The organism is Mesorhizobium sp. LNJC391B00, assembly GCF_000502535.1.
Taxonomy (GTDB): Bacteria; Pseudomonadota; Alphaproteobacteria; order Rhizobiales; family Rhizobiaceae; genus Mesorhizobium.
The window spans coordinates 1-54,601 of the sequence record NZ_AYWI01000018.1 but is presented as its reverse complement, the minus strand read 5'-3'; the positions used below and the strand labels follow the sequence as shown (position 1 = coordinate 54,601).

The 54,601-nt window shown below is 62.1% G+C and carries 63 protein-coding genes and 1 tRNA gene (1 of these 64 cut by a window edge); 38 read left to right on the top strand and 26 right to left on the bottom strand.

What is annotated here, in order from left to right; genetic code table 11:
• The 6 genes from X750_RS136880 to aat all read left to right on the top strand — a co-directional run.
• Window positions 1-726, top strand: the 3' portion of a protein-coding gene (locus X750_RS136880) for a M48 family metalloprotease (protein ID WP_023748767.1). 687 nt of this gene lie to the left of the window's left edge; the window shows 726 of its 1,413 coding nt (coding positions 688-1,413); its start codon lies off the left edge, out of view; its stop codon occupies window positions 724-726.
• A gap of 54 nt (window positions 727-780) precedes the next feature.
• Entirely contained in the window at window positions 781-1,584 is an 804-nt protein-coding gene (locus X750_RS136885) for a DsbA family protein (RefSeq protein WP_023748766.1), read from the top strand.
• Window positions 1,585-1,734: 150 nt separating this feature from the next.
• Window positions 1,735-2,169, top strand: a complete 435-nt coding sequence (gene aroQ / locus X750_RS136890) for a type II 3-dehydroquinate dehydratase (protein ID WP_023667485.1) — start codon at window positions 1,735-1,737, stop codon at window positions 2,167-2,169.
• 26 nt (window positions 2,170-2,195) lie between these two features.
• The gene (gene accB, locus X750_RS136895; protein ID WP_023681496.1) at window positions 2,196-2,660 is read left to right on the top strand and encodes an acetyl-CoA carboxylase biotin carboxyl carrier protein; all 465 of its coding nucleotides are present in this window, start codon (window positions 2,196-2,198) and stop codon (window positions 2,658-2,660) included.
• 10 nt (window positions 2,661-2,670) lie between these two features.
• The gene (accC, locus tag X750_RS136900) at window positions 2,671-4,014 is read left to right on the top strand and encodes an acetyl-CoA carboxylase biotin carboxylase subunit (RefSeq protein ID WP_023681497.1); all 1,344 of its coding nucleotides are present in this window, start codon (window positions 2,671-2,673) and stop codon (window positions 4,012-4,014) included.
• 27 nt (window positions 4,015-4,041) lie between these two features.
• Window positions 4,042-4,659 carry a leucyl/phenylalanyl-tRNA--protein transferase gene (gene aat / locus X750_RS136905; RefSeq protein WP_023667488.1) on the top strand — a complete coding sequence of 206 codons (618 nt, stop codon included), beginning with the start codon at window positions 4,042-4,044 and terminating at the stop codon, window positions 4,657-4,659.
• A 43-nt stretch (window positions 4,660-4,702) separates the two neighbouring features.
• Here the strand turns inward: aat and X750_RS136910 are convergent, their stop codons facing one another.
• From X750_RS136910 to X750_RS136920, 3 genes are all read right to left on the bottom strand, one after another.
• Window positions 4,703-5,086 carry a hypothetical protein gene (locus tag X750_RS136910; RefSeq protein WP_023667489.1) on the bottom strand — a complete coding sequence of 128 codons (384 nt, stop codon included), beginning with the start codon at window positions 5,084-5,086 and terminating at the stop codon, window positions 4,703-4,705.
• 75 nt (window positions 5,087-5,161) lie between these two features.
• Complete coding sequence (locus X750_RS136915; protein ID WP_023667490.1) at window positions 5,162-5,713, bottom strand: DUF2155 domain-containing protein; 552 nt, start codon at window positions 5,711-5,713, stop codon at window positions 5,162-5,164.
• A gap of 115 nt (window positions 5,714-5,828) precedes the next feature.
• On the bottom strand, window positions 5,829-6,227 hold the full coding sequence (locus X750_RS136920; RefSeq protein WP_023710575.1) for an NADH:ubiquinone oxidoreductase subunit NDUFA12: 399 nt from the start codon (window positions 6,225-6,227) through the stop codon (window positions 5,829-5,831).
• A gap of 325 nt (window positions 6,228-6,552) precedes the next feature.
• Between X750_RS136920 and panB the strand changes: the two genes are divergently transcribed.
• The 4 genes from panB (at window position 6,553) to X750_RS0133845 (ending at window position 11,220) form a co-directional block, all read left to right on the top strand.
• Window positions 6,553-7,383 carry a 3-methyl-2-oxobutanoate hydroxymethyltransferase gene (gene panB / locus X750_RS136925; RefSeq protein WP_023681501.1) on the top strand — a complete coding sequence of 277 codons (831 nt, stop codon included), beginning with the start codon at window positions 6,553-6,555 and terminating at the stop codon, window positions 7,381-7,383.
• Between the two features lie 11 nt (window positions 7,384-7,394).
• On the top strand, window positions 7,395-8,252 hold the full coding sequence (gene panC, locus X750_RS136930; RefSeq protein WP_023748765.1) for a pantoate--beta-alanine ligase: 858 nt from the start codon (window positions 7,395-7,397) through the stop codon (window positions 8,250-8,252).
• 224 nt (window positions 8,253-8,476) lie between these two features.
• On the top strand, window positions 8,477-9,637 hold the full coding sequence (locus tag X750_RS136935) for a PAS domain-containing protein (protein ID WP_023748764.1): 1,161 nt from the start codon (window positions 8,477-8,479) through the stop codon (window positions 9,635-9,637).
• Window positions 9,638-9,819: 182 nt separating this feature from the next.
• Window positions 9,820-11,220, top strand: a complete 1,401-nt coding sequence (locus X750_RS0133845) for a glycosyltransferase family 39 protein (RefSeq protein WP_050485847.1) — start codon at window positions 9,820-9,822, stop codon at window positions 11,218-11,220.
• Window positions 11,221-11,236: 16 nt separating this feature from the next.
• On the opposite strand, the gene X750_RS136940 is transcribed toward X750_RS0133845, so the two are convergent.
• The 4 genes from X750_RS136940 to X750_RS136955 form a co-directional block, all read right to left on the bottom strand.
• Window positions 11,237-11,725: a GNAT family N-acetyltransferase gene (locus X750_RS136940; RefSeq protein WP_023710580.1), complete on the bottom strand. Its 489-nt coding sequence runs from the start codon at window positions 11,723-11,725 to the stop codon at window positions 11,237-11,239.
• A 4-nt stretch (window positions 11,726-11,729) separates the two neighbouring features.
• Entirely contained in the window at window positions 11,730-13,229 is a 1,500-nt protein-coding gene (gatB, locus tag X750_RS136945) for an Asp-tRNA(Asn)/Glu-tRNA(Gln) amidotransferase subunit GatB (protein ID WP_023748763.1), read from the bottom strand.
• A gap of 202 nt (window positions 13,230-13,431) precedes the next feature.
• Window positions 13,432-13,863, bottom strand: coding sequence for a CBS domain-containing protein (locus X750_RS136950; protein WP_023667498.1), 432 nt, complete (start codon window positions 13,861-13,863; stop codon window positions 13,432-13,434).
• A gap of 138 nt (window positions 13,864-14,001) precedes the next feature.
• Window positions 14,002-14,769 carry a rhomboid family intramembrane serine protease gene (locus X750_RS136955; protein ID WP_023706620.1) on the bottom strand — a complete coding sequence of 256 codons (768 nt, stop codon included), beginning with the start codon at window positions 14,767-14,769 and terminating at the stop codon, window positions 14,002-14,004.
• A 400-nt stretch (window positions 14,770-15,169) separates the two neighbouring features.
• On the opposite strand from X750_RS136955, the gene X750_RS136960 reads away from it, so the two are divergent.
• The 3 genes from X750_RS136960 to X750_RS136970 all read left to right on the top strand — a co-directional run bounded on the left by X750_RS136960 (window position 15,170) and on the right by X750_RS136970 (window position 17,443).
• A complete protein-coding gene (locus X750_RS136960; RefSeq protein WP_023706619.1) occupies window positions 15,170-15,805 on the top strand; it encodes a PAS domain-containing protein in 636 nt (211 codons plus the stop codon).
• Between the two features lie 124 nt (window positions 15,806-15,929).
• On the top strand, window positions 15,930-16,547 hold the full coding sequence (locus X750_RS136965; RefSeq protein WP_023667501.1) for a PilZ domain-containing protein: 618 nt from the start codon (window positions 15,930-15,932) through the stop codon (window positions 16,545-16,547).
• A 287-nt stretch (window positions 16,548-16,834) separates the two neighbouring features.
• Window positions 16,835-17,443, top strand: coding sequence for a transglutaminase-like cysteine peptidase (locus X750_RS136970; RefSeq protein WP_023710582.1), 609 nt, complete (start codon window positions 16,835-16,837; stop codon window positions 17,441-17,443).
• 243 nt (window positions 17,444-17,686) lie between these two features.
• Here X750_RS136970 and X750_RS136975 read toward each other — a convergent pair whose 3' ends face one another.
• Both X750_RS136975 and X750_RS136980 read right to left on the bottom strand, forming a co-directional pair.
• Complete coding sequence (locus tag X750_RS136975) at window positions 17,687-18,214, bottom strand: gamma carbonic anhydrase family protein (RefSeq protein ID WP_023710583.1); 528 nt, start codon at window positions 18,212-18,214, stop codon at window positions 17,687-17,689.
• Window positions 18,215-18,299: 85 nt separating this feature from the next.
• Entirely contained in the window at window positions 18,300-18,668 is a 369-nt protein-coding gene (locus X750_RS136980; protein WP_023748762.1) for a hypothetical protein, read from the bottom strand.
• Between the two features lie 110 nt (window positions 18,669-18,778).
• Here X750_RS136980 and X750_RS136985 point away from each other — a divergent pair, with 110 nt between their 5' ends.
• A complete protein-coding gene (locus X750_RS136985) occupies window positions 18,779-19,504 on the top strand; it encodes a hypothetical protein (protein WP_023710585.1) in 726 nt (241 codons plus the stop codon).
• Window positions 19,505-19,759: 255 nt separating this feature from the next.
• On the opposite strand, the gene X750_RS136990 is transcribed toward X750_RS136985, so the two are convergent.
• Window positions 19,760-19,963: a DUF3126 family protein gene (locus X750_RS136990; RefSeq protein WP_006200852.1), complete on the bottom strand. Its 204-nt coding sequence runs from the start codon at window positions 19,961-19,963 to the stop codon at window positions 19,760-19,762.
• A 255-nt stretch (window positions 19,964-20,218) separates the two neighbouring features.
• Window positions 20,219-21,067 carry a serine O-acetyltransferase gene (cysE, locus tag X750_RS136995; protein ID WP_023695384.1) on the bottom strand — a complete coding sequence of 283 codons (849 nt, stop codon included), beginning with the start codon at window positions 21,065-21,067 and terminating at the stop codon, window positions 20,219-20,221.
• Window positions 21,068-21,200: 133 nt separating this feature from the next.
• Here cysE and X750_RS137000 point away from each other — a divergent pair, with 133 nt between their 5' ends.
• A complete protein-coding gene (locus tag X750_RS137000; protein ID WP_023748761.1) occupies window positions 21,201-21,815 on the top strand; it encodes a hypothetical protein in 615 nt (204 codons plus the stop codon).
• Here X750_RS137000 and X750_RS137005 read toward each other — a convergent pair.
• The 5 genes from X750_RS137005 to X750_RS0133840 form a co-directional block, all read right to left on the bottom strand.
• Window positions 21,812-22,312, bottom strand: a complete 501-nt coding sequence (locus X750_RS137005) for a GNAT family N-acetyltransferase (RefSeq protein ID WP_023706616.1) — start codon at window positions 22,310-22,312, stop codon at window positions 21,812-21,814. The two genes, X750_RS137000 and X750_RS137005, sit on opposite strands and share 4 nt — an antisense overlap.
• 39 nt (window positions 22,313-22,351) lie before the next feature.
• On the bottom strand, window positions 22,352-22,693 hold the full coding sequence (locus X750_RS137010) for a hypothetical protein (RefSeq protein WP_023706615.1): 342 nt from the start codon (window positions 22,691-22,693) through the stop codon (window positions 22,352-22,354).
• Window positions 22,694-23,175: 482 nt separating this feature from the next.
• Entirely contained in the window at window positions 23,176-23,943 is a 768-nt protein-coding gene (locus X750_RS137020; protein ID WP_023706613.1) for an alpha/beta hydrolase, read from the bottom strand.
• A gap of 10 nt (window positions 23,944-23,953) precedes the next feature.
• The gene (locus tag X750_RS137025; RefSeq protein WP_023691205.1) at window positions 23,954-24,526 is read right to left on the bottom strand and encodes a DUF192 domain-containing protein; all 573 of its coding nucleotides are present in this window, start codon (window positions 24,524-24,526) and stop codon (window positions 23,954-23,956) included.
• 113 nt (window positions 24,527-24,639) lie between these two features.
• Window positions 24,640-25,236, bottom strand: coding sequence for a cold-shock protein (locus tag X750_RS0133840; protein WP_031196524.1), 597 nt, complete (start codon window positions 25,234-25,236; stop codon window positions 24,640-24,642).
• 359 nt (window positions 25,237-25,595) lie between these two features.
• On the opposite strand from X750_RS0133840, the gene X750_RS137030 reads away from it, so the two are divergent.
• Entirely contained in the window at window positions 25,596-26,036 is a 441-nt protein-coding gene (locus X750_RS137030) for a VOC family protein (RefSeq protein ID WP_023667513.1), read from the top strand.
• A 133-nt stretch (window positions 26,037-26,169) separates the two neighbouring features.
• The gene (locus X750_RS137035) at window positions 26,170-26,463 is read left to right on the top strand and encodes a DUF2218 domain-containing protein (protein ID WP_023681521.1); all 294 of its coding nucleotides are present in this window, start codon (window positions 26,170-26,172) and stop codon (window positions 26,461-26,463) included.
• 105 nt (window positions 26,464-26,568) lie between these two features.
• Here X750_RS137035 and X750_RS137040 read toward each other — a convergent pair whose 3' ends face one another.
• From X750_RS137040 to ilvA, 3 genes are all read right to left on the bottom strand, one after another.
• Window positions 26,569-27,273 carry an outer membrane protein gene (locus X750_RS137040; protein ID WP_023706612.1) on the bottom strand — a complete coding sequence of 235 codons (705 nt, stop codon included), beginning with the start codon at window positions 27,271-27,273 and terminating at the stop codon, window positions 26,569-26,571.
• 151 nt (window positions 27,274-27,424) lie between these two features.
• Complete coding sequence (locus tag X750_RS137045; protein ID WP_023748759.1) at window positions 27,425-27,970, bottom strand: DUF1697 domain-containing protein; 546 nt, start codon at window positions 27,968-27,970, stop codon at window positions 27,425-27,427.
• On the bottom strand, window positions 27,967-29,223 hold the full coding sequence (ilvA, locus tag X750_RS137050; RefSeq protein WP_023706610.1) for a threonine ammonia-lyase IlvA: 1,257 nt from the start codon (window positions 29,221-29,223) through the stop codon (window positions 27,967-27,969). The genes X750_RS137045 and ilvA overlap by 4 nt, the downstream gene beginning before the upstream one ends.
• Window positions 29,224-29,349: 126 nt before the next feature.
• On the opposite strand from ilvA, the gene X750_RS137055 reads away from it, so the two are divergent.
• From X750_RS137055 to X750_RS137065, 3 genes are all read left to right on the top strand, one after another.
• Window positions 29,350-30,753 carry a hypothetical protein gene (locus X750_RS137055; RefSeq protein WP_023738944.1) on the top strand — a complete coding sequence of 468 codons (1,404 nt, stop codon included), beginning with the start codon at window positions 29,350-29,352 and terminating at the stop codon, window positions 30,751-30,753.
• A gap of 145 nt (window positions 30,754-30,898) precedes the next feature.
• Entirely contained in the window at window positions 30,899-31,972 is a 1,074-nt protein-coding gene (locus tag X750_RS137060; protein ID WP_023706608.1) for an alpha/beta hydrolase, read from the top strand.
• A 132-nt stretch (window positions 31,973-32,104) separates the two neighbouring features.
• Entirely contained in the window at window positions 32,105-33,268 is a 1,164-nt protein-coding gene (locus X750_RS137065; RefSeq protein ID WP_023706607.1) for an alpha/beta hydrolase, read from the top strand.
• Between the two features lie 21 nt (window positions 33,269-33,289).
• Here X750_RS137065 and ade read toward each other — a convergent pair whose 3' ends face one another.
• Entirely contained in the window at window positions 33,290-35,101 is a 1,812-nt protein-coding gene (ade, locus tag X750_RS137070) for an adenine deaminase (protein WP_023738945.1), read from the bottom strand.
• Window positions 35,102-35,362: 261 nt separating this feature from the next.
• On the opposite strand from ade, the gene X750_RS137075 reads away from it, so the two are divergent.
• From X750_RS137075 to X750_RS137090, 5 genes are all read left to right on the top strand, one after another.
• Window positions 35,363-36,214 (top strand): alpha/beta hydrolase, encoded by an 852-nt coding sequence (locus tag X750_RS137075; RefSeq protein ID WP_023735346.1) that lies wholly within the window; start codon window positions 35,363-35,365, stop codon window positions 36,212-36,214.
• A 128-nt stretch (window positions 36,215-36,342) separates the two neighbouring features.
• Window positions 36,343-37,005, top strand: coding sequence for an outer membrane protein (locus tag X750_RS137080; RefSeq protein ID WP_023695400.1), 663 nt, complete (start codon window positions 36,343-36,345; stop codon window positions 37,003-37,005).
• A gap of 128 nt (window positions 37,006-37,133) precedes the next feature.
• Window positions 37,134-37,219 (top strand) — tRNA-Leu (locus tag X750_RS137085).
• Window positions 37,220-38,699: 1,480 nt separating this feature from the next.
• Window positions 38,700-38,891, top strand: a complete 192-nt coding sequence (locus X750_RS0133835; RefSeq protein ID WP_023667524.1) for a hypothetical protein — start codon at window positions 38,700-38,702, stop codon at window positions 38,889-38,891.
• Between the two features lie 944 nt (window positions 38,892-39,835).
• On the top strand, window positions 39,836-40,084 hold the full coding sequence (locus X750_RS137090; RefSeq protein WP_023695401.1) for a hypothetical protein: 249 nt from the start codon (window positions 39,836-39,838) through the stop codon (window positions 40,082-40,084).
• Here the strand turns inward: X750_RS137090 and X750_RS137095 are convergent.
• On the bottom strand, window positions 40,081-40,944 hold the full coding sequence (locus X750_RS137095) for an ATP-dependent DNA ligase (RefSeq protein ID WP_023748756.1): 864 nt from the start codon (window positions 40,942-40,944) through the stop codon (window positions 40,081-40,083). The genes X750_RS137090 and X750_RS137095 overlap by 4 nt on opposite strands.
• Before the next feature lie 86 nt (window positions 40,945-41,030).
• Here X750_RS137095 and X750_RS137100 point away from each other — a divergent pair, with 86 nt between their 5' ends.
• Together X750_RS137100 and X750_RS137105 are read left to right on the top strand one after the other, a co-directional pair.
• Window positions 41,031-41,252 (top strand): hypothetical protein, encoded by a 222-nt coding sequence (locus X750_RS137100; RefSeq protein ID WP_023681532.1) that lies wholly within the window; start codon window positions 41,031-41,033, stop codon window positions 41,250-41,252.
• A 724-nt stretch (window positions 41,253-41,976) separates the two neighbouring features.
• Entirely contained in the window at window positions 41,977-42,165 is a 189-nt protein-coding gene (locus tag X750_RS137105) for a hypothetical protein (protein ID WP_031243635.1), read from the top strand.
• Window positions 42,166-42,532: 367 nt separating this feature from the next.
• Here the strand turns inward: X750_RS137105 and X750_RS137110 are convergent, their stop codons facing one another.
• A complete protein-coding gene (locus X750_RS137110) occupies window positions 42,533-43,504 on the bottom strand; it encodes an ATP-grasp fold amidoligase family protein (RefSeq protein WP_023748753.1) in 972 nt (323 codons plus the stop codon).
• A gap of 88 nt (window positions 43,505-43,592) precedes the next feature.
• The gene (locus tag X750_RS137115; RefSeq protein ID WP_023688346.1) at window positions 43,593-44,171 is read right to left on the bottom strand and encodes an NUDIX domain-containing protein; all 579 of its coding nucleotides are present in this window, start codon (window positions 44,169-44,171) and stop codon (window positions 43,593-43,595) included.
• A 143-nt stretch (window positions 44,172-44,314) separates the two neighbouring features.
• Here X750_RS137115 and X750_RS137120 point away from each other — a divergent pair, with 143 nt between their 5' ends.
• The 4 genes from X750_RS137120 (at window position 44,315) to X750_RS137135 (ending at window position 46,513) form a co-directional block, all read left to right on the top strand.
• Entirely contained in the window at window positions 44,315-45,412 is a 1,098-nt protein-coding gene (locus X750_RS137120; RefSeq protein ID WP_023748752.1) for an NADH:flavin oxidoreductase/NADH oxidase, read from the top strand.
• A 124-nt stretch (window positions 45,413-45,536) separates the two neighbouring features.
• Window positions 45,537-45,851, top strand: a complete 315-nt coding sequence (locus tag X750_RS137125; RefSeq protein WP_023691186.1) for an SH3 domain-containing protein — start codon at window positions 45,537-45,539, stop codon at window positions 45,849-45,851.
• Window positions 45,852-45,935: 84 nt separating this feature from the next.
• A complete protein-coding gene (locus X750_RS137130) occupies window positions 45,936-46,214 on the top strand; it encodes a DUF982 domain-containing protein (protein ID WP_032891817.1) in 279 nt (92 codons plus the stop codon).
• 59 nt (window positions 46,215-46,273) lie between these two features.
• Window positions 46,274-46,513, top strand: a complete 240-nt coding sequence (locus X750_RS137135) for a DUF2188 domain-containing protein (RefSeq protein ID WP_023667535.1) — start codon at window positions 46,274-46,276, stop codon at window positions 46,511-46,513.
• Between the two features lie 117 nt (window positions 46,514-46,630).
• Here the strand turns inward: X750_RS137135 and X750_RS137140 are convergent, their stop codons facing one another.
• Together X750_RS137140 and X750_RS02880 are read right to left on the bottom strand one after the other, a co-directional pair.
• On the bottom strand, window positions 46,631-46,900 hold the full coding sequence (locus X750_RS137140; protein WP_023735341.1) for a hypothetical protein: 270 nt from the start codon (window positions 46,898-46,900) through the stop codon (window positions 46,631-46,633).
• Window positions 46,901-46,965: 65 nt separating this feature from the next.
• Entirely contained in the window at window positions 46,966-47,967 is a 1,002-nt protein-coding gene (locus tag X750_RS02880; protein ID WP_023748751.1) for an alpha/beta hydrolase, read from the bottom strand.
• A gap of 174 nt (window positions 47,968-48,141) precedes the next feature.
• Between X750_RS02880 and X750_RS137145 the strand changes: the two genes are divergently transcribed.
• From X750_RS137145 to X750_RS137175, 7 genes are all read left to right on the top strand, one after another.
• Entirely contained in the window at window positions 48,142-48,882 is a 741-nt protein-coding gene (locus X750_RS137145; protein WP_023681539.1) for a competence/damage-inducible protein A, read from the top strand.
• 98 nt (window positions 48,883-48,980) lie between these two features.
• On the top strand, window positions 48,981-49,814 hold the full coding sequence (locus tag X750_RS137150; protein ID WP_023667539.1) for a universal stress protein: 834 nt from the start codon (window positions 48,981-48,983) through the stop codon (window positions 49,812-49,814).
• Window positions 49,815-49,901: 87 nt separating this feature from the next.
• Complete coding sequence (gene gpt, locus X750_RS137155; protein WP_023667540.1) at window positions 49,902-50,402, top strand: xanthine phosphoribosyltransferase; 501 nt, start codon at window positions 49,902-49,904, stop codon at window positions 50,400-50,402.
• Between the two features lie 206 nt (window positions 50,403-50,608).
• Window positions 50,609-51,106, top strand: a complete 498-nt coding sequence (locus tag X750_RS137160; RefSeq protein ID WP_023667541.1) for an NUDIX hydrolase — start codon at window positions 50,609-50,611, stop codon at window positions 51,104-51,106.
• A 185-nt stretch (window positions 51,107-51,291) separates the two neighbouring features.
• A complete protein-coding gene (locus X750_RS137165; RefSeq protein ID WP_023681541.1) occupies window positions 51,292-51,612 on the top strand; it encodes a helix-turn-helix domain-containing protein in 321 nt (106 codons plus the stop codon).
• The gene (locus tag X750_RS137170; protein WP_023748750.1) at window positions 51,609-52,073 is read left to right on the top strand and encodes an SRPBCC family protein; all 465 of its coding nucleotides are present in this window, start codon (window positions 51,609-51,611) and stop codon (window positions 52,071-52,073) included. Before X750_RS137165 ends, X750_RS137170 begins: the two co-directional genes overlap by 4 nt.
• A 26-nt stretch (window positions 52,074-52,099) precedes the next feature.
• Complete coding sequence (locus tag X750_RS137175) at window positions 52,100-52,513, top strand: GFA family protein (protein WP_023735338.1); 414 nt, start codon at window positions 52,100-52,102, stop codon at window positions 52,511-52,513.
• Between the two features lie 43 nt (window positions 52,514-52,556).
• Here X750_RS137175 and X750_RS137180 read toward each other — a convergent pair whose 3' ends face one another.
• On the bottom strand, window positions 52,557-54,362 hold the full coding sequence (locus X750_RS137180) for an ABC transporter ATP-binding protein (RefSeq protein ID WP_023748749.1): 1,806 nt from the start codon (window positions 54,360-54,362) through the stop codon (window positions 52,557-52,559).
• Window positions 54,363-54,601 lie beyond the last annotated feature (239 nt).

The following is a 54,601-nucleotide window of genomic DNA, read 5'->3' as shown; positions in this document are numbered from 1 at the left end:
CGCATCAGCCACCCGATGCCGCAGGAGCGCATCGCCAATCTCGAAGTGCTGGTCAAGCAGAGCCCCAATGTCGACAAGGTCGATCCGCCGGCACTGCAGCAGCGGCACGACATGATGCGCATCAAGATCGCCGCCTATATGGGCGGCCAGCCCGCGGCCACGCGGCTGATCCGCAAGGCCCCGGGCAGCCTCGCCTCGCGCTATGGCGAAGCGCAGATGGCCTATCTCTACGGCAATCTGGGTGCGGCGCTGACCAAGGCCAATGCACTGATCAAGGAACAGCCGAAGAACCCCTACTTCCAGGAAATGCGCGGCGACATACTGATGAAGGCCAACAAGCCCAAGGACGCCGCGGACGCCTATGCCAAGGCGGTCAGCCTCGATCCGGTGAGGTCGGGCCTGTTGCCCGTTTCTCTCGGCCAGGCGCTGATGGCCATCGGCACGCCCGATTCGCTGAAGAAGGCGGTGGTGCAGATCAACAACGGCCTCGGGCGCGACAAGGAAAACACGGTCGGATACCGCTATCTCGCCCAGGCCTATGGCGAGCTTGGCAACATTCCGGCGGCGGAACTCGCCACCGCCGAGGGCCATTTCTATTCCGGCGATTACACGAATGCGAAAATTTTCGCCATGCGCGCGCAAAAGGACTTGAAGCGTGGCGAACCCGGCTGGATTCGGGCGCAGGACATCATAAACTACAACCCTTCAGGCAAACTCAAGAAATGAACCGGTCGCCGGCGGCGACTAGGATAGACCGGAACCGGTAAAGAGGATCAGACGATGAACAAGGCAATATTGCTCGGCACGACGGGAGTGGCGGCTGCTCTTGCCATGCTGGCTTTCGGGTTCGTCGCCGGCAGTCCGCAGGTGGCCAAGGCCGGCACGGCGCAGGCCGTGCAGACCGCCTCGGCCGACACCAAGATCGATCGCACCGAGGTCGAGGGCATTATCCGCGACTATCTCCTGAAGAACCCCGAAGTGCTGCTCGAAGTGCAGGAGGCGCTCGAGGCCAAGCAGAAGGAAGAGCAGCGCATCGCCAGCCTCGGAGTCATCGAGAAGGCCAAGTCCGAGATTTTCAACTCGACCTTCGACGGTGTCGTCGGCAACCCGAAGGGCAAGGTCACCATCGTCGAATTTTACGATTACAATTGCGGCTTCTGCAAACGCGCCATCGACGACATGCAGGCTCTGACAAAGGCCGATCCGGAGCTGCGCTTCGTGCTCAAGGAATTCCCGATCCTCGGGCCGGATTCGCAAAAGGCCAGCGTCGTCTCGATGGCTTTCCACCTGATGCATCCGGAGAAATACGGCGAGTTCCACAACGCCCTGCTCGGCGGCCAGGGCCGCGCCACCGAGGCGGCGGCCATCAAGGTTGCGCTGTCGCTAGGCGCCGATGAGGCGAAATTGCGCGAGAAGATGAAGGACCCGACCATCACCGAGGCCTTCTCCAAGACCTTCGACCTCGCCAACAAGCTGGCCATCACCGGAACGCCGTCCTATGTCGTCGGCAATGAGGTGGTGTTCGGGGCGCTCGGCCAGGAAGTGCTGGCTGAAAAGATCGAGGCGGCGAAAGCCGCGCTCTGATCTTGCACGCGAGCCTATTTCTCACGGGCACATTTCCGCCTGTTGTGGACAGTGAAAGATCGCACTTGTGCTCTTTCCGCGGGCAGCTATGCCCATTATAGAAGGCCCTGCGCGCCGGCTTGAGGCCGGCGTCGGAAAAGGTCGGCATTTTTGAAAACGATTTTCGTCCTGAACGGCCCCAACCTGAACGCGCTCGGCAAGCGCGAGCCGGGCATCTATGGCGGCAAGACGCTTGCCGCGATCGCCGACGACTGCAAGCAGGCGGGCGCCGCGCTTGGCCTCGAGATTGATTTTCGCCAGTCGAACCATGAGGGCGACCTCGTCGACTGGATCCAGGAAGCCGGCGACAAGGCAGCCGGCATCGTCATCAATCCGGGTGCCTACAGCCACACCTCGATTGCCATTCACGACGCCATCCGCGCTGTCGCGCCGCTGCCCGTCGCCGAAGTTCACCTCTCCAACATCCACGCGCGGGAACCATTCCGCCACGTCTCCATGGTCGCGCCGGTCGCTGTCGGCATGATCTGCGGGTTCGGGCCGCTTGGCTACTCGCTGGCGCTGCAGGCGCTGGCGGCACGCCTATGACCGGCCCACAAACAGAAGGCTCGAAAATGTCGATAAAGAAGACCGGTGTTGACCAGCAACTGATCCGCGATCTCGCGGGCATACTGAACGACACCAATCTCACCGAGATCGAAGTCGAGCTCGGCGACCTGAAGGTGCGCGTATCGCGCCAGGCGCCGGCCGTCCACGCCATCGCCGCACCGCAGGCCGGTTATGCTCCGGCAGCGCAGCAGCCCGCGGCGGGCGCGGCTGCCGCACCAGCAGTGGCCGATCCGTCCAAGAACGCGGTCCCCTCGCCGATGGTCGGCACCGCTTATCTCGCGCCCTCGCCCGACGCTAAGGCCTTCATCGAAGTCGGCCAGAAGGTCAAGGAAGGCCAGACGCTGCTGATCATCGAAGCGATGAAGACGATGAACCAGATCCCTTCGCCGCGCGCCGGCACGGTGACGGCGATCCTGTTCGAGGACGGCCAGCCGGTCGAGTACGGCATGCCGCTCGTCGTGATCGAGTAGAGCGGGCCGGATGTTCCAGAAGATCCTCATCGCCAACCGCGGCGAAATCGCGCTTCGGGTGCTGCGCGCCTGCAAGGAACTCGGCATCCAGACCGTGGTCGTGCATTCGACCGCCGACGCTGACGCCATGCATGTCAGGCTCGCCGACGAAAGCGTGTGCATCGGTCCGCCGCCGTCGCGCGACAGCTACCTCAACATCCACCAGATCGTCGCCGCCTGCGAGATCACCGGCGCCGACGCCGTGCACCCGGGCTACGGTTTCCTGTCGGAGAACGCCAAGTTCGCCGATATCCTCGCCGCCCACAACATCACCTTCATCGGTCCGTCGGGCGACCATATCCGCATCATGGGCGACAAGATCGAGGCCAAGCGCACGGCAAAGCGGCTCGGCATTCCGGTTGTGCCGGGCTCCGACGGCGCAGTCACCGACCAGAAGGAAGCCAGGCGCATTGCCGCCGAGATCGGCTATCCCGTGATCATCAAGGCTTCGGCAGGCGGTGGCGGGCGCGGTATGAAGGTCGCCCTTACCGAAGCCGATCTCGAGATCGCCTTGCAGACAGCCAGCACGGAGGCCGGCGCGGCCTTCGGCGACGATGCCGTCTACATCGAGAAATACTTGGAAAAGCCGCGCCACATCGAGGTCCAGGTATTCGGCGACGGCGCCGGCCGCGGCGTGCATTTCGGCGAGCGCGACTGTTCGCTGCAACGCCGCCACCAGAAAGTCTGGGAAGAGGCGCCCTCGCCGGCCCTCAACGCCGAGGAGCGCGCCCGCATCGGCAATATCTGTGCCAAGGCCATCGCCGACCTCGGCTACTCCGGCGCAGGCACCATCGAATTCCTGTACGAGAATGGCGAGTTCTACTTCATCGAGATGAACACGCGGCTGCAGGTCGAGCATCCGGTGACGGAGGCGATCACCGGCATCGATCTGGTCCACGAACAGATCCGCGTTGCCTCCGGCGGCGGGCTTTCGGTGCGCCAGGAGGACATCAAGTTCAACGGCCACGCCATAGAATGCCGCATCAATGCCGAGGACCCGCGCACCTTCACGCCTTCGCCCGGCACGATTACGCATTTCCACACGCCTGGCGGTCTCGGCATCCGCGTCGATTCCGGTGTCTATTCCGGCTACAAGATCCCGCCCTATTATGACAGCCTGATCGGCAAGCTGATCGTGCACGGCCGCAACCGCGTCGAATGCATGATGCGGCTGCGCCGGGCGCTCGACGAGTTCGTCGTCGATGGCATCAAGACGACACTGCCGCTGTTTCGCGACCTGGTCGGCAATGCCGATATCGCCAATGGCGACTACGACATCCACTGGCTGGAAAAGTATCTGGCCAAAGAGGAATAGCGCCCGAATTGCCGCTATGATGCCGCGATGACCCGCCCTTACGCTCCCGGCTATCGCATTCCGACCGACCTGTTGCTCAAGGCCTATGCCTCGGGCGTCTTCCCGATGGCCGAGAGCGCTTCCGACCCGGAAGTGTTCTGGGTGCGGCCGGAGACGCGCGGCATCATTCCGCTCGATGGCTTCCACACGCCGAAGAGCTTGAAGAAGACGATCCGCAAGCACCCGTTCGACATCCGCTTCGATTTCGATTTCGAGGCGACGATCGACGGCTGCGCCGAAAAGCGCGAGGAGCGCCGCTCGACCTGGATCAACGCGCCGATCCGCGAAGCCTATATCGAACTGCACCGTCTTGGGCACTGCCATTCGGTCGAGGCATGGCGCGAGGAACGGCTGGTCGGCGGCCTCTATGGCGTGTCGCTCGGTCGCGTGTTCTTCGGCGAAAGCATGTTCGCCCGGGAAACCGACGCGTCCAAGACCTGCCTGTATCATCTGGTCGAGCGGCTGAAGGCGCGCGGCTTTGCCCTGCTCGACACGCAATTCACCACTGAGCATCTCAAACGCTTCGGCGCGGTCGACGTGCCGCGCGTCAAATACGAGAAGATGTTGGCCGAGGCGCTGAAGGGCGAAGCCGTTTTTTATCCCTGACCGGAGACCGAGCGGCCGAGCCGGCTCGACCGGTGAAAAGGGGTCAGCCCTTCGCGGTTTCCATCGGCGTCTGCGAATGGAACATCATCTTCCAGCCGTTGACACGGTGGACATAGCCGGTGCTGACCAGCGCCGCGTAGGGCTCGCCGTTTTCCCGTGTCGCATGAGCCTCATAGGTCAGCATGATAATGTCGCTGCCGGGCTCGATGATACCCTTGAGGTCGATCTGAAGGTCGCGCCAGCGGTTGGGCTTGGTCGCGGTCTTGGCCAGATCGGCATTGTCCATTGCCTGTGCCATCTCAGGAAACGCCACCAGGCATTCTGTGTCGACATTGGCGGCGTAATAAGCTTCGTCGCCCGTCCAGAACCCCTTTTCGAGTTCGAGCAGGTCGTCTTTGCTGGCCGTGATCCGTTTGCTGTCCGACATCAGAATATCCTCCAAGCGCATAAATGCGTCATCGTCCATGGCCCAACGCATAGTTGCCACCACGGTTCCGGAGGATCAGTTGGTGTTGGTCGCGTCAGGTTCCGTGGGGTCTGGCTGTTCGGCGGCCGGAGCAGCGGCGGGCTTTGGCTTGGACGTGTCGACCTTGGGCGTCTCGGCATTGGCCGCGTCGGGCGGCGGCACATCCGACTTCTGCTTGCAGCCCTTTAGCCAGACGTCATAGACGGCGTGCTCGACGGCGTTTAGGCCGGGGCTCTCGGCGAACATCCAGCCGGTGAAGATGCGGCGGATCTTGCGGTCGAGCGTGATTTCGTCGACTTCGACGAAGGAATCGGTCTTCGGCTCTTCATTCTCCGGCCGCGAATAGCAGATGCGCGGCGTCACCTGCAAAGCGCCGAACTGCACGGTTTCGTCGATGTAGACATCGAAGGTGATGATACGGCCGGTGATCTTGTCGATGCCGGCAAATTCGGCGACCGGATTGGTGATGCGATCGGAGATTGCGGGTGCTGCCGCAGGCGCCTGCGCCGCGGCAAACGCTGTCGGGAACATGGCGATAGCGCCAATTGCCGCCAGTCCGGCCATCGATGTCAGGCTGAAAATGTTCATGCGGAGATACCGGTGGTTTGGGCCCGGGTGATTCTGTCACGCCCAAGGCTATTCGCCGTTGTCATATCAGCAAGCAGCTAAACGCCAATTGTGGCGACAAAGGACCGGCCGGCGGTCAAGAACCAGGCGTCCACGCATCGTAGTCGCCCGTCACCTGCGGACGGTGCTGATTGGTGAGCACGGAACCCTTCGGGCGATAAGCCGCCGGTGTTCCCGTGAGGTTCGGCTCATGCGCCTTTTCCCATTCGCGCGGCCGATAGTCATCGCTTGGCGGCGCCACATCGACGCGGTGATGCATCCAGCCGTGCCAGCCCGGAGGGATCGCCGACGCCTCCGAATAATTGGCGTAGATGATCCAGCGGCGGGTGCGGCCTTCCGAATCGACGCCGCCTTCGTAGTAGACATTGCCGGCCCCATCCTGGCCGACCTTGTTGCCGTGGCGCCAGGTGTGAAAACGGGTTCCCAGCGTCTGGCGGTTCCACCAGGTGAAAAACTGCAGAAGGAAAGTTTTCATTCAGATCCTCGCGGGCGCGCGGCGGTGGCTGTTCCCTGCTTATGGCGTCAGGCCTTGGCGAAGGCAAGGGTTTTGCGGCGCCTGCGGCACTGACGGCATGCCGAAACGCTCGGTCATTGGCCGATCCATTTCGCACCTGCGAACCGACGCTTGCCAAGCCGGCTGCGTCTTCCTAAAGCTCTCATCGCCCGGCGCTGCCGCATGACCCCGAAAATCGAAATCGATTTTCGGAAAGGATCATGCGCAAACCAAAGTGCTACAGCGTCCTTTGCGCGTCCACGGGACGCGCGGCGCTGTAGTCAACGCCGGCTGCGGGAGGTGAGGAATGGCCTTAGCTGTCGCCAGGATCAGTGCGGAGACAATACGCGCCCGCAAGGGCGGCGTGCCGGTCGTATGCCTTACCGCTTACACCTATCCCGTCGCCCGCCTGCTCGACGATCATGTCGACCTTCTCCTGGTCGGCGACAGCGTTGCCATGGTGCTGCATGGCCACAAGACCACGCTCGGCGCCTCGCTGGAGATGATGATCGCCCATGGCCAGGCCGTGATGCGCGGTTCGTCAAAGGCCTGCGTGGTGGTCGACATGCCGGCCGGCAGCTACGAGACTTCGGCCGCGCAAGCCCTTGCCTCGGCGCGCCGCATCTCTGAGGAAACCGGCTGCGAGGCGGTGAAGCTGGAAGGCGGCGTCGAAGTAGCCCTCCAGATCGCCGCAATCGTCACGGCCGGCATTCCAGTGATGGGCCATATCGGCTTGCAGCCGCAATCGGTGGAAAAGGACGGTGGCTACAAGATCAAGGGCCGCACGCCGGAGAATGTGGCCGCGCTCATGCGCGACGCCGACGCGGTCGCAAAGGCCGGCGCGTTTTCGCTGGTCATCGAAGGCACGGTCGAGACCGTTGCCGCCGACCTCACCCGGCACATTACCATTCCTACCATCGGCATCGGCGCCAGCCGCGATTGCGACGGCCAGATCCTGGTCATCGACGACATGGTCGGCCTGACGGTCGACCGGGTGCCGAAATTCGTCAAGGAATACGCCGATTTGCGCAGCGCTGTCGCCGATGCCGCGGCGCGTTATGCGGCGGAGGTGCGCAGCCGCACCTTCCCCGGGCCGGGCCACGTCTTTTCAGCCGCGAGCGACAAGGACAAGGCATGAACCGGCCCCCCATCCGCCAGCCGCTCGTCGTCGACACCGTGCCCGGCCTTCGCGCGCAGATCCGCGAATGGCGGCGCGAAGGCCTGAGCGTCGCCATGGTGCCGACCATGGGCGCTTTGCATGACGGCCATATCTCGCTGGTCGGGGCTGCGCTCGCAACGGCCGATCGCTGCGTCGTCTCCATCTTCGTCAACCCGGCCCAGTTCGCCCCCACTGAAGATCTCGACAAGTATCCGCGGCAGCTGGCCCGCGATCTCGACCGGCTGACCGAGGCCGGCGCACAGCTTGCCTTCACGCCTACGGTTTCCGAAATGTATCCGGCAGGCTTTGCGACGAAGATTTCGGTCGGCGGCCCGTCTTCTGGCCTGGAATCGGATTTAAGGCCGACCTTCTTCGAGGGCGTCGCCACGGTCGTGGCCAAGCTCTTTCTGCAAGCCCTGCCCGACTACGCCATCTTCGGCGAAAAAGACTACCAGCAGCTTTGCGTCGTCCGAAAGCTCTGCCGCGATCTCGACTTGCCGGTGGAAATCGTCGGCGCGCCAACCGTGCGCGATGCGCATGGCCTGGCAATGTCGTCGCGCAACGCCTATCTCGACGCCGCCGAGCTCGACGTCGCGCGACAGCTCAATGTCATCTTGCGCCAGACGGCGGCAGCGCTCGCGGCCGGTGCCGATGAAAACGGCGTGACCGGTAAAGCCACTGCCGCGCTTCTCGAGGCAGGCTTCGACAGCGTCGACTATGTCGCCGCGCGCGAGAGCCTGACGCTCACCTCGTGGCGGCGTGACGGCGATGGCCGCCTGCTTGCCGCGGCGTGGCTTGGCAGAACCAGGTTGATCGACAATGTGGAAGTTTACTCATTTATTCCCTGAAAAATTCCAATTCCGTTCACTTTGATTTGTATCGCAGAGCGGCCCGAGCGCTCTTAGACAACGGCTCATCAGGTACGTTCTGGCCAGCCCGTAAGCGCTCACGATACACCGAACGCCGCTGTGAGACGTTTCACAGACGTAACCAAGCCGGCTATGTTGTGTGCGACCCCAGGCAGAGACAGTGTGTGACCTGCCACTACGCTGCAATCCTTACGAGGCTCTACGTGTCTGTCCAGGCCAACATAGTCGGTCGCGCCCTGCCGCAGATCGTCGAGGCAATCTACGATTCGATTGTCGATGTCGGCCGTTGGCCATCGACGCTTGAATCAATCTGCAAATTGGCGCTCGGCCGGCTTGCCATGCTGGCGGTCGTCGATACGGCGAGAAACTCTGCCCGGTTTTCGACTTCCTGCGGCGATCCGGTTCTGCTTGAGCCGCTGCAGCGCGACTACGCCTGCGAGGTGCCCTTTTTCAAGGCGGTGCCGAAGATGGAAGTCGACATACCGTTGACCGTCGACAGCGTCTACGCCCTGCAAGGCCCTGACGCCCGCCAGAACTGGCTCGAAAGCCGCATCGTGCGCGAGTGGGTGGAACCCAACCGTCTCGACGATTTCTTCTGGGTAGCGCTGATGAAGCAGCCGGCGCGCACCGGCACGCTGATGGTGGTTACCGATAAGGACAGGCCTCAGATTTCAGCCAGCGATATCGACCTGATGTCCACGCTCGCCCCCCATGTCCGGCGTGCGGTGACCATCGGCGACCTGTTCGAGGCCGAGCGGCGCAAGGCCGACGTCTTTCGCTCGATCCTCGAGAGCCTCGACCATCCGGTGCTGATCGTCGCCGACGATATGCAGATCATTTTCGCCAATCCGGCAGCCGAAGCCCTGCTCACCGAAACCGCCTCAGTGTCCTCGGTGCGCGGCCAGCTGTCCTTCGCTTATGCCAACGCCAACACCGCCATCGGTCGAGCCGTCCAGCTCGGCACGCGCGACGAATTCGCGCTCGGACCGTCCGGCATCAACATTCCGCTGGTGAAGACCATGTCTCCGGCGGTGGCGCATGTCATGCCTCTGGCGCGACGCGACATTTCGGCCCGCATATCGCCGCGCGCCGCCGCGGCCATCTTCATTGCCGCCGCCGGCGCCGCCTCAGTGCCGGCGCTGGAAGCGATCGCTGCGCTGTTCGGACTGACCGCGGCGGAAAAGCGTGTCGCCGGCCATGTCGCCGCCGGGCTGACACGGCGTGAAATCGCGGCTGCCAGCGGTGTCTCGGACGGCACCGTCAAATCACAGCTGGCGACGATCTTCGACAAGACCGCCACCGGCGATCAGCGAGAGCTGGAACTCCTGATGCGCGAATTGACGCCGCCGCTGCGCTCGGCCTGAAGCCATACTCGGAGCCAATCGTCAAATTTTTCAACTATTTGCCGGTACGCAGGCGTAATCCACAATACCAAGCCGGCATCGTTGCAATTCGGCCAAAATCATGGTGCGGTTCTGCTCCGGTCCGGAGACGGTGCATCGTGCACGACCGGACGTGGAAACCATTTCCTGGGCGGTCCCCGAACTTGATACCGACACGAATTGAACGGCTGCTGCCTTACCTCTTCCTGCTGGCCCTGCTTTGCATCGCGCTCGCTTTCCGTCCGCTACTGCCGGTCGACGAGACGCGTTATCTCAGCGTCGCCTGGGAGATGTATCTCGGTGGACATGTCTTCGTACCGACGATGAACTTTGCGCCCTATCTGCAGAAGCCGCCGCTGTTGTTCTGGCTCATCGATCTCGTCTGGAACATCTTCGGTGTGAGCCGCGCGGCGGCGATGCTCGTCATCTTCGCTGCCTCGTCGCTGGTCATCTGGCTGACGACACTTCTGGCCAAAACCCTGTTTCCCGAGCGCCCGGAAATCGCCAGTCGCATCCCCTGGCTGGTGGCCGGCAGCACCGTCTTTGTCATCTATTCGACCCTGATCCTGTTCGACATGCTTTTGACGGCCTGTGTGGTCGCCGCACTGCTGGCGTTGCTGGGCTTCGCCAGGACCGGCAACCGCTGGCAGGCGGTGCTGGCGGGTCTCTTCATCGGGCTCGGCGTGCTGGCCAAAGGCCCGGTCGTGCTCATTCACATCGGCGCGCCCGTCCTGCTCTATCCCCTCTGGCGTGACCGGCGAGCCGGCCTTGCCCCTTTGCAGTTCTTTGCCGGAGCCGGCCTGGCAATTCTCGCCGCCCTTGTCCCGGTCGCTATATGGCTGGCGCCCGCGACCATCCTGACCAAGGGCAGTTTCGTCTACGATCTCGTCTGGAACCAGTCGGCAGGTCGGGTTACCGGAAGCCTGCACAATTCGCATGGCCGGCCATTTTACTTTTACCTGATGCTGTTGCCGCTCATGTTCGTGCCCTGGGCCTTTATCCCCCCGGTGTGGCGGCTGAGGCCGGTTGCCCGGATACGCAGCCTGATCGACACCAAATCCCCGGATCTGCGTGCCCTGCGCCTGCTGTCGTTCTCGTTCATTGCGGTGCTGCTGGTCTTCAGCGCCATATCCGGCAAGCAGCCGCACTATGTCGTGCCGGCACTACCGTTCGCGACCATTCTGCTGGGCTATTTCATGGCCGAGATTTCAGTCGCCAGGCTGAGGGCGACGGCCTTTGTCATGCTTGCCCTTTTCGCCATCGGCCACGCCGCCGCCTCGGCGACCGTGTTCAAACGCTACGATCTCACGCAGCTGGCGAGCTTCATCGACGAACGAAAGGACGCCGACTGGGCCGTCGCTTACGACTATCAGGGCGAGGTCGGTTTCCTTGGGCGAATAGAGAAGCCATTCGAGAACGCCGACAAGCCTGAGGAATGGCTCAAGTCTCACCCCGGCGGTTACGTCATCGAAAAGCAATCGAAAGATCCGGGCACATCCGAACAGATCGCCTTCCGGCAGCCGGTGGAACGCGGCTATCTGGTCGTGCTGAAAGGACAGCACTGAGCGTTTCGTCGGGCGCCTATCCCAGCGGTTTCTCGAAGATCAGCGCCGGCAACCCCGAACCGCCGCCGCAATCGGCGGTGCTGCCGACCGGCAAAAATCCCTTCGAACGGTAGAAGGCGATGGCCGGCACGTTGGCCTCTTCCACCTCGACGCGCAACCTGTTCGCCTCGGGAAAGCTGGCTTCGACCTCGTCCAGCAAGGCCTGGCCGATGCCTTGCCGCTGGCAGGCCGGCAGTACATAGAGCTGGTTCAGCAGCACGATCTTCGCATCCGTCGTTGCGGCGGCAAAAGCCATGCCGCCGATACGCTTGCCGTCATCGGCGACCAGGAATTCCGAGTTCGGCCTTGTCAGCCGCGCCTTGAGCGAGGCGATCGAATGCCAGTCGTCGGTAATTTCGATCACCCGCTGGGCGCCATAGATCGCGTCGTAGGTTGCGTGCCAGGTTTCGACCAGCAGCGCGCGGACAGCGGCAAGGTCACGTTCGCTGGCGGTGCGGACGAACATTGTTCTATTCGATACCGAGCTTGGCCTTGACCAGATCGTTGACCGCCTGCGGGTTGGCCTTGCCGCCGGTGGCTTTCATCACCTGGCCGACGAACCAGCCGGCCATGGTCGGCTTGGCGCGAGCCTGCTCGACCTTGTCGGGGTTGGCGGCGATCACCTCGTCGACCGCTTTCTCGATGGCGCCGGTGTCGGTGACCTGCTTCATGCCGCGGCTTTCGACCAACTGGCGCGGATCGCCGCCCTCGTTCCAGACGATCTCGAACAGATCCTTGGCGATCTTGCCGGAGATGGTGCCTTCCTTGATCAGGTCGATCACGGCACCGAGCTGCTCCGGTGTTACAGGAGCATTTTCAATGCCCTTGCCGGCCTTGTTAAGCTGGCCGAGCAGGTCATTGATGACCCAGTTGGCGGCAAGCTTGCCGTCGCGGCCCGAGGCCACCTGCTCGAAATAGTCGGCGATCGGCTTTTCCGACACCAGGATCGAGGCGTCGTATGTCGACAGGCCAAGTGAGGAGATCAGGCGCGCCTTCTTGTCGTCGGGCAGTTCCGGCAACTCCTTGGCCAGCGCGTCGACATAGGCCTGGTCGAACTCCAGCGGCAAAAGGTCGGGATCGGGGAAGTAGCGGTAGTCATGCGCCTCTTCCTTGCTGCGCATCGAGCGCGTCTCGCCTTTGACGGCGTCGAACAGCCTGGTTTCCTGGTCGATCTTGCCGCCATCCTCGAGGATGGCGATCTGGCGGCGCGCCTCGAACTCGATGGCCTGGCCGATGAAGCGGATCGAGTTGACGTTCTTGATCTCACAGCGCTTACCGAATTCGCCGCCGGGCTTGCGAACGGAGACGTTGACGTCGGCGCGCATCGAACCTTCGTCCATGTTGCCGTCGCAAGTGCCGAGATAGCGCACGATGGTGCGCAGCTTGGTGACATACGCCTTGGCCTCGTCGGCGGAGCGCATGTCGGGCTTGGAGACAATCTCCATCAGCGCCACGCCGGAGCGGTTGAGATCGACATAGGACATGGTGGGATGCTGATCGTGCATCGACTTGCCGGCGTCCTGCTCCAGGTGCAGGCGCTCGATGCCGATCTCGATATCCTCGAACTCGCCCTGCCGGTCGGGACCGACCGAAATGACGATCGTGCCTTCGCCAACGATCGGCTGCTTGAACTGCGATATCTGGTAGCCCTGCGGCAGGTCGGGATAGAAATAGTTTTTCCGGTCGAAAACCGACTTGTGGTTGATCTGCGCCTTCAATCCGAGGCCGGTGCGGATCGCCTGCTTGACGCATTCCTCATTGATGACCGGCAGCATGCCGGGCATGGCCGCGTCGACCAGGCTGACATTGGCGTTGGGCGCCGCGCCGAAAGTCGTCGACGCCCCGGAAAACAGCTTTGCTTCCGAGGTTACCTGCGCATGGACCTCGAGGCCGATGATGATCTCCCAATCGCCGGTAGCGCCGGGAATAAAACGTTTGGCATCGGGCGTGCGGGTATCGATAAGGGTCATGGTGGCCTGCGCTTTTGGCTCGCGAAAACTGCGATTTTCGCGAATTTGGGTATCGGTCTTCGCTAGTGCAAACCGCTTCGCGAGACAAGCGCCCAAAGCAGCGCAGAGCAGTGGGCTGGCCTTTTCAGCCCCTTTCGGCCGCTCGGCAACCGATAGAATGAACGCCGCCGGCCGGTATTCGGACGGCGGTTTCTTCGTCAGGTCAGGCCGTTGCGATATAGGCCCTGATTTCGTCGGCCTCGCGCTCGACATCCTCGATGCGGCGCTTGACCACGTCGCCGATCGACACGATCCCGTCGAGCAGCCCATCCTTTTCCACCGGCAGATGGCGGAAACGGCCTTTGGTCATGATCTCCATCACCTCGTTGACCGTGTGGTTCTCGTTGCAGATCTTCACTTTCGGCGTCATCGCCGAGCGTACCGTTATATCAAGTGCGGCAGCGCCTTCCCTGGCAACGACCCGCACGATGTCACGCTCGGAAAGGATGCCGACGATCTTGCGATCGCCGTTGGTGATGACCAGTGCACCGATCTTGTGGTCGGCCAGGATTCGAATGGCTTCGCTGAGCTTTACATTCGGCCCGAGCGTGAACACGTCATGGCCTTTTCTCTCGAGAATTGCCTTAACCGTCATGGCGTCCTCCTCCTCCTGCTTGGCTAGCCAGCTCCCGCCCTGACCGGCTTCACATAAGAGTGAACATCGTGCGCCGTGATCGGTTGCTTTTCAAGTGTGCCAGTGGGGTGTGCCAGTGGGGTGCGCCAATAGAGTGCGCTAGTGGGGGGTGCGCTGGTCGTCGGGGATCTCCCATTCAGGCGCCCGCCAGCGCCGGTCGAACCAGCGCAATCCGAAGAAGCCTGCGACGAGGCCGCCAATGTGCGCTTCCCAGGCGATCTGGCCGGGTTCTCCGAGCCCGAGACCGTAAAGGCCGGTGGCGAGATTGATGACCATCCAGGCGCCGAGAAAATTGACGACGCCGCGCATGCGCAAAACGACTGCGATCGGCAGCACGGGACCGGCAAAGGCCGCCCTGCCGGAGGAGCGGTCGGTACGGAACCCGAAGCGAGCCGCCGCACCCATCATGCCCGATATCGCCCCGGAAGCGCCGACCAGCGGTGCTTCGCCGTATGGATGGACCGCCCAGAACAGCACCACCGCGGCCAGCCCGGTGGCGGCGAAAAACAAGGCGAACCAGAACCAGCCGAGACGGTTGGCCAGCGGCGACCCGAAGGCGGCCAGCGCAACCATGTTGATGGCAATGTGGGCAACGCCACCATGCATGAAGGCATAGGTGAAAGGACGGGTGAAGAGGAACCAGTCGAAACCGTATTGGCCGGTGTAGAGGACCGGAATGAAGGCGCCGTCGGTGAGCAATGTTATCTGCTGCTCTTCGGTCAGCACATATTGCTGCAGCAGGAAGACGGCAACGCAGATGCCGATCACCGCCAGCACCGCCGGTGGCAGGTTGAACACCGGCTCGCGGCGCGGCGGCGGCGCCTCCGCGGTCTGTTCGGTCTCCAGGGGGCCGGCCGGTTCGCTCATATGCTCTGATCCAGGGATTTGCGTGTCGCGAGCATCTAGGCCATGCCCGGACAAATCACAAACTACGAATCACAAAGCGCGAATCACAAACCGCGAATCAAAAAGAAGCCGTCCAAGGTTTCCCTTGAACGGCTGGTCGAGCCCCCTGCTCCCCTAAAACTATTGACCGAAGTGCTGTTGGTCGTCGCGAAACGACCGCTTCTGGAGTGGTTTTGGTGTGCCATGGCAAGCCTGCGCGCGCAACGTAAACCACTTGTTAACCTTAACGCCCCCGACCCGTGAACAAGTCTTAACGACGCTGGCACGCATCCTGCTCCGGAACGCATGTAGGTCATCGGAGGGCGCCCTTTCTGTTCACCGATGGGACCATCAGACGGCAGAATGCGCGGAGTTTAATAGCATGAACCAGAACGGATCAATCGCGCTGTTCCATTATTGGAATCGCCTGCGTGGTGGACGTCCTGCCCCAAAGCGTTCGGAGATCGAACCTGCCGACATCAAGGCGCTTTTGGCCGACACCTTCATCCTGGAAAGGGATACGCGTGGCGAAGCGGTGTTCCGGCTTGCCGGCACCAGGCTTTGCGCCGGCTACGGCCGCGAGCTCAAGGGTTTTTCGTTCCCCTCGCTATGGCGTGAGAAGGACCAGCGGCTGGTGTCGCGCCTCATTCACGGGGTTTTCGAGCAGAAATCCGTGGTGCTGATCACTTATGAGGGGTTCAGCCGCAGCGGCCGTTCCAACCACTTCGAACTGCTTGCGCTGCCGCTCGATGGCGGCGTCGAGAACCCGCGCTGCCTCGGCGTCATCAGCGCCGTGGAAAAGCCGTTCTGGCTGGGCGCCGACCCGATCACCGATGCGCTGATCGATGCCATCCACGTCATCGATCCCGACAAGGACCCGATGTTCCTGAAAAACCGGCCGGAAATATCCGTTCCGTCGTTGGCTCCCGAACTCGAAGCGCCGGAGACCATCTCGGCGCTCGGTCGGTCGCGCCGTATCCGCCACCTCGTCGTGTTCGACGGCGGGCGCGAGCAATAGTCTCCAAGCCGGCGCTAATCTTAACTATCGGCGGCCCGCTTTTCCCCTTTGTTAACCTGCTTGGCTGTAGTTTTTGCCGAGATTCCACGCACGACGCGGGAATGCCAACGGGGTGTAGGCAGTCATGAGGTCAGCGGCGGTCGAATACGCACCGTCCCGCGCCGAAAGGCGTAATTTTCAGCGCGTCCGGGTCAAGATCTACGGGCGCTTCATGCTGGAGGACCGCACCGAGCACCCCTGCCAGGTCGTCGATATGTCGCCGGGCAATGTCGCGCTGCGCACCGAGCGCGTCGGCATGCCGGGCGAAAAAATCATTGCCTATATCGATCATATCGGCCGCATCGAGGGCGTGGTGACGCGCACTTCGCAGGACGGCTTTGCCATGACCGTCATTGCCTCGGATCGCAAGAAGGACAAACTGGCCGCGCAGTTGACCTGGCTCGCCAACAAGCATGAACTCGACCTGCCGGAAGACCGCCGCCACGAACGCGTGGCGCCGCGCAACCCGACAAGCGTGCTGCAGCTCACCGATGGGCGGCAGTACCAGTGCCGCATCATCGACCTGTCGCTGTCGGGCGCGGCGGTCGAGATCGACGTCAAGCCGGCGCTCGGCATCCAGGTGATGCTGGGCACCATGCGTGGCCAGGTGGTGCGTCATTTCGAGGATGGCGTCGCCATCGAATTCGCCGTCATCCAGCGCCCGGAAACGCTCGATTCCGAGTTCAACGCTCCGCGCGCCTGAACGATCGGCAACAGGCAGCAAAGACGAACCCGCCCTGCGCGGCCGGTTTTTGTTGCCGGCGTTCCGCCTGCCTCTGCAGCTTGTAGCGGCACTCGCAAATCCACGGCTCCACCCGGAATCCGCGCCTCCGACACCGCGGTTTTACGCCGAGACCCTGAACGATTTTATATTAAAATAGATCAAATTTTACGCTTATTCTATTGGGGTTTTACTCAATGTCTACTTCGGGTTTTTGCGTCAAATAAATCCAACGCTGTCATTGTCTCCTCAAACGGGGAGACTGACGAATGGCAAAGACGTGGGGCAAGCTGTTGCTCTTGGCAATGGCGATGCAGCTTCCCGCTTGGGGAACGGCGCAAGCAGCAGGACCGGCCTACATGCACACTGGCGGCCGCACGACACAGCCGGTCGGTCACTACGAATTCTGCCAGAAGCTGCCGCAGGAATGCGCTCAGCGCACGCCGAAGCAGACACCGGTCGAACTGACCCGCAAGCTGTGGGCGGCGATCGTCGACGTCAACAATTCTGTCAACACCCGGATCGTGCCGCGCACCGACATGGAAATGTGGGGCAAGGAAGAGGTCTGGTCCTATCCCGACAGCGGCTTCGGCGACTGCGAGGATTATGCGCTGGAGAAGCGCCGCGAATTGATGGCGCTTGGCGTTCCCGCCGGCAATCTCTTGATGACCGTGGCGCGCCAACAAAATGGCGACGGCCATGCGGTGCTGACCGTGCGCACCAGCCTCGGCGAGTTCATCCTCGATAATCTGGAGTCCAAGGTGCTGTCCTGGACCGACACCGACTACACCTACCTGAAGCGCCAGTCCGACCAGAATTCCGGCGTGTGGGTGACGATCAACGACGGCCGCGCCGACGCGGTCGCCAGCGTCCGCTAGGACGCCATTACAGAGGTCAAGCACATCGAATAATGCGACGTGCCTAACGAGAAAGCCCGGTCGAGTCCCCACCCTCCCCGTCCCCAACGACCGGGTTTTAAGGAGCCGGCCCCGTCCCCGGGCCGGCTCCACCATTTCAGACCATGATCCCGAACCGAAGGACCGCGTCAGCGAAAGCGAGAAACGATTTTTGCTGCGCTGACCCGCCGTTCGGGAAAGATCATCGTCAAACAGGAATAGAGTTCAGGCCTTCTTCAGCCCGGCCTTGAAGCGCTTGCCGTTGGCGACATAGTGCGCGGCCGAGGCGCGCAGCCTGGCGACCGCGGCATCGTCCAGCGTCCTGATCACCCGCGCGGGCGAGCCGACGATCAGGCAATTGTCGGGGAACTCCTTGCCTTCGGTGACCAGCGCGCCGGCGCCGACCAGGCAATTCCTGCCGATCCTGGCGCCGTTGAGCACGATGGTGCCCATGCCGATCAGGCTGTTGTCGCCGATCGTGCAGCCATGCAGCAAGGCGCGGTGGCCGATGGTGCAGCCTTGCCCTATCGTCAGCGGAAAGCCGGGATCGGTGTGCATCACCGTATGCTCCTGGACATTGCTGTCGGCACCGACGACGATCGGCTCATTGTCACCGCGGATGACTGCGCCAAACCAGAAGCCGGCATTGCGACCGACGCTGATGTCGCCGATCAAGGTCGCATCGGGCGCGATCCAGTTGCTGTCGGCATCCTCGAAACGGGGCGATTTTCCGTCGATTGCATAGGTCGGCATTTCCAGTCTCCGATTGGTCGCAGGCCGGGACAAACCCTAGAACAATCCGAGGAAAACCGCGTGCCGGTTTTCTCCCGCATTTGCCTCAAGGCAAATACCGCGCCAGCGATTCCACCAAAAGCAGAAGCGCACCAGGAGAGTTGATGCCCCAGGAGGCAATGGCGATCAGCACGATGCCCAGCACCAGCGCCCAGGCGATCACCGTGCAGCCGCAGGACATCAGCATGAGCGTGGAAATGCGGCCTTCGCGCCGCGCATCGAGCGCATCGTTGGCGAGCATGAACGGCCCGGCGCAAGCGGTCGCGGCCAGCGAGCGCAGGATGTACGCCGGCGACACATAAGGCTCGGCAAAGGCAAGCCGGCGGCCCGCCGCCAGTTCCATCACGGACCCGGTAAGCCCGCAGGCAGTGAGGCCGACTGCAGAAGCGAAGAGAACGGGCAGCAGCAGGCTCATCTTTACCTTCCGTTTACCATGAGATCGCACAGTCGCGTCCAGCGCAGCAAGAGCCGTGCCACGGCATGTGTGCCGCCCAGGGACAGACGGCGGCGACTATGGGGATTGCGATGAAGCAGGCAGCGACCGCCGAAGAGTTCAACGTCGTCGATTCCGTGCTGATGAAGCGGGTGTTCTATGCCTTTGCCGCACTGGCGCTGCTGTCGCTGGCGATCAGCCTTGGCGGAAAATGGTTCGGCCGCTCGATCGCCATGGCCGGCTACACCGACGACTCCACGGTCCACCGGGTGGTGATCGGCAACAATGTCATTGCCGTGCCGGCCAACGCCATCCGCTTCCTACAGGCGCGGCGCGACGGCATCGCTTCGCGCCTCGACCTCTATCTGCGCTATCCCCAGATGGACGGTTACAGCGAAGCCGCACGCGACGATTTCAACCACACGGGCACGGCCAAAAACATCATCTTCCTGTCGTTCGAACCGCAGATGATGTCGCGCGACATGAGCGGCCGTTTCGCGCCGATCTACAGCGCGCTCATCAGCCAGCCCGGCGCGCCCGGCCCCGGCGGCACGACGATTTACGGTTTTACGGAAAAATCAGGCTATCTCAACGAGGTGCTCGCGGTCGCCGGCCGGCCCGGCAAGGACCCGTTCGTCGCCCGCTGCCTGAGCGGACCGAGCGCCGAGGAATCGCTGGCGCCCTGCGAGCGGGACATCCAGGTCGGCGACAGCCTCAGCCTGACCTACCGCTTTCCCCGGGAGTTGCTGGGCAACTGGCCGGCGCTTGACGCCGCTATCGTTGCCGAGGCCACGCGCGTCTTAAAGACCGCACGGTAGCGGCCCTCTGCTTTTGTCATACACGGGCGCGAAGCCGCGCGGACCCGAGGATCCGTTCCATGCCCTTAAGGCAGCGAAGCGGTGCAGAATTACTGTTGGGAAGCAGCAGAGGCAGTTCTGGACCGCCACATTCCTGAGCCGAGGCCCGGAATGTATCCCAGGGTCTCAGCGACGCCGCTCTGCGGCTGCTTCTCCCCGGGATGACGATGGCGCAGCTGGCTGCCGCCAATCGCCGAAGTCCGTAGCCGTCTGGGCTCAGGCCAGATCGATGTCGAGGATCGCCATCGAGAAATTATAGTCGCCGTCGTCCTCGTCCTTGAAGACGATGCCGAGGAACTCGTCGCCGACATAGACCTCGGCCGAATCTTCCTTGCGCGGCCGCGCCTTCACCTCGAGTTTGGGATTCTGGAAGACGCGCTTGAAATAGGCGTCCAGCTTTCTGATTTCGTCCGGCTTCAAAAGTCTTCTCCGATCGTCGGGCTTGCTCGTTGGAACGCGCTTCTGGCACGTCGACAATGGCGATGTAAAGGCAAGCCGGCTGGATAGAACGCGAACCCTGGGGCCGGATGATTTCAGGTCGAATCCAAATCCGCCTCTAAATCAAGGAGGTAGAGCATGATGTCGTCCGAAAACCGCCTCACACTTTTCGGCATCATGCTTCAGAGGCAACGGCGCCGGCAACCGGACTCAGTCCGGCACGCCGGGTGTTGCAAATCAGATGTCGAAGCTGACGACCTGGTCCATCGACTGCGACGGCAAAAGCTGGTCCATCTGCCGCGAAGGCTGGTCGCAGCCGGTCTCGCCGACGACGCGGGCCGGTACGCCGGCAACCGTCTTGTTGTGCGGCACCGGCGACAGCACGACCGAGCCTGCCGCGATCTTCGAGCAATGGCCGATCTCGATATTGCCGAGAATCTTGGCGCCGGCGCCGATCAGCACGCCGTAACGGATCTTGGGGTGACGGTCGCCGCCGGCTTTGCCGGTGCCGCCCAGCGTCACGCCGTGCAGGATCGACACATCGTCCTCGATCACCGCCGTCTCGCCGACGACTAGGCCGGTGGCGTGGTCGATGAAGATGCCCTTGCCGATGCGGGCGGCCGGGTTGATGTCGGTCTGGAACACCGAGGACGAGCGGCTCTGCAGATAGAGCGCGAAATCCTTGCGGCCCTGATTCCACAGCCAATGGGCCAGCCTGTGCGTCTGGATGGCATGGAAACCCTTGAAATAGAGCACTGGCATGATGAAGCGGTCGCAGGCCGGATCGCGGTCGTAATAGGCCTGGATGTCGACACGAACGATCGACGACCATTCCTTGTCGTCGGCCAGCATCGACTTGAACGTCTGGCGGATGAGGTCGGAGCCGATGTCCTGATGCGCGAGCCGCTCGGCGAGCCGATGGATGACAGCTTCCTCCAGGCTCTCCTGGTTGAGGATGGTCGAATAGAGGAACGCCGCCAGAAGCGGGTCGCGGTTGACCGCTTCCATCGCCTCGTCGCGGACCGAACGCCAGATCGGATCGACCGGCTGCACCTTTGTGGGGCGGGAAATGCTGATGCTGTTCATCGACGTCTTGTCCTGCGTCCTGGCCGCTTGCCTATTCTCCGGCGGCACATATAAGCCAGATCATAGCACGATTGAACTCAATTTTCCTTAGTGCTCGGTGAAATGGATTTGGTTCACGGAAATTCAAGCCGCCATGGAAAACGAACCCTTGATCGACGCTCCGCTGAAACGCGCGCTTTGCCGGCTCTATCAAGCTCCGGATCGCCACTATCACAACCTCGCCCATATAGAGGCGTTGCTGGCGCTGGCGGACGAATATCGAGCATCCCTGCATGATTCCGGCGCCGTCGAAGCCGCGATCTGGTTCCATGACGCCATCTATGACAGCCGCGCCAAGGACAACGAGGCCAGGAGTGCGGCACTTGCGCAGGACAAACTTGCCACCCGCACCGATCCGGAGCGCCTCGGCCGCATAGCGGCGATGATCGTCGCCACCGCCACGCATGAGCTGCCCAGCCTTCAACCACGGGGCCTTGCCGATGAGAACGCCCTCCGCGACGCAGCGCTTTTCCTCGACATGGACCTGGCGATCCTGGGTGCGTCACCCGACGCTTTCGACGCCTACGAACAAGCGGTCCGCCGCGAATATGGCTGGGTCGAGGAGCCGATGTGGCGCGCCGGCCGCGGCGCGATTCTCAAGACTATCCTCGCGCGCCAGCATATTTTTCACTCGCAGGAATTCCGCCAGAGGTTCGAGCCCCAGGCCAGGCAAAACATGGCGCGGTCGCTCGAAACGCTCAAACCCTAATCCGGAAAGGTCTCCATGCGCTGCGCATAGGCTTTGAAACCGGCGCGCCGGTAAACCGCTTGCGCGCCAGGGTGATCGAAGGTGTCGGTGTGAAGCCAGACCCTTTGCGGCGCATGCAACCAGACGGCGCGAAGCGCCTGGTCGAGCAGGAATGGCCCAAGCCTGCGGCGGTGGAAGACGGGGATCAGCCCGAAATGAACCAGCTCGACCTCAGGCTGGCCGACGCCGTTGAATTCGCACAGACCAGCGGCCTCGCCCTCGACGCGCAGCACATGGATATGTGTCGAGGGCAGCGCCAGCAGGCGCTCGAGGTCTTCCGCCGGCATGCGCAGCCGCTGGTCCCACTGCACCGGCTCGCCGACAGCGCGGTAGAGGTCGATGTAAGCCGCGCAGTCCAGCCTTTCCAGCGCCACCGTGGTCGCTGCTGCAGGGCTGACGCGTGCAGGCGCCAAATCGCGCGGGCGCATCTCCATGTAGGTGACGAGAAGATCAACCAAAGCGGCACCGCCTCCGGCTGCAAGCCAGACGAAGATCGATCACCTGAAGGCGCCAACGGACTTGGTCGCCGCCCAAACAAAGAACAGGCCGATCACCAACGACAGCCCGTTGAGGATGATACCGACGATGCCGAGGACACGATTGTCGTTTGAACGTCCCAGTGCCATCAAGCCAAAAACCACGCCGGTGATGTGCGCCAGCGGCGCCGCAACGAGAAACACCGCCAGAAAAACCCCGCCGAGGACGTTTTGAGCGGCCAGCGACGCCTCGCCTGGCATCAACGCCAGCGTGACCACCGCCGCAAAATCCATTGCGAACGCCAGCAGGGCCAGGATCACCGCGCGTTTGCCGAAGCTGCTCCGCCCCACCACGCCGGGCATTGCTATCGTGCTTCTTCCCCATCCGGCCATTACTCGTCCCCGATCAGGTGAAAGCGCCTATCGTCGATGCCATTGCCACAAGCAGCAGGAAGNAGCAGGAAGCCAACCGCCAGGGAACCACCGTTGAGCAGGATGCCGACGACCCCGAGCACGCGGCTATCGTTCGAACGCACCAGCGCCATCAGCCCGAAAATCAATCCGGCAATATGCGCCAACGGCCCTGCCAGCAGGAAAACCGCCATGAAGAAACCCGTGGCGATGTTCTGGGCACGCTCGGATGCGTGGGTCGGCAGCGCCACCATTGTGGTCAGCGCTATCACACCGGCACCGAAGGCGAGCAGCGCCAGGATGACGGAACGCTTGCCGAACTTGCTCGTCAAGACGGCGCCCGGCAGAGCGTCGGCGCTTCTTCCCCATTGAGCCATTGTTTGCCACCCCTCGCCGGCCGCCCAATCCATATCGCCCGAAAAATCGCTTACCGGTTAAAGCGGATTTTCGGCATAAAACTCCAAAACCCGCTGCTTGAAGGTCTTGTCGCCCACAGCCAGCATATGGTCGCGGCCGTCTATGTGAAACACCTTGGCGTTCGGCATCAGCGCGGCGAGCTCGTCGGGCGAGCCGCCGATATCGTCTGTCGTCCCGACCGCAATCAGCGTCGGTTGGGCGATGCGCGTCATGTCGTGTTCGCTGAGCAGTTCGCGCGACGTGGCGATGCAGGCGGCCAGCGCGCGGCGGTCGCTGCGCGTCTGATCCGCAAAGGCGCGAAACGAGCGGCCGCGCGGATGGCTGGTGGCGGCCGGATCGTCGGCCAGCAGCGCCTCGGCGATCGGATCCCAGTCGCCGACCCCGTCGACCATGCCGATGCCGAGCCCGCCGAAGACCAGCGTCGCCACCTTGTCCGGATCCGACAGCGCCAGGAACGCCGAAATGCGCGCGCCCATCGAATAGCCCATGACATGGGCGCGCCCGATGCCGAGATGGTCGAGCAGCGCTGCCGCGTCCGAGGCCATCTTGGCCGGGGTGTAGTCGGCCTCGTCATAGCTTTTCGACGACGAGCCGTGGCCGCGATTGTCGAAGGCGATGGCGCGATAGCCGGCGTCGTTCAGCGTCTTGAACCAGCCGGGCGATACCCAGTTGACATAGTGGCTGGAGGCAAAGCCGTGGATCATCAGCACCGGATCGCCCGCCCCCGACGCCGGCTGGCGGTCGAGGAAGGCGAAGTCGAACCCGTCATGGGAGAAGAATTGCATCGGGAGCGGCTCAGCCGGCGCCGGGCGTGGGCGCGTTGCCCTTGTCCGATGGCGGCATGCCGGGGCCGGACACCGTGCCGACGGCCGGATGGCGCAGCAGATCGCCATGGTCGATGCCGTTTTTGGCGGCGGTGCCGGCCTTGAGCTCCAGCACGAAGCGCACTGGCACACCCGGCGAGATGACTGCATCGGACAATGGAGTGCCGTGCTTGACGGCCCGGACCTTGCCGTCCTGTCCAACAAAGATCAGGTCGAGCGGCATCGGCGTGTTGTGCATCCAGAAGCCGACCTGCTTCTGCATCTCGAAGACGAACAGCATGCCATGATTGTCGGCCATATCCTGGCGATACATCAGGCCGGCCTCGCGTTCCGAGTCGGTGTCGGCGACTTCGATCGAAAAGGATTTATCGCCGCCTTTCGTCGCCACGACCAAGGGTGTCGGATCGACGGGAAGGATCATCGCCTGACCGCCGGCGATCGTCTGCTGGGATGCGGTCGGCTGCCCGGAATAGAAGTAAGCGCCTGCGGCTACCGCAACGATGACGCAGAGCGCGCCCGCTGTCAGCCAGTTCCTGTACGCCATTGGAAATCCTCGACCAAAGACCATGATCCCTAAAAGTGGTCTCAGGTATTCGGATAAGATCGTGGTGAAACCAAGAAAAACGCCGTCCTGACTTCCTCAGGAAGGCTCGCGTCCTAATGCGCGACCGGCAAGGTGCCCATATCGGGGTGAATCTCGGCAGCCATGAGGCCCTTGTCACCGCGTCCGAAACGCACCAGCACGACCTGTCCGGGCCTGAGCTCGGTGATGCCATAGCGGCGCAGCGTCTCCATATGGACGAAGATATCCTCGGTGCCCTCCCCGCGCGTCAGAAAGCCGAAGCCCTTGGTGCGGTTGAACCACTTGACCAGCGCCCGCTCGAGCCCGCTTTCCGGCGTCACCGCCACATGGGTGCGCTGTTCCTGCATCTCGGCCGGATGGACCGCCGTAGTGGTGTCCATGGACAGCACCTGGAAAGCCTGCAAACCACGGTCGCCATGCTTGACAAGGCACACGACACGCGCGCCCTCCAATGCCGTCTGAAAACCGTCCTTTCGAAGGCAGGTGACATGGAGGAGGATGTCGCCCGAAGAACCGTCATCGGGAAGTATGAAACCGTAGCCCTTGGCCACGTCGAACCATTTGATGGCGCCGGCGATTTCGACAAGGTCGGCGCTATCGCCGCCACTGTCACTCTTCAGGGCGTCGTCAAGGTTCTCATCCCGCCTCGTGAAAGAGGCCTTATCCCCCATAAGAACGCCCCCTTTTTTTCAAGAAAACCGCAAGTGATTCTTGACATTAGATTAACACCGCCGCTTCCGGGGTGTGCAAGACCTGCCGTGCCTTTTTTCGCGGTTGAATACAGGAATAGCTGACTTGTTGTTTGCCGGCGTCGCTGCCGACAGCAATGACGATCCATCAAGGCGGTCAACCGGTCGGCAATTTGCAAGGGATTTCGCCGAAATCGGCAACCACTTGTGTCCGACGCTTTTGTCAGAGCAATCTGATTTTTTCCAAAACCGGTGACCACTTTTCCAGTCCGATGCTCGTTGCCCTTCGGCGGGGTGGACCTTATGTTGCCTCGCAACCCAAACATTCCCGAGGGAATCCCATGCGCTACCTCCACACAATGGTCCGTGTCGCCGACGTCGATGTCTCGCTTGATTTCTACTGCAACAAGCTCGGCCTTAAGGAAGTGCGCCGCTACGAAAACGAGCAGGGCCGCTTCACGCTGATCTTCCTCGCCGCCTCCGAGGATGTAGAAAGCGGCATCACTGAGAAGGCGCCGCTGATCGAACTGACCTACAATTGGGATCCGGAGGAGTACAAGGGCGGCCGCAATTTCGGCCATCTCGCCTATGAGGTCGACGACATCTACGCCACCTGCCAGCATCTGATGGACAATGGCGTCATCATCAACCGGCCGCCGCGCGACGGCAACATGGCCTTCGTCAAGTCGCCGGACGGCATCTCCTTCGAACTGCTGCAGAAGGGCCCGGCCAAGCCCAAGGCCGAGCCGTGGGCATCGATGCCGAACACCGGCACCTGGTAGCGATCACGCCATCTTGAGCGAGGCGGCCGCGCCGACAAGCCGGCCGCCTTTGCCATTTCGAGCAACGGCACCTATTTACCTGCCTGTCGCGCCAGCCAAACAAAGCCAGTGCCTCATCCAGGAGAATTCATTTATGCCGACCAGCCGTGCCGATGTCACCACCGCATATGCCAGCCGCTATTTGCAGCAGCTGTGCAAGCACTGGGCGCACAAATTTCCCGTCGAGTTCGATCCAAACCACGGCACCATCGATCTGTCGCTCGGCCGCACGGTTCTCGATGCCGATGCGGCAGCGCTGCATATCACGGTGTCGACGGATGAAAGCGGATCGCTGGAGCGCATGGAGAGCGTCGTTGCCGATCACATCAAGCGCTTCGCCTTCCGCGAGGAGCTGACTTTCGAGTGGAAGCAGGCTCCGGCGACCTGATCTGCTGTCAGCCGCAACGCCGAACGCCGGAAGCTGCCAGCCCCGGACAACGTTATGGCGTCATTTGGTTGCGACGCCATCTGAATTGTCGGAACGACGGATCGATCAGAACTTGTAGTTCAGGCCGATCTTGATCGTATGGGCGTCGATCTTCACCCTTGCGTCGTTGCCCTCGATATCTGTCAAACGGACCTTGCCGAAGTCGAAGTACTGGTATTCCAGCTTCGTGGTCCATTTGTCGGCGAAGGCCCATTCGACACCGCCACCGATCGTATAGCCGAAGCGGCCTCCGCTCCTCGATGCGCTGCTGTCCGGGTCGGGCACCCCGTCAAAATCGAAAGTATCGCCATAACTCAATTTGTAGTGAGTCGCCGCCGCGCCGCCCTTGGCGTAGATCAGCAGCCTGTCGGTGGCGTAGCCCAGACGTGCCGTCAGATCGCCATAGACGCCCAGTTTCGCCGATCCGAAATTGTCCGGCTCTTCGACGATAGTCCTGTCGCCGTCGAGGCCGAGATAGCCCAGATCGGCTTCGACGCCATAGACAAATGCTCCGGACTGCCAGTTGTAACCGGCCTGAACGCCGCCGAGGAAGCCGTCGGTATCGACGTCATGGGTCTGACCAAGCTCCTCATCGAAGAAGGAATCCGTCTGGTCGACCGCGTCACCGCGTCCCCAGCCATAGCCGGCGTTGATGCCGACATAGCCACCCGACCAGACAAACCCTGCCGGTACGGTCTCAATCACGTCGGCGGCGAACGTCGCGCCGCAAGCCGAAATCAGGAAAGTGGATGCGAGAAGCAGACGTTTCATGAAACTCCCCAATGCAGTCGGAAAGAGCATAGCACAGACATGCAGTATTCATTAAGCTGCCCAAGCCGGAAAATCGGAAATTGTTGCAGAAAAAACAACTGTTTAGCCGAGACTTAATTAGCATCGCAACCGCAACGCAGATCTAAGCGATTCAAAGCGAACGCGCCATCTGCAGCAGCGCCAGCACCGACCGCCAGTTGCGCGCGGTGCCTGGCACTTTCAGCACGCGCGGGATCAGCCCGGCGAACACCGATTTGCCGAGCCCGTCTGGCGCCTTGAGGTAGAGCACGTCGCCCTTAACCTCGAAGCTTTCCGGGCCGGTGCATTTTTCGGCAAGCCTGGCGATCTCGTCCGCCGTCGGCTGGCGCTCCAGCGTGTAGGCGTGAAGCTTGGTCGGATCGCCGGCGACTTCCGGATAAGGATTCTCCTTCACCAACCGTTCGAACCAGGAGAGATCGCGCACCATGATGCGCGAGTGAAAGCCCCATTTTTTCTCGAAGGCCGCCTCTATCTGTTTGGTCAGCGTGGCGGCGTCGCCCTTCTTGGTCCGGAACACGACATTGCCGCTCTGCACATAGCCGGCGACATCGGTGAAGCCGAGCGCCTCGAAAAACGCCCGCAACTCCGCCATCTTGACGATGCGGTTGCCGCCGACATTGATGCCGGAAAACAGCGCGACGAACACGGCACCGCTCATATGATGAACCCGGCCAGGGTCTCGTTGTCGGTGATGTCCTGATAGTGGACGCCCTCGGCCTCGAAATTCGCCTTCAGCAGGTCGAAATTGCGCCGGTCCCTGGTTTCGATGCCGATTAGCACAGAGCCGAAATTGCGTGCCGATTTCTTCAGATATTCGAAGCGGGCGATATCATCGTCGGGACCGAGCAGTTCGAGGAAGTCGCGCAGCGCGCCCGGCCGCTGCGGAAAGCGGATGATAAAGTATTTCTTCAGCCCCTCGAAGCGCAGCGCCCGCTCCTTCACGTCGGGCAGCCGCTCGAAGTCGAAATTGCCGCCCGACACCACCGCAACGATGGTCTTGCCGCGGATTTCCTTGCGCGAAAAATCTTTCAACGCGTCGATCGCCAAGGCGCCGGCCGGCTCCAGCACCACGCCTTCGATGTTGAGCATCTCGATCATGGTGGCGCAGAGCCGGTTCTCCGGGATCAGCCGCACCGCATCGGCGGCGAACTCCTTGAGGTGGCGCAACGGCTCGCGGCCGATCTCGGCCACCGCCGCGCCGTCGACGAAATTGTCGACATTGGCGAGCCGGACGCGCTTGCCGCTGGCGAGGCTCTGATACAGGCTCGGCGCACCGGCCGGTTCGCAAAAGACGTACCGCGCGTCACGTTGCTGATCGGCGAAATAGTGCGTCACCCCCGCGGCCAGGCCACCGCCGCCAACCGGCAGCATGATGATGTCGGGCATGCGCGCGCCCGGCATTTGGTCGGCGATCTCATAGGCGACCGTCGCCTGCCCCTCGATAATGTCCTTGTGGTCGAAAGGCGGCACCATATGCGCGCCCGAACTTTCGGTGAATTCGAAGGCGGCGCGGTAGCAATCGTCGAAGAAATCGCCGACCAGCCGGATCTCGACGAACTCGCCGCCGAACAGCCGCGTCTTGTCGATCTTCTGCTGCGGCGTCGTCACCGGCATGAAGACCACGCCCTTCTTGCCGAAATGGCGGCAGACGAAGGCAAAGCCTTGCGCATGGTTGCCGGCCGAGGCGCAGACGAACAGCTCGGCCTCGTTGCCTGCGGCCAGCGCCTTGCGGAAAAAGTTGAAGGCGCCGCGGATCTTGTAGGAGCGCACCGGCGAAAGATCCTCGCGCTTCAAGAGCACCCGAGCCCCCGTCTTCTTCGACAAATAGTCGTTTTCCTGCAGCGGCGTTTCGGGAAAGATCTCGCGGATCGCGGCTGCGGCGGTGGCGACACGGGAGGAGAAACTGTTCATGGCGCCGTCACCTCTGGATCGAATGGTTCGAAGGCGAAGCCTATTGCACAAATCGCCGTTTGCGGCCACCGATGCCCGCTGGCCGCCGCTTTGATGCGCCGGATGAAATCCACTGGAGCCATCCTCATGCCTGTTTCGGCTGTCGCCCTGAAGACCGTAGACCTTCCTGAATTCGGCGAGCCGACCGTGATGCCGCTGCTTAAGCGCCAGACCTACGAAGCGCGCATCGATGCTCTACTGGCGCATGGGGTTAAAGCCGGGCTCGATGCCTTCGCCGTCTATGGCGACCGAGAGCACGCGGCCAATGTCGCCTATCTCAGTGGCTACGACCCTCGTTTCGAGGAGACCCTGCTGGTCATCGTCCCCGGCAGCCAGCCGAAACTTCTCGTCGGGAATGAAGGCTGGGGCTATGCCGAAATCTGCGACGGACCCTATGAGCGCGTGCTCTACCAGACCTTCTCGCTACCAGCGCAGCCACGCGACCGCTCCGCTTCCCTTGCCGACACGCTTGCCGCCTGCGGCCTGAAGACCGGGCAGAAAATCGGCGCCATCGGCTGGAAGCCGTTCGGGCCCGGCGATGGCGGCTTTGGCGAGACGACGCTCGACCTGCCGTCCTTCATCGCCGATACGCTGCGCACACTGGCCGGCGACAGAGGCGCGGTGGTCAACGCCGCCAACCTGTTGATGAACCCATCCGACGGCCTACGCGCCATCAACGAGGCAGACCAATTGGCGTCCTTCGAATTCGCCGCGACCTTTTCCTCGCAGGGCCTGCGCAACGTGCTTGGGAATATTCAGCCCGGCATGAGCGAATTGCAGGCCGCGCGGCTGATGGGGATCAACGGCCTGCCCCTGTGCTGCCACCCGATGCTGTCCGCCGGCAGGCGTGCGCCCTACGGCTTGCCTAGCCCGCGCCTCGACATCATCAAGCGCGGCGATCCCGTCACCATGGCCTATGGCATCCAGGGCTCGCTCAACGCCCGCGCCGGCTTCCTGGTCGAGAGCGCGGCCGAACTGCCGCGCGAGATAAGCGACTATGTCGAACAGCTGGTAGCGCCCTATTTCGCCGCCGTCGTCGACTGGTACGAGACCATCGGCATAGGCGTTGCCGGCGGAGCGCTTTGGAAAGCCGTGCATGACCGCATAGGCGACCCGTTCTTCGGCGTCTCGCTCAATCCCGGCCATCTCGTCCATATCGACGAATGGATGCATTCGCCGGTGTTTTCCGGCTCGGACATCAAGCTGCAATCGGGCATGGCGCTGCAGGTCGACATCATTCCGGCGACCGGAACCAGCTATTTCACCACCAACATCGAAGACGGTATCGCGCTTGCCGATGAGGCGTTGCGCGAGGAGATCGCGGCCCGTTATCCCGAGGCATGGCGCCGCATCGAGGCGCGCCGCGCCTTCATGGGCGATGTGCTCGGCATCAGGCTCAAGCCCGAGGTATTGCCCTTCTCCAACATCCCTGCGTTCCTGCCGCCATTCTGGCTTTCGCGCAACAGTGCGATGGCTGTGACCCGACGCTGACCACATTTCGGCTGGACACGACTTACTTCTGCCGCACTCTCACTGTCCGGGAGGTGTCGCGGAGGGTAGACGGGCCGAGGGTAGACAGGCCTTTGGGCCTCAAAGTGAATTCTAAGTGAATTCATCTTTCGATTGGAATTTTGACGTGCGTTTGAAGACGATTTGCATTCTTGCACTTGCCCTGTTGATCGCCGGCTGCGGCGGCCGCAAAACCGAGGAACTGCTCGGCAGCGCCGTCATGTCCACGCCGGTGACCGAAATCTCGGGCAATCACTCGATCTTCATTGCCACCACACGCAAGAAATCCGACGATCCCAACAAAGTTTTCGACGGCGAACGCTCGGCGACGCTGAACTACGCCCGCGTCACCGTCACCGTTCCCGGCATCCACCAGACCGGCCAGATCGAGCGCCGCTCGCGCGGCAGGTCCAACGACCCGGCGAAGTACTTCATGGCTTCCGAGGTCGTCGGCTACGATGCGCAGCCGAAATTCTCCAGTGCGCTCAATGCCGACATCGCCGCGCGCGGCGGCCGCGTCATGGTCTTCGTGCATGGCTACAACACCGGCTTCGACGACGCGGTCTACCGCCTGACCCAGATCGTCCACGATTCCGGCTATCCCGGCACGCCGGTGCTGTTTTCCTGGGCATCGGGCGCCAGAACCACCGACTATGTCTATGACAAGGAAAGCGCCAGCGCCGCCCGCGATCAGCTGGAGGTGACATTGCGCATGCTGCAGCAGTCCGGCGCGCGGCGCATCGACATCGTCGCCCACTCGCTCGGAACCTGGGTGACCATGGAAACGCTGCGCCAGATGGCCATCACCGGCGACCGCGATCTCGGCGGCAAGCTCGGCGATGTCGTGCTGGCCTCTCCCGACATCGACGTCGACGTCTTCAAGAGCCAGATGCGCCGCTACGGCAAGCCGGACAAGCCGTTCATCCTGCTGCTCTCCGACGACGACCGTGCGCTGCGGCTCTCAGGCCTGATTGCCGGATCGCGGCCACGCGTCGGCGACTACAAGGATGCCGCCGACCTCGCCGCTTATGGCGTCACCGTGGTCGACCTCTCCAAGGTCAAGGGAGGCGACAGCTTCAACCACACCAAGTTCGCCGACAATCCCGAACTGGTGAAGATGATCGGCCAGCGGCTGCGCGAGGATGACGGCTTTGCCAGCGACCAGACGGTGACCGACCGCATCAGCGCGCTCGGACAATAAGGCTGTTGCCTTGCGGCCACCGTCGCCGCGTGAGGTCGCGAATGCCGCTCGGCCGATCACTTTCAACTGGACCGGGCCGGTCTCTGCCTCTACGACATTGAAATCGGCGCCAATGCGCCAGCGGGAGCCCGCGTGAACGAGCGTTGGAAGACTGTCCTGGTCCTTGCGTTCGCGCTCGCTGCCGCCGGCTGCGCCGGCCCGAACACCCATGACCTGTTGAACAAGACGACGGTTTCGGTGCCTGCCTCCGACATCGCGGGCACCCACGAAATCTTCGTCGCCACCACCCGCAAGCAGGCGACCAAGGACCCACGCCAGGTGTTCGATGGCGATCGCTCGCTGACCACCAGCTACGCCCGCGTCGACGTCACCGTGCCGAAGGTCCACCAGGTCGGCGCCATCGAGCGCGCCAAGGGCTCGGCCAATTCGAACCCGGCCAAGCAATTCACCGCCACGGATGTCGTCCACTATGGCGACGCCTCGCAATTCGCCAAGGCCGTCGGCGCCAACATCGCCATGAATGGCGACCGCGCGCTTGTCTTCGTCCACGGCTTCAACAACGGCTTCGACGATGGGGTCTACCGGCTGACGCAGATCGCCCACGACACCGAATATCCGGGTACGCCGATCTTGTTTTCGTGGGCTTCGAGCGGCAAGACCACGGGCTATATCTACGACAAGGACAGCGCCAACGCCGCGCGCGACGACCTCGAGGCGACGCTCAGGATGCTCGCCAAGACAAACGTCAAGAGCATCGACATCATCGCGCATTCGATGGGAACCTGGGTGACGATGGAAGCGCTGCGCCAGCTCGCCATCACCGGCGACCGCGATCTCGACGGCAAGCTCGGCCGTGTCGTCCTGGCATCGCCCGATATCGATGTCGACGTCTTCAAGAAGCAGATGATCCGCTACGGCAAGCCCGACAGGCCGTTCGTCATCCTGCTTTCCGCCGACGACCGTGCTCTGCGATTGTCCAGCCTGATATCCGGTGACAAGCCGCGCGTCGGCGACTACGGCAACGCCGCCGACATTGCCAGCTACGGCGTGGTCGTGGCCGACCTCAGCCAGATCAAGGGCGGCGACCGCCTGAACCACGCCAAATTCGCCGACAACCCGTTCCTGGTGCAATTGCTCGGCGACCGTCTGCGCGCTCCAGCCGGCCTGGCATCGGACGAACCCACGCAGGGCCAGATCGACAATCTCGGCCAAGGCATCGGCAAGGCCGTCGGCTCCGTCGCCGAGATCATCATCACCACGCCATTCAAGGTGCTGACCATCGCCACCGGCGGATGAGAGCCAAGCACCGGGCTGATCTCAGATAAAAAGATCGACCTTCTGGAACGTCGTCACGTCGATCAGGCCGACATCGGAAATCCTGAGCTCCGGAATGACGACCAGCGCCAGCAGCGAGTGCTGCATGTAGGCGTTGTTGAGCGAGCAGCCCATCTTGCGCATCGCCTCGGTCAGTTTCTCCGCCTTGGCCGCCACGATTTCCGCCCGCTCGTCCGACATCAGCCCGGCGATCGGCATTTCGACAAGCGCCAGTTCCTTGCCCTTCGAAAACAGCACCACGCCCCCGCCGACCTCGCCCAGCCGGTTGACGGCCAGCGCCATGTCTTCCTTGTTGGTGCCGACGCAGATGATGTGGTGGGCATCATGCGCGACGCTCGACGCCATGGCGCAGTCGCCCATATAGCCGAAGCCGGAGACGAAGGCATTGGTGACGCCTCCGGTGCCGCGGTGGCGCTCGACCAGCGCGATCTGGCAGATGTCGTTGCGGCGGTCCATGGCGACCAGCCCGTCCTCGACCGGCAGGTCGGCCTCCAGCGCCCGCGTCGGCGCCTGGTTTTCGATCACGCCGATGACCCGCACCCGCACCTCGTTGGCGCCCTTGGGCGCCGCAATGTCGAAGTCGCCTGGCTTCAGCTTCTTGCCGAGCTTGACGGTGTTCTTCGCCGATTTGGGGTAATCATAGGCCGGAATGTCGATCTCGAGCTTGCCGCCCTTGGCCAGCCTGATACCGCGGCCATAGACCTCGTCGATGGTCATGGCGGCAAGATCGGAGACGATCAGCAGATCGGCCAGCCGTCCCGGCGCGATCGAGCCCAGTTCGCGCTCCAGCTTGAAATGCTGGGCGGTATTCAGCGTCGCCATCTGGATCGCCGTCACCGGCTTCAATCCCTGTTGGATGGCGTGGCGCACCACCCGGTCCATATGGCCTTCATGCACCAGCGTGCCGGAATGGCTGTCGTCGGTGCACAGGATGAAGTTGCGCGGGTCGAGACCGCTCTCGGTCACCGCCTTGATCTGCGAGGCAACATCGTACCAGGCCGAGCCCAGCCGCAGCATTGCCTTCATACCCTGGCGCACACGGGCGATTGCGTCCTCGGCGCGTGTGCCTTCATGGTCGTCCTCCGGCCCGCCGGCGACATAGCCATGGAACGGCAGGCCGAGATCGCGCGACGCATAGTGGCCGCCGACCGTCTTGCCCGCTCGCACCGTGGCGGCGATCTCGCCCGACATCACCGGATCGTTGGCCACGACACCGGGAAAATTCATCACTTCGCCGAGCCCGATGATGTTTTCCCAGGTCATCGCCTCGGTGACATCGGCGACCGTCAGTTCGGCCCCGGCATGCTCCAGACCCGGCGCCGACGGCACGCAGGACGGCATCTGGACGTGCACGTTGATCGGCATGGCGACGGCCTCGTCATGCATCAGCCGCACGCCGGGCAGGCCCAGCACGTTGGCGATCTCATGCGGATCGATGAACATCGAGGTGGTGCCGTGCGGGATCACGGCGCGGCAGAACTCGGTGACGGTCACCATGCCGCTCTCGACATGCATGTGCGCGTCGCACAGGCCGGGCACGAGATAGCGGCCGCCGGCGTCGACCACCTTGGTGCCCTGGCCGATGGCATGGCTGGCATTCGGCCCGCAATAGGCGAAGCGGCCGCCGGCAACGGCGATGTCGGTGCCGGCTATGATTTCGCCGGAGTGCACGTTCACCCAGCGGCCGTTGCGAATGACGAGATCGGCAGGCTTGCGCCCCGTCGCGACGTCGACCAGATGCGTCGCCATCTCGGTCCAGGGCTTGGGTTTCGTCGCCGACGGCTGCTTGGCCATGAAAGACTCCTGTTTGCCCGACTGTGCCAAGCCGGCAACGTTTTGACCAGCGATTGCGGACGAAATCCGGTCAATGAGAACTCGCCCGGGCGGATGCGCTGCACCTGTTCACCCCGACGACAGCATCAACGGTGCAGTCATTCAGTTTGGCTTGTGCCGGCACTTATGCTACTATTCTGGCGATGGTGCTGATTTGCGCCGACGACCCGCCGCGAGGCGGGTTTTTGTTGTGATGAGCCCGAAACCTCCTGAGGTGAAGTCATGATCCGGTTCCTGAAAGCATTCGCCTTCGTCACCCTGTTCCTGATCTCGTCCGGCTTTGCATCCGCCGAGGAGCGTTGGCAGACCTTGCCGGAGCCGGCGGCGATGCCCAAACCGGATCAGAGCGGATATGCGCCGGTCAACGGCATTCAGATGTACTATGCCGTTTTCGGCGCCGGTGATCCGATTCTCCTGATTCATGGCGGCCTTGGCCATGGCGACATCTGGGCAAGCCAGGTGGCGACCATGTCCAAGACGCACAAGGTTATCATCGCCGACAGCCGCGGCCATGGCCGCTCTGCCCGCACCGAGCAGCCTTACGGCTATGACCTCATGGCGTCGGACTATCTTGCGCTGCTCGACTATCTCAAGATCGACAAGACCGCTCTTGTCGGCTGGAGCGACGGCGGCATTATCGGCATCGACATCGCGCTGCATCATCCGGAGCGGCTGACACGGCTCTTTGCGCAGGCCGCCAACGTCACCACCGATGGCGTCGATCCGGGTGTGCTGACCAACAAGACCTTTGCCGCCTATATCGACCGCTCGGGCCGCGACTACAAGAAACTGTCGAAGACTCCCGACCAGTACGATGCCTTCGTGGCGCAGATCAGCCACATGTGGGAGTCGGAGCCGGCCTGGACCAAGGAACAGCTCGGCAAGATAACCACGCCGACCGCGATCGTTGCCGGCGACCATGACGAGGCGATCAAGCGCGAACACACCGAATACATGGCCTCCGTCATTCCGGGCGCCAAGCTCATCATCCTGCCCAACGCCAGTCATTTCGCCATGCTGCAGGCGCCGGACGAATATAGTCAGGCGGCGCTGGACTTCATTGACGCCAAATAGCGCCCCCAGCTAGAGCACCCAGCGCAGCAACGGGTGCATTCCGATTGTTGAACAATGGGTTCCGTTTTGCGGCGAATAGGATTACCTTCCGACAAGGCGCCTTCTGAACCGCCTTTTCGGAGAACTCGATGCGCTGTCTGACGATTGCCAGTGCCGGATTTCTGATTGCTCTGGCCGCGCCGGCATTCGCCGCCGACCCGATGGCGGTGCCGATGACCGAACCAGGCTTCGACTGGACCGGCTACTATGCCGGCCTGCAGGCCGGCTACGGCTGGGGCCAGTCCGACATATCAGTGACGGAAGGCGCGCCGTTTTCCATCTCGCCCGACATTGACGGCGGTTTCGTCGGGGCCCATGTCGCCGGCCTGTGGCAGTTCGACCAGGCAGTGCTCGGCGCCGAGGCGGAGCTCAATTATTCCGCCGTCGACGGTACGGCCGTATCAGGCCTTGGAAGCACATTCCGCACGGACATCAAGTGGTTCGGATCTGTCGACGCCAAAGCGGGCTTCGCCATGGACCGCGTGCTGGTCTACGGCGTCGGCGGCGTCGCCTTTGCCGGCATCGAAACTTCGCAAGTCGCGGGCGCGTCGTTCGCCGGCACACGCACCAATGTCGGCTGGACCTTGGGTGCCGGCGTCGACTACGCGCTGACCGACAAATTCATCGTCGGCGCGCAATATCGCTATTACGATTTCGGCTCCGAGCACTATGACGTGGCGGAACCCTTCAACGATCGCGATCAGGATGTGAAGCTGAACGCGGTCGGTATCAATCTCAGCTACAAATTCTGAGCGTTCTCGGCGACTGAGATTTTCGCGACAACCAAGCGTTTTGAAATCACGAACCACCTTTCATGAGTTCGACACTCGGCAAAAGATGGCTTGACGGGTTTTCGCTGGCGTCTGAAAAGGGCTGGCCTGCGGACGTGGCGGAATTGGTAGACGCAAGGGACTTAAAATCCCTCGATCTCTGATCGTACGGGTTCGATTCCCGTCGTCCGCACCAATTGAAATACTTAGGATTCGTTCTGTACGAACTGACTGGCTACCATAGAAAAGGCTGACGCGGGTAGCCGTAGGGCAGCCGGGATACAAAGCCGGGAACTGCCATGCTGGATTTTCAAGACTTGGTCGCTCATTGGGAAGCTCTGCTAAATCAGCAGTTAAGGCCGAGATGCAGGAAAGCCTAAGCCTAGACTTCAAGACACCTGCGGTTGGAAAACAGGGGCCCGCTTTCACAGCTCACGAACAACCAACTAAGGATGGTCGGGCGGCGTTGGCAAAAGCACTGTCAGCCTTCCAATTCGGCCGGTGGTGTTTTGGTGTTCGGTATTGGCTGCCGTAAGAACAGTGACGGGCTGACTGCGCAACTGCGCTTGAGCCAATCCCGAACTGGAAAGTAGCCCCTTCGGTCGTAAGCTCGGCAGTTGGGGATCTACTGCAGCCGAAAAACGACGGTATCCGTGTCCGGATTTGCATCGAATGCCGACCAAAACGCCGGTTTCATAGTCATCGACGTGCCACGGTCGGAACGTCGACCACACCGCAGCGATCAAATGCTATATTAGAAGCGTGCTGGTAGCTCTTCATACGCTATGGAGCATGTCGACATCGAGGATGCCTTCCGAAGGATCTCCGTACGGGAACTTACAATGACATGAGAAATACGCGTCGTCCGGCCTTAACGGTCATTATGACATCAGGATGTGGCTGCAGAACGTCTCAAAGACCTTTGCGAGCCGCTTATCATATCGATGCCACTAGGCTTGGCTTTGATAAATCGCATTGGCAGAGAAGAGGGACAAAACTGAAGAGGTTTTAACACTCTTGCTGGAATACCTGCTGCAACACTCCTGTCGGTAGCGACCGACCGCGCGGCCAGGCCAAGGCACTCCCTTAGGAGCCGGCTGGGGCCGCAGCGGCCTCAACCCGGTGGGCATGCTCCGTCGCGATTTTAAGAAGAGTTGCAGCCGTTTCCTGTGGCGTCCAACCTTGCGCTTCTGACGCAGTCACCAAGGCTGCAAACGCGGCTTCTAGTGCGACTTCACAGTTCACCTCACGGTCTGGGCTATCCTCTGGCAATATCGGGGGTTCGACGGATTGGGACATCGTGACTTCTTTCAAAGGGGAAAAACCCGCCGCCCCAGCCTTTTGCCACTTAAAAATTTCAGCAAAGGATCATTCCAGCTATCAGCAGCGTGATTAGAACTGACAACGGAACGGCCAGAAGACCGACCAACTCAACATTTTTTGTGTTTTGTCGCTTGTCCATCTTCGTCGCCCGCATGTCGTTGGCATTGGCATCTTGCCGTCAACGTGCACCTGTTGGAACCAACTACAAGTGCCGCTGATCGGAGATTCAGTCGGTGCTGCATATTAGCAACACGTTGTGGAACGATCGGGCGGCATCAGCCAATTGCTTTTGAATGCGCTTGCACTTGCTTCGTACGATTCCGTACAGTTTCCCCCATAGGGGGAGGCGGCCGATGGACCATGACGAGGAAGGCTACAGCATTGACGCCTTCGATTTCGATGTGGTGTGCGAGACCTTCAGGAGATCCGTTCGGGAGTTGAACCTGGCTGAAGAGCATTGGGTAGACCACGCGAAGGCGCTGCTACGGGAATTCACCGACAGCGCACCTGATGACGACATGATTAGCCGGATCGTCGGGCGCTAGTGGCCTATACAGCGGTAGTTGGTTAGAATCGTACCCCGGTCCTGCCACGGAAACCTTTTCCAAGGTTTGCCGCGTCATAGAGGCATCACAGAAGCTCCTGGAACAGATTGCCCAGCGCGGAGGGCCCTATAACGAAAAAGCTCGCCACCGTGAGGCAGCGGGCAGTTTTGGGAGAAACAGAAATGGGAACAATGGACCCCCGAATTGCCAACGGGCCATCGCCAATGCCGTCAGAGAGCCCTGCCTGGACGTGTGGCGTCCTGTCCGGCCCTCGCCATTGATTTCGTCGGCAAGCTTGTCTTTGGCCTCGTGATAGGTCTTGAAGTTGGCATCGGGATGGCAATCGCCGGCTGCCAAGGAGGCCGGCCGCTGGCCGACCCATCAGTCAGGCGTCCGTAGCCAGAGCGTTATAAAGCAGCAAACACGCCAGGATAGGAACGGCGCTGCCTAGCAGCTGGTCTGCCGTGAGGCCGGAAAAATAGACAAGATGAAACGTCACCATCGCTCTACCAATCACGGTTCGGAACACTGCCGAATTAACGGTTAGCCGACGCTAATGTTCCGCTCTGGACTCACTACCGCTTTGGAAGAATCCTGCATCAGCGCCCCGCCGACCTTGATCTCAACGTCGGTGCCACAAGGCTTTCCTTCGTTCGCATGGTTCGCAGAGATTAGCACGATCGCATACTCTCATCTCATCCGGCGTCGTCTCCCTCACAAAGCAGCGCCGGTAAGGCTCGGCGACCTTCTTGTTTGTCCGTGTGCCAAAGGAGGTCGCCGGGCCTGCCGTTGCTCATCTTTGCTGGTGGTTGCTCCTGATGGCTGCGCTTGGCGCCGTCGCCCTACTGCTACCTGCGGGGTAAGGCCGGCGAGCCCTCTTGTCAGGCAGTCCGGCATGTAGGATTATAGTCCTCGTTGCGGCGACCCCTCAATGGAGAGCGCCAATGGCCAGAACCAAACCTTCGGAACAACTTTCCCGGGCTGAAATCGAGCGCTTCCTGGCGGCAGCCGAAGCGCTGCACAAGAGCATCGTCGGGCCGCTCCTGGCGTACCACGGCGAGCACTACCAAGCTCTACGTAAGGTCCATGGACCCCTGTTGAAGTCGATCGAGACCATCACCGGCCAGAGGGCGAAGTTCATCCAGTGGAACGGGACAGGACCGGCACAGCCCCGGGACAAGCCTCCGGGCTAAGTCTCCTCCCGGAAATCCAGCAGCTTGGCATGGCGAAGCTTCTCCTCGCCCTTTAGGAACCGCACGCGGCCGACTAGGCCCGGCTTTAGCCATTCGGCCTTGTCACTCTTGAGCCCTTTCGGCGCCGGCCCGCCAATCTTGCCTTGCACGCGGTCCCATAGGCGCTGGCGCTTGTCCGCCTTGAAGGTGACGAAGGCGCCGCCGGCATAGTGGCCTTTGTCGGCCATCAGCACCATGGCAGGCTTGCCGGCCTCGCGCTGCACGCCGACGATGTCCATCTCCTTTTCGGCATAGCACTTGATCTTGCGCCAGTTCGTCGTCGGACCCGACCGATACTTGCTGCCCTTCCGCTTTGAAACGATACCTTCAAGCCCAGCCTGGTCGACCAGATGAAAGACGGCGTCGCCAGTGCCCGGCATCGCTTCGCTGAACTGGATTCGGCCGCCGTCCGGGATCAACGCCCGGAGGATCTCGCGACGGTCTTCCACCGGCGTGTCCCGCAAGTCATGCCCGTTCAGATGCAAGAGGTCGAATGCTGGCAGATACAGATCGCGCGACGGCTTGCGGCTGGTCGCGGCTGATTGATGCGCATGGAAGTCGGATAGGCCAGCCTCATTGATCGTAATGGTCTCGCCGTCGATGATGAAGTCTTTCGCCTCGATCGCTTCCGCCTCACCGGCAAGTTGGATGTAGCGGCCCGTCCAATCATAACCGTTCTTGGTGATCAGCCGAATCCCGTCATCATCCTTGATGACCTGGGTGCGGTAGCCATCGAATTTGATCTCATGAATCCAATCATCGCCCATCGGCGGCGTGTCGACCAGTTCGGGTTCCATGGGCTTGATGAATTTCAGACGCATGCACTGACTCGCAGAACCACGACTTCAATTAGCTATCGCTAAATTAGTTCCGGAACATTTTAGACGAATTGGATGTTTGAAGGGCTATGAAGATCGAAGCCGACCAATGCCGGGCAGCGCTGACGCTCATCCGGCGCACAATGGAAGAGCACTGTCCTCCTGGCGTGCTGCCGAGCGAAGAGATGGTCAATGGGCTCTATGGTCCGGAACTGATCCATGAGGCGGAAGCCATTGCCGCCGGCATCGTCGCAACCATTGACCAGCTGCAATTGCCCGTGATGAAACCGCCGTCCCCTAGTATCAAATAGAGACCGACACAGGGAAGGTCGCTTGGCCGCGCGATCGTGGGCTCGCAACGACCGGCGAGGCGATGCCGGCCCCACCAAGGGTTACAGCCCCTCGACCAGCAGCGAAGGCGGCTCGCGGCAGTGCAACGCCCGAAGTGTTTCGAGACGACGATGTCCACCGAGCGTAGCCAGCGCGCGTTGTGCTGCACAAGGACCGAGGCAGCGGCACGGCCGCCCGGGCTACTCCAAAGGCGGCTCTTCGCTCTGTGGAGCCAAAACGGTGATATCCATCCTGGCGATTGTCGATGCGGCGCGCCCCTGGGCGCCAGAATCCGTGTCGCCACTTTCTGCCGCCATTGCCTTGGCGCGATGTCCTACGCTGTCTGCGCTTTTGCCTGGCGCAAATCCTTCGCCCGGTTCTGTCTTTGCGGGTTTCGGTCGAGTTTCAGCTGCCTGCCGATGTTGGTTTCCAATCGCCGAGACCATTGATACCTCCCCTTCATGAGGCCGCGACTGTACCTGTCAAGGCTGTAGCGAGGCTGATCACTTAAGTGGTCGGGTTGCGCCCGCTCGTCGTGGCCCTCCGATCACTGGGCTCTCGATGCCTTGGCGCTCGCGGACGTCTGGTCGGGTGGGAAGTTCAAACTCAGCCGCCCTTTGCGGCACCGGCTTCGCCCGACAACTAGGAACGATTTCGGCCGCCATGTGTTACGCAATCATGAATCTCGCGGATCCCGGATCAACAATGGCAACCGATCTTTTCACGATGCAACTCGCTGATGCTCAGCAGCGCATCAAACAGACCGAGTTCGCGCTGGTACTCAGCGAGAAAATGGTGGCTGAGAACCTCGCTTTATCCAGCAGGATACGATCGGCGAGGCGGCGTGTCCTGAAGGGCGGAAGGCCTCTGGCGACAGTCGACTCAACAAGCTGAAAGAGTTCTTCAAATGATCTCGACCCAGTCCGGACGTGGGAGAGCTTGCCGGTAACCTTAGCGGTAATCGGCCGAGTCGCAGCAGGAAGCGCGCCGAAAACTTGCTGGACGAAGATTGCGGCGTCGCTATGAATCCCGCCTTGTGTTGCCGAATCCGATCTGCGCAAAGGCGCATGGCCGAGACCAGGCAGCGGCTCACGAAGATTGATCCCAGCAGGACGAATTGACCGCTACGGCTCAGTTGAGACGGCACTTCGAAATCACGACTCCCTGCTGAGCTATCAGTTTCCCTCGATCTCTAATCGTATGAGTTCTGCGCACCACCCTTCGCTCTTCGAGCTTCGGGTGGCACGCCACCGAGTAGCCGTCAAACGTCGAGATAGCCGGCGGCGACGAGCATTGCCTTGTATCGTTGGGCAAATCGGCTGGGCAAACGGCTGAGGTAAGCTGACGCGCCAATATCCCAATGCGCGCCCAGTTCGCGGTCGAAGGCAGCCGGGTCGAATTGCAGCAAGCCGCTGCGTGGGTAGACCGTGAATTCTCCGAAGATCGGCTCCCCCTCCTCCTCGTAGAAATCGACACGCACCATGTCGAACTCGCTGCCGAGCGCCTCGGCTGCCTCGATCATCCGCGCCAGGCTCTTGGGAGGGGGAATTTCCAGGCTCGAGTCGATCGCGCCCTGGACGATGTTCAGCGGGCGCCAATCGCGATCCAGGTGGGCGGTATTCTTGGCCGTGGAACGGAAGGCGACGACGACGATGTAGGCGACGCGGCCAGCCAGCACACAGAATTTGTAGTCGACCGGGTCATAATCCTGGTCCTTGCCGACAAGGGCTTCGACGAAAACCCGCCGCTCTATGTGCGCATAGCTGCGCTCCAGCTTGCGGGCGCCATAGGTTTGGCCAAGGTATTCCGTCATCTCGGCAATGATCGCCTCCCGGTCGGCGTTGGCCGGATCACGAACGATGACATTCATGGCGCAACCGTGGTTGCATTTGACGGCGTAGGGGATTTTCAGGTCATCGAAAGGGATCTGGCGCGGATCGTCGCCCTGCCACAGCACCTCCGGGATGGCGAGCCCGGGAAGCCGCTCCCTGACGATTTCCTTGGACTTGAGCTTGTCGAGAAGGCCGGTAAAGCGAGGATCGTCATCGAAAATCTTGCGCCAGTGGATCTTTTCCGTGAACGTCACCGGGGCTGCAAAATTCGGCAGATGCCGCATCCGCTCAAGGAAACGCTGGGTCAACCGGCGATAGCGGACAAGCAGCGCGGCGTTCAGCAACAGGAGAGATGCCCGCGCGCTGTTTCGCTTCAGCCATGCCTTTGCGCCACGCGCCATTCCGGTGTCCTTGCAACTTGCGCAACTTCATCCGCGAAGTGGACGGCCACCCTGCCCGCAGCAGTGAGGCACGTCGAGCTTCGCCGAGCTAGCCCTTCATCGGGTACAGTTTCAAATGCTGGATCAGGATGATCGTCTTGGCGTCGATGATGCGGCCGTCTGAAATGCCGGCCAGCGCTTCATCAAGCCGCATTTCCAGAACCTCGATGTCCTCGCCCTCGTCGGCCGCGCCGCCGCCGGCCGAGATGCGGTCGGCGGGTGAATAGCGCGCCACGAAGAACCACAGCCGTTCGGTGACGCTGCCCGGGCTCATATAGGGGGAAAACAGCCGCTCGATGTTCTGTAGGCGATAGCCGAGCTCTTCCTCGGCCTCCTTGAGGATGGCGGTTTCGGGATCGTTTTTGTCGAGCAGGCCGGCGCAGGCCTCGATCAGCGGTTCGCGGTGGCCGGTGACGTAGGCGGGGTAGCGGAACTGCCGCACCAGAAGCACCGTCTGACGCTCGGGATCGAAAGGCAGGATCACCGCGCCGTCGCCACGATCGTAGGTCTGGCGAATCTGCGTCTCCCACTGCCCGTCGCGCCGACGGTAATCGAGAACAGTCTTCTTCAGGACCGCCCAGTCGTCGGACAGGACTTCCTCCGAGCGGATGCGGATACGATCTTCCATGATGAGCTCCAAGCTGTCGGCGCCATGGCGTAACCGCGAACGGTTTTGCGCGCAACCGAAACGGCGAAGCTTTCACCGCCTCATGTCTGGTGCCGGCAACTGCCATCGCCTAAATAGCTGCAGTCCCTCTCCGGAGTTTTTTGATGACCGCAGCGCTTTTCCAGCCGATCGCCCTCGATGGCCTGACCTTTCCGAATCGTATCGCGGTGGCGCCGATGTGCCAGTATTCCGCCGAAGATGGCTCGGCCAGCGACTGGCATCTCTATCACTGGATGAACCTGGCGATGTCGGGCGCCGGCATGGTCACCGTCGAGATGACCGACGTCGAACGGCGCGGCCGCATCACCCATGGCTGCCTCGGCCTCTATTCCGACGACAACGAGGCGGCCGCCCGGCGCACGCTGGATGCAGCAAGGCGCGTCGCCGCGCCGGAAACGAAATTCGGCATTCAGCTTGCCCATGCCGGCCGCAAGGCCTCCAACCGAAAGCCCTGGGAAGGCGGCGGCCCATTGCAGCCGGGCGAGGATCCATGGCAGACCGTCTCGGCCTCGGCCATCGCCTATGACACCGGCTGGAATGTGCCGCATGCGCTGGAGGAGGATGAAATCCTGCAGCTTATCGAGCGCTTCACTCAAGCCGCGAGGCGGGCCGAGCGCGCCGGCTTCGACTTCCTCGAGTTGCACGCCGCGCACGGCTATCTGATCTTCCAGTTCCTGTCGCCGCTTTCCAACCAGCGCACCGACCGCTGGGGCGGCTCGCTGGAAAACCGCATGCGCTTCCTCATCGAGATCGCCAAATCGGTGAGGAAGGCAGTTCCAAACCTGATGCTTGGCGCCCGCCTGTCGGTGAAGGACTGGGTCGATGGCGGCTTCGAGGTCGAAGAGGCGATCGAGGTGGCCAAAGCCTTGAAGGCGCTTGATGTTGCCTATATCTGCTGTTCGAGCGGCGGCAATTCGCCGTTGCAGAAGCTGCCGACCGGCGCCGGCTATCAGGTGCATCTGGCCGAAGCGGTGCGCAAGGGCGCCGGCATCCCGACACGGGCTGTCGGCCTGATCGACGATCCCGCGCAGGCAGAGGCGATCGTCGCCGACGGCCGCGCCGACATGGTCGCGCTGGCCCGCGCCTTCCTCGCCGATCCGCGCTGGGGCTGGCGCGCCGCCGCCACCTTCAGCGAGAAAATCCATCCCGCGCCACAGCTCGCCCGCTCGGTGACGACGATGCAGCATTGGACGAAGGGCTGAACAGGCAGCGCCGACGGATGCGCCAAACGCATCTGCTGGACAGATTGCCGCAGCTTCGCTTTAATCCGCCCGCTATAGTCCCTGGGGGCAGGCCGCCTTGGCGGCCGGGTTGGGAGCAAAGTCCATGGCATCAAGGGCAATCTATCCGGCGGCAGCCGCTCTGGTGGTCGCACTGTCGTTCGCCGCGTCGTCTCCGGTCGGCGCGCAATATTGCGAAGGCACGGTGCACGGCCTGTCCAGGCACTACGATCTGGATACCGGCAGCGGGTTTCTCGCCGTGCGCGCACGGCCGAACTCGTCGTCGCGCATGATCGGGCAATTGTTCAACGGCGACCACACGGAGATTTTCGACCGCCGGGGCAACTGGTACCAGGTCGAAATCGGCGGACGGACCGGCTGGGCCAACGCCCACTGGCTGCGCAACGACTGCGGTTACTGAGACCAACGATTGCGGTTGGTGAGACGTTTGGGCGCAGGCTGACGGCCACTTTTGCAACCATATTGGCTGCTTTGCGTTGCGGCCATCATGGATAACAAACCTTTTGAAACCCCGGTCGTGGTCGAACTCGGCCATGTCGGCAAATATCGCCAGATCCGCAGCACCCAGGAAGCGGCGGAGTGTCTGATGACGGTGTGGCCGCTCAATCGCGGCCCGCGCCATCGTGATGCTCTCGACACTTGCCTCAAAGTGCTGGAAGGTTATCGTTCGACGGCCGATGCACGCAGGGCCTTGATCGAAGCGGCCAAGGAATCGGAAGTGCTGGTTCCCGAAGACCGGCTGCCAGACGCCAAGTTGCATTGAAGCCCAAATTGCAATGAAAAACGGGCCGCATTGAGCGGACGGACGAACCGGAGGATTTCATGGCGAAGCTGACTTACAAGATCGTCGAGCATGACGGGGGCTGGGCCTACAAGGTCGGTTCGACATTCTCGGAGACATTCCCGACCCACCAGGATGCGCTGCGCGCCGCCGAGATCGCCTCGGCCGAACAGCAGATCGCCGGCGCCACGGACGGCATCCAGTATGAGGATGCCGAAGGCAAGTGGCACGACGAACTGGCCGACGGCCGCGACCGGCCGCAGACCGAAGTTTCCGACTGATCCTTGCCCCTCAGCTTTCGCTGCCGGCCGTGGATGCTCGCCTAAGCAATTCCCTTGGGAATTGCGTCAAAACAAACAGGCGGGACATCCTGCCGGTCAGTCGAAGCCGCGGCTTGATCACTTGCCGCAATATTGATCGTTCACGTTGGGCCTCACATTTCCGTAGGGTCCTGACGGGTCGGAGGCGCACGGCCCCGTAGCGCCATAACCTTGGCTGCCGTCGGCATTGATGCTGCCGGTGGTGCTCTGGTCGACGGTCGATGACTGCTCGTTGCCGAACGGCCACCAGCTGTGATCGTTGGAATACGTGCCGTCCGATGACTGCGCCATCGCCGGTGTGGCAAGACCGATCGTCAGCACGGATGCTGCAAAAACTTTCCTGTACATTGAATTACTCCGTATCCGCCGCCTTGGGTGCGACACGGGGTAAAACCGGATATCAGCCGAATGGTTCAGTGAAATTGTTGTGAGGCTGTGGTGAGGTCTTGGCCGGCGAATGTCCGCTCGGCAATGCGCTTGATGAAGGTGATGACGCGGTCCGGCTCGTCGAATTGCGGCATGTGGCCGAGGCCTTCGACCGTCTCGAAATCGAGCCCTTCGATCCTGTCCTTCATCGGCTCCCCATGTATGCGCATGGCGATGACGCGATCGGCTGTCCCGAAGAAAATCCCGGCCGGCATGGCGATCTCTCCATAGCGCTCTTCGATGCGGCCAAGATCCTCTTCGACCGCCACGAAATCGGTGGAGGTCGCATGGAAATGGACAGGCCTCAGCCCGAGCCATCCGCCGCCATCGATCATGTAGTCGGCGGGAACGGCCTGCGGCGAGAAGATGAACTCCAGTGTCTGCCGCGCATATCTGAGGCTTGTCGGTATCGCGACGGTGTAGGCCATGATCCAGCGCCAAAGCCGCGAACGGATATAGAGCAGGCCCGCTTTCTCGCGGACGCCGGCTTCCAGATGGGTCAGCGGCGCCAGCAAGGCGATGCCGGAAATCGCGCCGGGATGCTCCAAGGCCAGGGTCAGCGCGACGGCGCCCCCCAGCGAGTGCCCGACCACGAGCGGCCTTTCCAGCCCGAGTGTTTCGATGAAGCGCCTGATGATCTCGGCCTGTTCAGGCAGACGGCCGGTGGCTCCTCGCGCGCGAACAGAATAGCCCGATCCCGGCCGGTCGAGTGCAATGAGGCGGTAGCCAGGGCCAAAGCGCTCAAACAGCGTGTGGCGAAACTGGTGGAGCTGCGCGCCAAGTCCGTGCACGAACAGGATCGGCCGTCCCTCGCCCGTTTCGACATAATGGATGCGGCTGCCGTCGATCTCGACGAAGTTTCCGCTGGCCGGCACCAGCCTTTCGGCCTTGGCGGCAATCCAGAGCGTAGCGGCCACCAGGCAGGCCACGATGACGAGAGCCAGCACGGACAGGCCGGCGACAAGCCACAGCAGAATCGATACCAGCATGTTTCACCCGGGGAGCGGACCGGCGCGCACCATCACCCACTGACGAACGCTCGGCAAGGCAGATGGCGGCTTGTGTCGGCATTGCCGCCAGTTCGATGTCGCGCTATCTCAGGCGACCTTCTTTCTGCCTCAGGCGACCTTGTCTGCCAACGGGCCTGTTTGCCGGAGCCTTCCATGCCTGAAATCGTCACTGCCGCCATGCTTGTCATCGGCGACGAGATTCTGTCCGGCCGCACCAAGGATAAAAATATCGGCCACCTCGCCGACATCATGACGGCCATCGGCATCGACCTGAAGGAAGTGCGCATCGTTCCCGACGAGGAGGACGAGATTGTCGCTGCGGTGAATGCCGTACGCGCCCGCTACACCTATGTCTTTACCACCGGCGGCATCGGCCCGACGCATGACGACATCACCGCCGATTCCGTTTCCAAGGCTTTTGGGGTGCCGTGCGAATACGACGCCAAGGCCTATGCCATGCTGGGCGAGAGCTATGCCGCGCGCGGCATCGAATACACCGAGGCCCGCAAGCGCATGGCGCGCATGCCGCGCGGCGCCGACCATATCGACAATCCGGTCTCCGTCGCGCCCGGCTTTCGCATCGGCAACGTCCATGTCATGGCCGGCGTACCGGCGATTTTCCAGGCCATGCTCGACAATGTCGTGCCGACGCTGAAGGCCGGCACCAAGATGCTGTCGGCCACCGTCCATTGCCCGTTCGGCGAAGGCCTGATCGGTGGTCCCCTGGGCGATATCCAGAAGGCGCATCCCGACACCATCATCGGCTCGTATCCGAAATATGGCGACGGCAAGTTCTGGACGGAGCTGGTCGTCCGCGCCCGCAGCCAGGAGGCGCTGGATTCGGCACGCAAGGACGTCGAGGCGATGGTGGCCGGCTTCACCGCCGCCAATTGACCCTGGGTTCGCGGCCCATCGCCGGGCCGGAACCAAGCACCGCACTCCCACGTTTTCCCTCGGGCGCAGCACGCGCCGGCAGATTTGAGGGATTTCGCATGCGCTTCAAGACCATCGTCGCCATATTGCAGAACGAACAGGACGCCGAACGCGTGCTCGACTGCGCCATCCCGCTTGCCGACCGGTTCGAGAGCCATCTCATCGGCATCCATGCCGAAGCGCTGCCCGTTCCCTACACCTCGGCAACCGGCTTCCCCGACACCGAGTTCCTGCAGGTCTCCGCCGACATGAACCGCGAGCGCGCCGAGAAACTGCAGGCGCTTTTCGTTGGGCAGATCGAGAATTCCGGCCTTTCCTTCGAATGGCGCAGCCTCGAGAGCTTTTCCGGCGACAGCGCGCTGACGGGTATTTCCAGCGTGCGCGCCGCCGACCTGATCATCGCCGCGCAGCGCGAGACCGGCGGCGACCAGAGCGCCGATGTCGACGCGCTGGTTTACGATGCCGGCCGGCCGGTGCTGGTGGTGCCGCATGAGGGGCCGTTGGTCACCACATTCAAACATGTGCTGCTGGCCTGGAACGGCAGCAAGGAGGCGGCGCGTGCCGCCTTCGACGCGCTGCCCTTCATCATCGAGGCCGAGAAAACCGACATTCTGGTCATCGATCCGCCGGATACGCTGGATGACAACCCGGAAGCCGCCGGCGCCGAGATCGCCGCAGCACTCTCCAGGCATGGCGCAACGGTCAGCGTGTCGGTGCAGAAATCGGGCAACGCCTCGGTCGATGACGTCATCCAGACCCGGATCGCCGAGACCGGAGCCGACCTTCTGGTGCTCGGCGCCTACAGCCATTCCTGGCTGCGTCAGCTTTTGTTCGGCGGCGTCACGCGCACCGTGTTGCGCAGCGTGCCGGTGGCGGCCTTTTTGTCGCGTTAACTCCACAGACTGGCCCCGCCCTTGCCAATGCCCTGACTTTCCAGTTAATTCCGCGCGCATTCCACAATGTTGCGCGCGGAGTGCAGAATGTCCCTTCCCGAAAAAGCCTTTCCGGTCTCCTGGGACCAGTTCCACCGCGATGCCCGGGCGCTCGCCTGGCGGCTTGCCGGCGCCAACAAGGGTCAGTGGAAGGCCATCGTCTGCATCACCCGTGGCGGCCTGGTTCCCGCTGCCATCATCTCGCGCGAACTCGGCATACGCGTCATCGAGACGGTCTGCGTCGCCTCCTATCACGACTACACCAGCCAGGGGCAGTTGCAGGTGCTGAAGGAGATCACGCCGGCGCTGCTCGCCGATGATGGCGCGGGCGTGCTGATTATCGACGACCTCACCGACACCGGCAAGACGGCAGGCATCGTGCGCGCCATGATGCCCAAGGCGCATTTCGCCACCGTCTACGCCAAGCCGAAAGGCCGGCCGCTGGTCGACACCTTCATCACCGAAGTCAGCCAGGACACCTGGATCTACTTTCCCTGGGACATGGGTTTCACCTACCAGAAGCCGATCGCCGACGATCACGCCGGCTGATTCGCGCCAGCCCATTTCTGCCCAGACGGCCAAACCGGCCCCGTTTGCTATGAAAACAGGCACTGGAAGGGACAATGTTCTGTCGAATCGACAGGTGTTGGCGGATTTGACGGGTCGGTGTGATGTTTTTTACTTTTAAGACTTACACTTGTCGGTAAGATTCATACGGCGGCTAACGATTCTGAGGGCTGGGGTAGCTTTCACTGATGCTGACGACACCGGCGACACACGACCATCTGGCTGAAAGGGTCCGCAAGCTCTTCGGCACTTCGCCTTGTCGCCTGCAGGTTGCCGCTTTGCCATGGCGCAATAACGAAGACGGCGTCGAGATCATGCTGATCACCAGCCGAGACACCGGGCGTTGGGTGCTGCCGAAGGGCTGGCCCGAGGCCAGGGAGCCGCTCTGCGAGGCAGCGGCGCGCGAGGCGGGCGAGGAAGCCGGATTGCGTGGCAAGATTTCGCTCTTCGAGGCCGGTCGTTACTTCTACGCCAAGGCCCTCGCGTCCGGCGAGGAAGTCCCTTGCGAAGTGCTGGTGTTTCCGCTGCAGGTCGAGCACGTTGCCGACCGCTGGAAGGAAAAGCGCGCGCGCACCCGCAAATGGGTCAATGGGGCCGAGGCCGTACGCATGGTCAACGAGCCGGACCTCTGCCAGATCATCGCCCATTTCTGCGCCGATCCCGACAAGTTCGTCGTTAGAGCCTAGCTCACAGCCACCGCTGCATAGTCCTGCGCGCCCGCACCGGTTCTTGCCCCGATTCCGGGCTCGGTGCTTCGCTCCGCGCGCCAGCAATCCGACACTATAAATCCCTCCCCTTCAGGCCAAGCTTAGCCACAGCTTGACATGCAGGCATTTACCTGCATATTGTGTCTTCAAGATGAGTGAGACCGATGGACGCCGACAAGGTTTTCAAAGCGCTGGGCGACCCGACCCGCAGAATGCTGCTCGATCTTCTGTGTGAGAAGAACGGCCAGACGCTCGGCGAGCTTTGCGAAAATCTCGACATGGCGAGGCAATCCGCCACGCAGCACATCGATCTGCTGGAAGCGGCCAATCTGATCAGCACGGTCAAGCGTGGCCGAGAGAAGCTGCATTTCATCAACCCCGTGCCGCTGCACGAAGTCTACGAGCGGTGGGTGCGAAAATTCGAACGGCAGCGGCTGAGCCTGCTGCACGACCTGAAACAAGAACTCGAAGGAGACGACCAATGACCCGGGAAACCACCAGTTTTGTCTACGTGACCTACATCAGATCGACGCCACAAAAGGTGTTCGAAGCCATCACCAGGCCCGATATCGCCAAGCGCTACTGGGGCCACGAAAACGTCTCCGACTGGAAGCCCGGCTCGAAATGGGAACATATTCGCGCCAATGAGGAGCGCTCTGTCGAAGTCGTCGGCAAGGTTGTCGAAATCTCGCCGCCGACCCGCCTGGTCATGAGCTGGGCCAACGCCTCGCAGGCCGACGATCCCACCAAGCACAGCCGGGTGACGTTCGCCATCGAGGAATACGACACCATGGTCAAGCTGACCGTCAGCCATGACGAGCTCGAAGCCGGCAGCGGCATGGCCAAGGGCATCAGCCAGGGCTGGCCGGCCGTGCTGTCCAGCATGAAATCCTTCCTCGAAACCGGCACAGGCATCGACCTGTTCGCCAAGCCGAAATCGGCCTGAAGCAATCTGACAGCGGGAGAACGACAATGACCAGGCACTATACCGGCGGCTGCGCCTGCGGCGCGATCCGCTATGAGGCCAGCGGCGAGCCGATCTTTCAGAACCACTGCCAATGCCTCGATTGCCAAAAGCGCAGCGGTACTGGCCATTGTTCCTATGTGACCTTCGGCCGGCGCGCTGACGTAAAGATCACCGGCGAGCCGAGCACATGGCGGATGATCGCCGACAGCGGCAATGAAAAGGCCCAGGCCTTTTGCCCGACCTGCGGCACGCCGGTCTACGTAACGTTCGTCGCCATGCCGGAGGTGACGGCGATCCAGGCCACGAGCCTCGACGATCCCGGCCAGTTCGACCCGCAGGCGGTCACCTACACCGTGCGCGGCCACGCCTGGGACACGATCGACCCAGCGCTTCAGCCATTCGAGCGAATGCCTGGATGAACTAGGCAGAGCCCTATCCCTCGGATAGGGCTCTGCGTTCAGCTCAGATCACCAGGCCCTTGGTCAGTTCCAGCGCCTGCCGCTCGAACAGGCGGCGGTAGATGCCGCCCTTCAGCCGGATCAGCTCGTCATGCGAGCCTTGCTCGACGATCTTGCCACGGTCGAACACGAGCAGCCTGTCCAGCGCCCGCACCGTCGACAGACGGTGTGCGATGACCAGCGTCGTGCGGCCGACCATCAGCCGCTCCATCGCCTGCTGGATCAGCACTTCCGATTCCGAATCGAGGCTCGATGTCGCCTCGTCCAGGATCAGGATGCGCGCATCCGCCAGGAAGGCGCGTGCGATCGCCACGCGCTGGCGCTCGCCGCCCGACAGCTTCACGCCGCGTTCACCGACCAGCGTGCCGTAGCCCTTCGGCAGGCTGGTGATGAAGTCGTGCGCGCTGGCGAGCTTGGCGGCATGCTCGATCTCGGCCTGCGTGGCGTCCGGACGGGCATAGGCGATGTTTTCCGCCAGCGAGCGGTGGAACAGGATGGGCTCCTGCTGGACGATGGCAATCTGCGCGCGCAGCGACGCCTGTGCAACCTGGGAGATGTCTTGGCCATCGATCAGGATCCTGCCGCCGCTGACATCATAGAGACGCTGGATCAGCTTCACGAAGGTCGTCTTGCCCGAGCCGGAATGGCCGACCAGTCCGACCCGCTCGCCCGCCGTTATCTCCGCCGAAAAGTCGCGGTAGAGCGGCAAGCGATGGCTACCATAGTGGAAGGTGACGTTATCGAAGGCGATGTGGCCATGCGTGATCCGGATCGGCTTGGCGCCGGGCCGGTCCTCGACGCCGAGCGGTTGCGACTGGAAATCGACCAGTTCCTCCATGTCGTTGACCGAACGCTGCAAATTGCGGATATGCGTGCCGATGTCCCTGAGGTAGCCCTGCAGCACGAAGAACGAGGTCAGCACGAAGGCGACATCGCCCGCACTTGCCTGGCCCCAGGCCCACAGCATCAGCGACAGGCCGATTACTGCCGTCCGCAGCACCAGCAGCATGGCGCCTTGCGTCGTGCCGTTGATGGTGCCGCGCACCCAAGTGCGGCTGGTCCGCGCGCGCCATTTGGCGACGACCTTGGCAAGACGCGTTTCCTCGCGCGTCTCGGCGCCGAAACCCTTGACCACGGCATTGCAGCTCACCGCATCGGCAAGCGAGCCGCCAAGCCGCGTATCCCAGCTGTTGGCGAGCCGTGCCGCGGGCGCGACATAGCCGAGCGACAGCAGCGCCGTCACGGTGATGAACAGCAGCGAGCCGACTGCCACGACCAGCCCCATCAGCGGCCAGAACCAGCCGAGCAGCAACGTCGAGCCGACCAGCATGGCGACCGACGGCAGCAACGCAATCAGGATGGTGTCGTTGAGCAGGTCGAGAGCCCACATGCCGCGCGTAACCTTGCGCACCGTCGATCCGGCAAAGCTATTGGCGTGCCAGTCGGTTGAGAAGCGCTGCACGCGATAGAACGCGTCGGCGGCGATGTCGGCCATCATCTTCAGCGTCAGCTCGACAATACCCATGAAAGCCAGGTTGCGCAGCACCACGCCGGTCAGCGCCAAAGCGATGAGCGCGGAGAACGCCGCCATTGCCGCATTCCACGCGACATCGTCTGCCAACGCACTGCTGGCTACGGCGTCGACCAGCCGGCCGGAATAGAGCGGCGTCAAGACATCGGCCAGGGTCGACAGCAGGAAGCTGCCCATGATCAGCGAAAGCCGCCACGGCTGGCGCCGCCAGTGGCTGAGCGTGAAGCCAAGAACGCTGCGAAAGGCGCTTGCACGCAGATCGATTCGAAAACGAGGCATGATGTCCTCCGGGCGCAAAAATGCCCGGTCCCGGTAAGGTCGAAAAATTGAAAACCGCGCTGGGCAATTCGCCCTGATATGCGGAGGTTCGGCATAGGTGGCGGCGCGCCCTAGATATCGGGTGGCGACCGGCATCGGCAAAAGCCTGTACTCGACCCGGCATCGGCGCGAGGTAGTGTGCTGAGAGTTCTGCAAATTCGCTGAGAGGGGGCGGTCATGGCAGGCTGGTGATTGTTCAC

Excerpts from the sequence above, each read along its gene's own strand:
- X750_RS136885 (WP_023748766.1), top strand. The coding sequence starts at position 781 with ATGAACAAGGCAATATTGCTCGGCACGACGGGAGTGGCGGCTGCTCTT.
- accB (WP_023681496.1), top strand. The coding sequence starts at position 2,196 with ATGTCGATAAAGAAGACCGGTGTTGACCAGCAACTGATCCGCGATCTC.
- accC (WP_023681497.1), top strand. The coding sequence starts at position 2,671 with ATGTTCCAGAAGATCCTCATCGCCAACCGCGGCGAAATCGCGCTTCGG.
- aat (WP_023667488.1), top strand. The coding sequence starts at position 4,042 with ATGACCCGCCCTTACGCTCCCGGCTATCGCATTCCGACCGACCTGTTG.
- X750_RS136910 (WP_023667489.1), bottom strand. The coding sequence starts at position 5,086 with ATGTCGGACAGCAAACGGATCACGGCCAGCAAAGACGACCTGCTCGAA.
- X750_RS136915 (WP_023667490.1), bottom strand. The coding sequence starts at position 5,713 with ATGAACATTTTCAGCCTGACATCGATGGCCGGACTGGCGGCAATTGGC.
- X750_RS136920 (WP_023710575.1), bottom strand. The coding sequence starts at position 6,227 with ATGAAAACTTTCCTTCTGCAGTTTTTCACCTGGTGGAACCGCCAGACG.
- panB (WP_023681501.1), top strand. The coding sequence starts at position 6,553 with ATGGCCTTAGCTGTCGCCAGGATCAGTGCGGAGACAATACGCGCCCGC.
- X750_RS136940 (WP_023710580.1), bottom strand. The coding sequence starts at position 11,725 with ATGTTCGTCCGCACCGCCAGCGAACGTGACCTTGCCGCTGTCCGCGCG.
- gatB (WP_023748763.1), bottom strand. The coding sequence starts at position 13,229 with ATGACCCTTATCGATACCCGCACGCCCGATGCCAAACGTTTTATTCCC.
- X750_RS136950 (WP_023667498.1), bottom strand. The coding sequence starts at position 13,863 with ATGACGGTTAAGGCAATTCTCGAGAGAAAAGGCCATGACGTGTTCACG.
- X750_RS136955 (WP_023706620.1), bottom strand. The coding sequence starts at position 14,769 with ATGAGCGAACCGGCCGGCCCCCTGGAGACCGAACAGACCGCGGAGGCG.
- X750_RS136960 (WP_023706619.1), top strand. The coding sequence starts at position 15,170 with ATGAACCAGAACGGATCAATCGCGCTGTTCCATTATTGGAATCGCCTG.
- X750_RS136965 (WP_023667501.1), top strand. The coding sequence starts at position 15,930 with ATGAGGTCAGCGGCGGTCGAATACGCACCGTCCCGCGCCGAAAGGCGT.
- X750_RS136970 (WP_023710582.1), top strand. The coding sequence starts at position 16,835 with ATGGCAAAGACGTGGGGCAAGCTGTTGCTCTTGGCAATGGCGATGCAG.
- X750_RS136975 (WP_023710583.1), bottom strand. The coding sequence starts at position 18,214 with ATGCCGACCTATGCAATCGACGGAAAATCGCCCCGTTTCGAGGATGCC.
- X750_RS136980 (WP_023748762.1), bottom strand. The coding sequence starts at position 18,668 with ATGAGCCTGCTGCTGCCCGTTCTCTTCGCTTCTGCAGTCGGCCTCACT.
- X750_RS136985 (WP_023710585.1), top strand. The coding sequence starts at position 18,779 with ATGAAGCAGGCAGCGACCGCCGAAGAGTTCAACGTCGTCGATTCCGTG.
- cysE (WP_023695384.1), bottom strand. The coding sequence starts at position 21,067 with ATGAACAGCATCAGCATTTCCCGCCCCACAAAGGTGCAGCCGGTCGAT.
- X750_RS137000 (WP_023748761.1), top strand. The coding sequence starts at position 21,201 with ATGGAAAACGAACCCTTGATCGACGCTCCGCTGAAACGCGCGCTTTGC.
- X750_RS137010 (WP_023706615.1), bottom strand. The coding sequence starts at position 22,693 with ATGCCCGGCGTGGTGGGGCGGAGCAGCTTCGGCAAACGCGCGGTGATC.
- X750_RS137020 (WP_023706613.1), bottom strand. The coding sequence starts at position 23,943 with ATGCAATTCTTCTCCCATGACGGGTTCGACTTCGCCTTCCTCGACCGC.
- X750_RS137025 (WP_023691205.1), bottom strand. The coding sequence starts at position 24,526 with ATGGCGTACAGGAACTGGCTGACAGCGGGCGCGCTCTGCGTCATCGTT.
- X750_RS0133840 (WP_031196524.1), bottom strand. The coding sequence starts at position 25,236 with ATGGGGGATAAGGCCTCTTTCACGAGGCGGGATGAGAACCTTGACGAC.
- X750_RS137030 (WP_023667513.1), top strand. The coding sequence starts at position 25,596 with ATGCGCTACCTCCACACAATGGTCCGTGTCGCCGACGTCGATGTCTCG.
- X750_RS137035 (WP_023681521.1), top strand. The coding sequence starts at position 26,170 with ATGCCGACCAGCCGTGCCGATGTCACCACCGCATATGCCAGCCGCTAT.
- X750_RS137040 (WP_023706612.1), bottom strand. The coding sequence starts at position 27,273 with ATGAAACGTCTGCTTCTCGCATCCACTTTCCTGATTTCGGCTTGCGGC.
- X750_RS137045 (WP_023748759.1), bottom strand. The coding sequence starts at position 27,970 with ATGAGCGGTGCCGTGTTCGTCGCGCTGTTTTCCGGCATCAATGTCGGC.
- ilvA (WP_023706610.1), bottom strand. The coding sequence starts at position 29,223 with ATGAACAGTTTCTCCTCCCGTGTCGCCACCGCCGCAGCCGCGATCCGC.
- X750_RS137055 (WP_023738944.1), top strand. The coding sequence starts at position 29,350 with ATGCCTGTTTCGGCTGTCGCCCTGAAGACCGTAGACCTTCCTGAATTC.
- ade (WP_023738945.1), bottom strand. The coding sequence starts at position 35,101 with ATGGCCAAGCAGCCGTCGGCGACGAAACCCAAGCCCTGGACCGAGATG.
- X750_RS137075 (WP_023735346.1), top strand. The coding sequence starts at position 35,363 with ATGATCCGGTTCCTGAAAGCATTCGCCTTCGTCACCCTGTTCCTGATC.
- X750_RS137080 (WP_023695400.1), top strand. The coding sequence starts at position 36,343 with ATGCGCTGTCTGACGATTGCCAGTGCCGGATTTCTGATTGCTCTGGCC.
- X750_RS0133835 (WP_023667524.1), top strand. The coding sequence starts at position 38,700 with ATGGACCATGACGAGGAAGGCTACAGCATTGACGCCTTCGATTTCGAT.
- X750_RS137090 (WP_023695401.1), top strand. The coding sequence starts at position 39,836 with ATGGCCAGAACCAAACCTTCGGAACAACTTTCCCGGGCTGAAATCGAG.
- X750_RS137095 (WP_023748756.1), bottom strand. The coding sequence starts at position 40,944 with ATGCGTCTGAAATTCATCAAGCCCATGGAACCCGAACTGGTCGACACG.
- X750_RS137100 (WP_023681532.1), top strand. The coding sequence starts at position 41,031 with ATGAAGATCGAAGCCGACCAATGCCGGGCAGCGCTGACGCTCATCCGG.
- X750_RS137105 (WP_031243635.1), top strand. The coding sequence starts at position 41,977 with ATGGCAACCGATCTTTTCACGATGCAACTCGCTGATGCTCAGCAGCGC.
- X750_RS137110 (WP_023748753.1), bottom strand. The coding sequence starts at position 43,504 with ATGGCGCGTGGCGCAAAGGCATGGCTGAAGCGAAACAGCGCGCGGGCA.
- X750_RS137115 (WP_023688346.1), bottom strand. The coding sequence starts at position 44,171 with ATGGAAGATCGTATCCGCATCCGCTCGGAGGAAGTCCTGTCCGACGAC.
- X750_RS137120 (WP_023748752.1), top strand. The coding sequence starts at position 44,315 with ATGACCGCAGCGCTTTTCCAGCCGATCGCCCTCGATGGCCTGACCTTT.
- X750_RS137125 (WP_023691186.1), top strand. The coding sequence starts at position 45,537 with ATGGCATCAAGGGCAATCTATCCGGCGGCAGCCGCTCTGGTGGTCGCA.
- X750_RS137135 (WP_023667535.1), top strand. The coding sequence starts at position 46,274 with ATGGCGAAGCTGACTTACAAGATCGTCGAGCATGACGGGGGCTGGGCC.
- X750_RS137140 (WP_023735341.1), bottom strand. The coding sequence starts at position 46,900 with ATGTACAGGAAAGTTTTTGCAGCATCCGTGCTGACGATCGGTCTTGCC.
- X750_RS02880 (WP_023748751.1), bottom strand. The coding sequence starts at position 47,967 with ATGCTGGTATCGATTCTGCTGTGGCTTGTCGCCGGCCTGTCCGTGCTG.
- X750_RS137145 (WP_023681539.1), top strand. The coding sequence starts at position 48,142 with ATGCCTGAAATCGTCACTGCCGCCATGCTTGTCATCGGCGACGAGATT.
- X750_RS137150 (WP_023667539.1), top strand. The coding sequence starts at position 48,981 with ATGCGCTTCAAGACCATCGTCGCCATATTGCAGAACGAACAGGACGCC.
- gpt (WP_023667540.1), top strand. The coding sequence starts at position 49,902 with ATGTCCCTTCCCGAAAAAGCCTTTCCGGTCTCCTGGGACCAGTTCCAC.
- X750_RS137160 (WP_023667541.1), top strand. The coding sequence starts at position 50,609 with ATGCTGACGACACCGGCGACACACGACCATCTGGCTGAAAGGGTCCGC.
- X750_RS137165 (WP_023681541.1), top strand. The coding sequence starts at position 51,292 with ATGGACGCCGACAAGGTTTTCAAAGCGCTGGGCGACCCGACCCGCAGA.
- X750_RS137170 (WP_023748750.1), top strand. The coding sequence starts at position 51,609 with ATGACCCGGGAAACCACCAGTTTTGTCTACGTGACCTACATCAGATCG.
- X750_RS137175 (WP_023735338.1), top strand. The coding sequence starts at position 52,100 with ATGACCAGGCACTATACCGGCGGCTGCGCCTGCGGCGCGATCCGCTAT.
- X750_RS137180 (WP_023748749.1), bottom strand. The coding sequence starts at position 54,362 with ATGCCTCGTTTTCGAATCGATCTGCGTGCAAGCGCCTTTCGCAGCGTT.